At 44.9% G+C, this 57,671-nt stretch carries 53 protein-coding genes and 1 riboswitch (2 of these 54 running past the window's edge); of the genes, 30 read left to right on the forward strand and 23 right to left on the reverse strand.

The genetic code is table 11. From position 1 onward, the window contains the following. The 5 genes from ADH67_RS08855 to ADH67_RS08880 all read left to right on the forward strand — a co-directional run. A protein-coding gene (locus tag ADH67_RS08855; protein WP_066594320.1) for a DUF362 domain-containing protein crosses the window boundary here: on the forward strand, positions 1-912 show its 3' portion. It extends 108 nt beyond the left edge of the window; the window shows 912 of its 1,020 coding nt (coding positions 109-1,020); its start codon lies beyond the left edge, outside the window; its stop codon occupies positions 910-912. Between the two features lie 42 nt (positions 913-954). After that, positions 955-1,719: a carboxymuconolactone decarboxylase family protein gene (locus tag ADH67_RS08860; RefSeq protein ID WP_066594322.1), complete on the forward strand. Its 765-nt coding sequence runs from the start codon at positions 955-957 to the stop codon at positions 1,717-1,719. Positions 1,720-2,177: 458 nt separating this feature from the next. Beyond that, positions 2,178-2,615: a rhodanese-like domain-containing protein gene (locus tag ADH67_RS08870; protein ID WP_066594325.1), complete on the forward strand. Its 438-nt coding sequence runs from the start codon at positions 2,178-2,180 to the stop codon at positions 2,613-2,615. A 39-nt stretch (positions 2,616-2,654) separates the two neighbouring features. After that, a complete protein-coding gene (gene secB, locus ADH67_RS08875) occupies positions 2,655-3,194 on the forward strand; it encodes a protein-export chaperone SecB (protein ID WP_066594326.1) in 540 nt (179 codons plus the stop codon). A gap of 63 nt (positions 3,195-3,257) precedes the next feature. Continuing rightward, positions 3,258-3,812 (forward strand): LOG family protein, encoded by a 555-nt coding sequence (locus ADH67_RS08880; protein WP_066594328.1) that lies wholly within the window; start codon positions 3,258-3,260, stop codon positions 3,810-3,812. A 5-nt stretch (positions 3,813-3,817) separates the two neighbouring features. Here ADH67_RS08880 and pstB read toward each other — a convergent pair whose 3' ends face one another. After that, positions 3,818-4,594 carry a phosphate ABC transporter ATP-binding protein PstB gene (gene pstB, locus ADH67_RS08885; protein WP_066594332.1) on the reverse strand — a complete coding sequence of 259 codons (777 nt, stop codon included), beginning with the start codon at positions 4,592-4,594 and terminating at the stop codon, positions 3,818-3,820. Positions 4,595-4,753: 159 nt separating this feature from the next. Continuing rightward, complete coding sequence (locus tag ADH67_RS08890) at positions 4,754-5,893, reverse strand: ATP-binding protein (RefSeq protein ID WP_066594333.1); 1,140 nt, start codon at positions 5,891-5,893, stop codon at positions 4,754-4,756. A 247-nt stretch (positions 5,894-6,140) separates the two neighbouring features. Here ADH67_RS08890 and ADH67_RS08895 point away from each other — a divergent pair, with 247 nt between their 5' ends. From ADH67_RS08895 to pstA, 7 genes are all read left to right on the forward strand, one after another. Beyond that, positions 6,141-7,658, forward strand: coding sequence for an ABC transporter ATP-binding protein (locus ADH67_RS08895; RefSeq protein WP_066594335.1), 1,518 nt, complete (start codon positions 6,141-6,143; stop codon positions 7,656-7,658). Beyond that, on the forward strand, positions 7,655-8,746 hold the full coding sequence (locus ADH67_RS08900) for an ABC transporter permease (protein WP_066594337.1): 1,092 nt from the start codon (positions 7,655-7,657) through the stop codon (positions 8,744-8,746). The genes ADH67_RS08895 and ADH67_RS08900 overlap by 4 nt, the downstream gene beginning before the upstream one ends. Beyond that, a complete protein-coding gene (locus tag ADH67_RS08905; RefSeq protein WP_066594341.1) occupies positions 8,743-9,660 on the forward strand; it encodes an ABC transporter permease in 918 nt (305 codons plus the stop codon). Before ADH67_RS08900 ends, ADH67_RS08905 begins: the two co-directional genes overlap by 4 nt. Positions 9,661-9,726: 66 nt before the next feature. Next, positions 9,727-10,866: a BMP family ABC transporter substrate-binding protein gene (locus tag ADH67_RS08910; RefSeq protein WP_066594344.1), complete on the forward strand. Its 1,140-nt coding sequence runs from the start codon at positions 9,727-9,729 to the stop codon at positions 10,864-10,866. Between the two features lie 279 nt (positions 10,867-11,145). Continuing rightward, positions 11,146-11,967, forward strand: a complete 822-nt coding sequence (locus tag ADH67_RS08915; protein ID WP_089275745.1) for a PstS family phosphate ABC transporter substrate-binding protein — start codon at positions 11,146-11,148, stop codon at positions 11,965-11,967. 46 nt (positions 11,968-12,013) lie between these two features. After that, the gene (pstC, locus tag ADH67_RS08920; protein WP_066594347.1) at positions 12,014-12,892 is read left to right on the forward strand and encodes a phosphate ABC transporter permease subunit PstC; all 879 of its coding nucleotides are present in this window, start codon (positions 12,014-12,016) and stop codon (positions 12,890-12,892) included. An 8-nt stretch (positions 12,893-12,900) separates the two neighbouring features. After that, entirely contained in the window at positions 12,901-13,851 is a 951-nt protein-coding gene (gene pstA, locus ADH67_RS08925; RefSeq protein WP_084081534.1) for a phosphate ABC transporter permease PstA, read from the forward strand. A gap of 253 nt (positions 13,852-14,104) precedes the next feature. Here pstA and ADH67_RS08930 read toward each other — a convergent pair whose 3' ends face one another. Further along, positions 14,105-14,488 (reverse strand): winged helix-turn-helix transcriptional regulator, encoded by a 384-nt coding sequence (locus tag ADH67_RS08930; protein WP_201415728.1) that lies wholly within the window; start codon positions 14,486-14,488, stop codon positions 14,105-14,107. Positions 14,489-14,703: 215 nt separating this feature from the next. Between ADH67_RS08930 and ADH67_RS08935 the strand changes: the two genes are divergently transcribed. Together ADH67_RS08935 and ADH67_RS08940 are read left to right on the forward strand one after the other, a co-directional pair. Continuing rightward, complete coding sequence (locus tag ADH67_RS08935) at positions 14,704-15,372, forward strand: NAD(P)-dependent oxidoreductase (RefSeq protein ID WP_066594349.1); 669 nt, start codon at positions 14,704-14,706, stop codon at positions 15,370-15,372. 305 nt (positions 15,373-15,677) lie between these two features. Continuing rightward, positions 15,678-16,973: an NCS2 family permease gene (locus ADH67_RS08940; protein ID WP_066594350.1), complete on the forward strand. Its 1,296-nt coding sequence runs from the start codon at positions 15,678-15,680 to the stop codon at positions 16,971-16,973. A 62-nt stretch (positions 16,974-17,035) separates the two neighbouring features. On the opposite strand, the gene ADH67_RS08945 is transcribed toward ADH67_RS08940, so the two are convergent. From ADH67_RS08945 to ftsY, 6 genes are all read right to left on the reverse strand, one after another. Then, the gene (locus tag ADH67_RS08945) at positions 17,036-17,506 is read right to left on the reverse strand and encodes a tRNA (cytidine(34)-2'-O)-methyltransferase (RefSeq protein ID WP_066594355.1); all 471 of its coding nucleotides are present in this window, start codon (positions 17,504-17,506) and stop codon (positions 17,036-17,038) included. Then, entirely contained in the window at positions 17,499-18,416 is a 918-nt protein-coding gene (gene rpoH, locus ADH67_RS08950) for an RNA polymerase sigma factor RpoH (RefSeq protein ID WP_066594356.1), read from the reverse strand. The genes ADH67_RS08945 and rpoH overlap by 8 nt, the downstream gene beginning before the upstream one ends. Before the next feature lie 62 nt (positions 18,417-18,478). Continuing rightward, positions 18,479-19,336, reverse strand: coding sequence for a cell division protein FtsX (locus ADH67_RS08955; RefSeq protein WP_066594357.1), 858 nt, complete (start codon positions 19,334-19,336; stop codon positions 18,479-18,481). Further along, on the reverse strand, positions 19,336-19,992 hold the full coding sequence (locus tag ADH67_RS08960) for an ATP-binding cassette domain-containing protein (RefSeq protein WP_066594359.1): 657 nt from the start codon (positions 19,990-19,992) through the stop codon (positions 19,336-19,338). The genes ADH67_RS08955 and ADH67_RS08960 overlap by 1 nt, the downstream gene beginning before the upstream one ends. After that, the gene (locus tag ADH67_RS08965; RefSeq protein WP_066594361.1) at positions 19,989-21,452 is read right to left on the reverse strand and encodes a Ppx/GppA phosphatase family protein; all 1,464 of its coding nucleotides are present in this window, start codon (positions 21,450-21,452) and stop codon (positions 19,989-19,991) included. Before ADH67_RS08965 ends, ADH67_RS08960 begins: the two co-directional genes overlap by 4 nt. 13 nt (positions 21,453-21,465) lie before the next feature. Beyond that, positions 21,466-22,395 carry a signal recognition particle-docking protein FtsY gene (ftsY, locus tag ADH67_RS08970; protein WP_066594363.1) on the reverse strand — a complete coding sequence of 310 codons (930 nt, stop codon included), beginning with the start codon at positions 22,393-22,395 and terminating at the stop codon, positions 21,466-21,468. Between the two features lie 58 nt (positions 22,396-22,453). On the opposite strand from ftsY, the gene rsmD reads away from it, so the two are divergent. The 6 genes from rsmD (at position 22,454) to ADH67_RS09000 (ending at position 27,971) form a co-directional block, all read left to right on the forward strand. Next, on the forward strand, positions 22,454-23,035 hold the full coding sequence (rsmD, locus tag ADH67_RS08975; RefSeq protein WP_066594365.1) for a 16S rRNA (guanine(966)-N(2))-methyltransferase RsmD: 582 nt from the start codon (positions 22,454-22,456) through the stop codon (positions 23,033-23,035). Beyond that, positions 23,032-23,544, forward strand: a complete 513-nt coding sequence (gene coaD / locus ADH67_RS08980) for a pantetheine-phosphate adenylyltransferase (protein ID WP_066594366.1) — start codon at positions 23,032-23,034, stop codon at positions 23,542-23,544. Before rsmD ends, coaD begins: the two co-directional genes overlap by 4 nt. Before the next feature lie 158 nt (positions 23,545-23,702). Then, the gene (locus ADH67_RS08985) at positions 23,703-24,563 is read left to right on the forward strand and encodes a cyclic nucleotide-binding domain-containing protein (protein ID WP_066594368.1); all 861 of its coding nucleotides are present in this window, start codon (positions 23,703-23,705) and stop codon (positions 24,561-24,563) included. A 295-nt stretch (positions 24,564-24,858) separates the two neighbouring features. Further along, positions 24,859-26,382, forward strand: a complete 1,524-nt coding sequence (locus ADH67_RS08990; RefSeq protein WP_201415729.1) for a flavocytochrome c — start codon at positions 24,859-24,861, stop codon at positions 26,380-26,382. Positions 26,383-26,439: 57 nt separating this feature from the next. Next, positions 26,440-26,799 (forward strand): cytochrome c3 family protein, encoded by a 360-nt coding sequence (locus ADH67_RS08995; protein ID WP_369910865.1) that lies wholly within the window; start codon positions 26,440-26,442, stop codon positions 26,797-26,799. 29 nt (positions 26,800-26,828) lie between these two features. Next, the gene (locus tag ADH67_RS09000) at positions 26,829-27,971 is read left to right on the forward strand and encodes a porin (RefSeq protein ID WP_066594374.1); all 1,143 of its coding nucleotides are present in this window, start codon (positions 26,829-26,831) and stop codon (positions 27,969-27,971) included. Positions 27,972-28,459: 488 nt separating this feature from the next. Here ADH67_RS09000 and ADH67_RS09005 read toward each other — a convergent pair whose 3' ends face one another. Together ADH67_RS09005 and ADH67_RS09010 are read right to left on the reverse strand one after the other, a co-directional pair. Continuing rightward, positions 28,460-28,885, reverse strand: coding sequence for an HIT family protein (locus tag ADH67_RS09005; protein WP_066594376.1), 426 nt, complete (start codon positions 28,883-28,885; stop codon positions 28,460-28,462). Beyond that, complete coding sequence (locus ADH67_RS09010) at positions 28,882-32,808, reverse strand: DUF3683 domain-containing protein (RefSeq protein WP_066594377.1); 3,927 nt, start codon at positions 32,806-32,808, stop codon at positions 28,882-28,884. The genes ADH67_RS09005 and ADH67_RS09010 overlap by 4 nt, the downstream gene beginning before the upstream one ends. A 193-nt stretch (positions 32,809-33,001) precedes the next feature. On the opposite strand from ADH67_RS09010, the gene ilvA reads away from it, so the two are divergent. Both ilvA and ADH67_RS09020 read left to right on the forward strand, forming a co-directional pair. Then, on the forward strand, positions 33,002-34,519 hold the full coding sequence (ilvA, locus tag ADH67_RS09015) for a threonine ammonia-lyase, biosynthetic (RefSeq protein ID WP_066594381.1): 1,518 nt from the start codon (positions 33,002-33,004) through the stop codon (positions 34,517-34,519). Positions 34,520-34,537: 18 nt separating this feature from the next. Continuing rightward, the gene (locus ADH67_RS09020) at positions 34,538-34,801 is read left to right on the forward strand and encodes a hypothetical protein (protein WP_066594383.1); all 264 of its coding nucleotides are present in this window, start codon (positions 34,538-34,540) and stop codon (positions 34,799-34,801) included. 428 nt (positions 34,802-35,229) lie between these two features. Here ADH67_RS09020 and ADH67_RS13800 read toward each other — a convergent pair whose 3' ends face one another. From ADH67_RS13800 to ADH67_RS09055, 6 genes are all read right to left on the reverse strand, one after another. Next, complete coding sequence (locus ADH67_RS13800; RefSeq protein WP_143597738.1) at positions 35,230-35,385, reverse strand: type II toxin-antitoxin system RelB/DinJ family antitoxin; 156 nt, start codon at positions 35,383-35,385, stop codon at positions 35,230-35,232. Between the two features lie 164 nt (positions 35,386-35,549). After that, positions 35,550-36,692, reverse strand: a complete 1,143-nt coding sequence (locus ADH67_RS09035) for a M20 family metallopeptidase (RefSeq protein WP_066595955.1) — start codon at positions 36,690-36,692, stop codon at positions 35,550-35,552. Positions 36,693-36,694: 2 nt separating this feature from the next. Then, a complete protein-coding gene (gene nhaC / locus ADH67_RS09040) occupies positions 36,695-38,137 on the reverse strand; it encodes a Na+/H+ antiporter NhaC (RefSeq protein WP_066594384.1) in 1,443 nt (480 codons plus the stop codon). Between the two features lie 102 nt (positions 38,138-38,239). Then, positions 38,240-38,409, reverse strand: a riboswitch (Lysine riboswitch). 169 nt (positions 38,410-38,578) lie between these two features. After that, positions 38,579-38,959, reverse strand: a complete 381-nt coding sequence (locus tag ADH67_RS09045) for a cytochrome c-type biogenesis protein (protein ID WP_084081536.1) — start codon at positions 38,957-38,959, stop codon at positions 38,579-38,581. Beyond that, entirely contained in the window at positions 38,952-40,820 is a 1,869-nt protein-coding gene (locus tag ADH67_RS09050) for a heme lyase CcmF/NrfE family subunit (RefSeq protein ID WP_066594390.1), read from the reverse strand. The genes ADH67_RS09045 and ADH67_RS09050 overlap by 8 nt, the downstream gene beginning before the upstream one ends. Position 40,821: 1 nt before the next feature. After that, positions 40,822-41,505 carry a tetratricopeptide repeat protein gene (locus ADH67_RS09055; RefSeq protein WP_066594391.1) on the reverse strand — a complete coding sequence of 228 codons (684 nt, stop codon included), beginning with the start codon at positions 41,503-41,505 and terminating at the stop codon, positions 40,822-40,824. A gap of 312 nt (positions 41,506-41,817) precedes the next feature. Between ADH67_RS09055 and argH the strand changes: the two genes are divergently transcribed. From argH to ADH67_RS09075, 4 genes are all read left to right on the forward strand, one after another. Next, positions 41,818-43,332, forward strand: a complete 1,515-nt coding sequence (gene argH / locus ADH67_RS09060) for an argininosuccinate lyase (RefSeq protein WP_066594392.1) — start codon at positions 41,818-41,820, stop codon at positions 43,330-43,332. A 66-nt stretch (positions 43,333-43,398) separates the two neighbouring features. Then, on the forward strand, positions 43,399-44,016 hold the full coding sequence (locus tag ADH67_RS09065; protein ID WP_084081537.1) for a cyclodeaminase/cyclohydrolase family protein: 618 nt from the start codon (positions 43,399-43,401) through the stop codon (positions 44,014-44,016). Positions 44,017-44,038: 22 nt separating this feature from the next. Next, positions 44,039-44,929 (forward strand): glutamate formimidoyltransferase, encoded by an 891-nt coding sequence (gene ftcD / locus ADH67_RS09070; RefSeq protein WP_066594395.1) that lies wholly within the window; start codon positions 44,039-44,041, stop codon positions 44,927-44,929. A 10-nt stretch (positions 44,930-44,939) separates the two neighbouring features. Then, on the forward strand, positions 44,940-46,106 hold the full coding sequence (locus ADH67_RS09075; protein WP_066594397.1) for an iron-containing alcohol dehydrogenase: 1,167 nt from the start codon (positions 44,940-44,942) through the stop codon (positions 46,104-46,106). Between the two features lie 248 nt (positions 46,107-46,354). Here the strand turns inward: ADH67_RS09075 and ADH67_RS09080 are convergent, their stop codons facing one another. Beyond that, the gene (locus ADH67_RS09080) at positions 46,355-46,936 is read right to left on the reverse strand and encodes an NAD(P)H-dependent oxidoreductase (RefSeq protein WP_066594398.1); all 582 of its coding nucleotides are present in this window, start codon (positions 46,934-46,936) and stop codon (positions 46,355-46,357) included. A gap of 565 nt (positions 46,937-47,501) precedes the next feature. Next, positions 47,502-48,464 (reverse strand): LysR family transcriptional regulator, encoded by a 963-nt coding sequence (locus ADH67_RS09085; RefSeq protein WP_066594403.1) that lies wholly within the window; start codon positions 48,462-48,464, stop codon positions 47,502-47,504. Between the two features lie 166 nt (positions 48,465-48,630). On the opposite strand from ADH67_RS09085, the gene ADH67_RS09090 reads away from it, so the two are divergent. After that, on the forward strand, positions 48,631-50,067 hold the full coding sequence (locus ADH67_RS09090) for an aspartate ammonia-lyase (RefSeq protein ID WP_066594405.1): 1,437 nt from the start codon (positions 48,631-48,633) through the stop codon (positions 50,065-50,067). Between the two features lie 123 nt (positions 50,068-50,190). On the opposite strand, the gene ADH67_RS09095 is transcribed toward ADH67_RS09090, so the two are convergent. Both ADH67_RS09095 and ADH67_RS09100 read right to left on the reverse strand, forming a co-directional pair. Then, positions 50,191-50,454 (reverse strand): cytochrome c3 family protein, encoded by a 264-nt coding sequence (locus ADH67_RS09095; protein WP_066594407.1) that lies wholly within the window; start codon positions 50,452-50,454, stop codon positions 50,191-50,193. 9 nt (positions 50,455-50,463) lie between these two features. Further along, positions 50,464-51,639, reverse strand: a complete 1,176-nt coding sequence (locus tag ADH67_RS09100; protein WP_201415730.1) for an alpha-hydroxy-acid oxidizing protein — start codon at positions 51,637-51,639, stop codon at positions 50,464-50,466. Between the two features lie 204 nt (positions 51,640-51,843). Here ADH67_RS09100 and ADH67_RS09105 point away from each other — a divergent pair, with 204 nt between their 5' ends. Both ADH67_RS09105 and ADH67_RS09110 read left to right on the forward strand, forming a co-directional pair. Next, positions 51,844-52,917: a substrate-binding domain-containing protein gene (locus ADH67_RS09105; RefSeq protein WP_066594409.1), complete on the forward strand. Its 1,074-nt coding sequence runs from the start codon at positions 51,844-51,846 to the stop codon at positions 52,915-52,917. Between the two features lie 231 nt (positions 52,918-53,148). Further along, on the forward strand, positions 53,149-54,129 hold the full coding sequence (locus ADH67_RS09110; RefSeq protein WP_066594411.1) for a LysR family transcriptional regulator: 981 nt from the start codon (positions 53,149-53,151) through the stop codon (positions 54,127-54,129). A gap of 25 nt (positions 54,130-54,154) precedes the next feature. Here the strand turns inward: ADH67_RS09110 and ADH67_RS09115 are convergent, their stop codons facing one another. Next, positions 54,155-55,120, reverse strand: coding sequence for a LysR family transcriptional regulator (locus ADH67_RS09115; protein ID WP_066594412.1), 966 nt, complete (start codon positions 55,118-55,120; stop codon positions 54,155-54,157). A gap of 138 nt (positions 55,121-55,258) precedes the next feature. Between ADH67_RS09115 and ADH67_RS09120 the strand changes: the two genes are divergently transcribed. Continuing rightward, the gene (locus ADH67_RS09120) at positions 55,259-56,698 is read left to right on the forward strand and encodes an aspartate ammonia-lyase (protein WP_066594413.1); all 1,440 of its coding nucleotides are present in this window, start codon (positions 55,259-55,261) and stop codon (positions 56,696-56,698) included. Between the two features lie 107 nt (positions 56,699-56,805). Here the strand turns inward: ADH67_RS09120 and ADH67_RS09125 are convergent, their stop codons facing one another. Beyond that, on the reverse strand, positions 56,806-57,671 hold the 3' portion of the coding sequence (locus ADH67_RS09125) for a LysR family transcriptional regulator (protein ID WP_158212634.1). Its footprint extends 106 nt past the window's final position; 866 of the gene's 972 nt are visible here — the last part of the coding sequence; the start codon falls outside the window, past its right edge — the gene reads right to left on this strand; its stop codon occupies positions 56,806-56,808.

Consider the following 57,671-nt stretch of genomic DNA (forward strand, 5'->3'; position numbering starts at 1 on the left):
CCGATTGCAAACATCAGGCTTCCTCATCTGACCGAAGATAAAAACGCGCCGGTCGTATTCTACAGTCCGATAGTTTCTTCTGAAGCCATGCTCAAGCTTCTAGAAGCCAGTCAGTACAAGCTCTCCGGCAAAGTCGGTATCAAAATGACGTTCTCCAACGTCCGAGACAGCGCAGTAAAAATCGATCCGATGTTAATCAAGCCTCTCATTGAAAATGTCAAAGGAACCATGATCGACAGCAACTACTTTGACGGCGCCCGCAGCAATACACAAGCTCATTTGGCAACCGCAAAAGCAAACGGCTTCGACAAGGCCGGTCCGATCGACATATTAGACTCGGAAGGCGAGATTGCTCTTTCGGTTAAAGGAGGTTATCACCTCAAGACATTTATCACCGGAGCTAAGCTCGCTGACTATGACTCTCTAATCTCGGTCGTTCGATTCAAAGGACATAATCTTCCTCGCTATGGCGGCTCAATGAAAAATCTTTCCATCTGCCTGGGCACGCCCAAAGGAGCTGCTCAGATCCACAGCGGAGGCAAAATAGCTGACTATTTCTCATCAGCCGGAGAAAAGGTCACCAGTGAATCCATGGCGGACGCCGTCAAAGCTGCGCTTGATTTCAAACCGGGAAAATGGATTTTCTTCAACATCATTGATTTGCTTGAGCCTCAAAGACGTGATGCTTGTGACGGAGCAAAGAATATCGGCGATATCGGAATACTTCTCAGCACTGATCCGATTGCCTGTGATCAGGCTGCGGTAGACATTGTCTATGGCTTTGCTCCTGACGAACAAACCAGAAGACAGTGGGAACAAGAACATTTTGTTGAGTCTCTTGAGATGGCTGAAAAAATTGGCGTTGGTGCAACTCATTATCGCCTTCAAGTCGTTCGTAACTTTATGCAATGAACGATTACGAACAAAATTTTTTAGATTTTTACTTTCAATTTTATGGCACAGGAAAAAATAGTACAGACAGCAGGGCGCGACCAACTCGGCGACTTCGCCCCTAAATTTGCGGAACTCAACGACGATGTCCTCTTCGGAGAAGTATGGAACCGCACCGACAAACTTGATCTGCGTGATCGCAGCTTGGTCACGATTACCTCGCTTATCAGTCAGGGAATCACAGATAATTCGCTCGTATACCATCTCCAGTCGGCAAAGAAAAACGGAATTTCGCGCTCCGAGATTGCCGAAATCATTACTCATATCGGTTTCTATGCCGGTTGGCCGAAGGCTTGGGCGGCGTTTACCCTCGCCAAAGGCGTATGGGCGGAGGATACGGCTGGTGAAGATGCCAAAGCCGCCTTCCAACGTGAGATGATTTTCCCGATAGGCGAACCGAATACAGCCTATGCACAGTATTTCATCGGCAACAGCTACCTTGCTTTTATATCGACCGAGCAGGTTCCCATAGCAAATGTCACTTTCGAGCCTCGCTGCCGCAACAACTGGCATATCCATAAAGCGACAAAGGACGGCGGCCAGATGCTTATCGGCGTAGGAGGCCGCGGCTGGTATCAAGAGGAAGGCAAACCAGCAGTGGAAATTCTGCCTGGAAAGGTCATCCACATTCCTGCTAACGTGAAGCACTGGCACGGAGCGTCGGCCGACAGTTGGTTCGCTCATCTGGCCTTCGAGCTTCCTGGAGAAAATACTTCCAATGAATGGCTCGAACCGGTGACAGACGAGGAGTACGACAAACTGAAATGACGAAGTAATGACTTCGGACAATCTTTTTAACTAAGAAGCGCTTCATTATCCTTGACGCATTACGGAAAGTAGCGCTCCTTGGTATTTGTTTGGCAATTACCTGAAGTTTTTGTCAAATGCTTTCCAAGGTGCCGAAACAATCAGCCAAACGCCGGCGAGAGTAGCTCAAATAGTCCGCGCCATCCCAATATTTCTTTATCGATGAGAATTACTTTCTGTTCTCCTGTAACGGCTTTTGGATCTTTCTGTTGAAAAGTGTTTTCAACTTTTTTCTTTGTTTGATTATTTTTGTCCCTCCATAAATCAGCCGCGAGAAATATGTCTCCTTTCAAATTTATAGTTGTAATAGGAGGTCAATTTCTTCCATAATATGAAGCTTAAAGTAACTGGCATTATTTGATAGGCTAGAAACCTATCAAATAAAACGATAAATCTTAGACTTACGAAAAGCTTCCAAAATGGAATTTCTTACTGAAAATATTCTCCTCATTCTGTGCTTTGTCGGCTCAGGTATTCTTTTGGCATTTCCATCTTTGTCCAAAGGAAAAAATTCTGGTCTGAGCCCTGCAGAAGTTGTTATCAAAGTCAACGACAAGAATGCTCAATTAGTTGACATCAGAACTCCAAAAGAATTTGCAACCGGCAGCTTGGCCGGCTCTGTCAACATTCCAACCGAAGATCTGATGGCAAAACTCGGTACCTTGGATAAAAACAGACCTGTTATTCTTGTCTGCCAAAACGGACGCCGTACAGCTCAAGCATTAAAAGACATGAAGGGTAAGGGATTCGCAGAAGTCTACACACTCGAAGGCGGTATTGTTGCATGGCAGGCTGCCAAGCTTCCGCTCACCAACCTTGCGATCAATAGAAAAGAAAAGGCAAAAAGGAAACATTAATCTGTTTCTTCAATCTCATTTTTAATAAAGGACTATTAAATGGCTGAAAACCAAAACACAGCTCCAGCACAGGAAGAAAACGGACCTCAGTTCGCCATCCAGCGCATCTACTTGAAAGATGCTTCTCTCGAGATGCCGCACGCTCCTCAGATTTTCCTTCTTCAGGACGCTCCTGAAATCAGCATTCAAGTTGACGTTGAACAGACTAAGCTTGCTGACGCTGAAGATCTTTTTGAAGTTGTCGTCCGCGGAACTGTCACAGCAAAGTCAAAAGCAAACGGTCAGGAACAGACTGTTTTCTTGGTTGAATGCAAACAAGCCGGTATTTTCTTCATTCACAACATCCCTCAGGAACATCTCCCGATGATTCTTGGCATCACTTGCCCGGCTGCAATCTACCCGTACTTGCGTTCCAATGTGTCCGATCTTTTGACACGTGCAGGCATGCCTCCTGTCTACATGGGCGAAATCGACTTCCAAGCCATGTTCGCTCAGCGTGTACAGCAAGAAGCTATGCAGGCTCAGGCTGCTCAAGCTGCCGAAGCCAACACTGTCAACGGCACCGGCACCGCTCAGTAATCTTAGTTGTAAAATTCCCTCACTCACATCTTCTGTTGAGTGAGGATTTTTATTTTTGGCAAAATGCGTAAAACAGTATGTGTATTCTGCGGTTCTCACCTCGGTGACGATCCTGCTTTCAAGGAATTAGCGGAATCTCTCGGCACCGCTATTGGTTCACATGAAATGGATATGGTCTTCGGCGGAGGCGGAACCGGCTTGATGGGAATTGTTTCTCAAACGGCTCTCAGTGCCGGTGCACATGTCACTGGAGTCATTCCTGAAATTCTTTATAACGTCGAGCGTCCCGAAGCCAACCTCTCTAAGCTCTTTATCACGCCAACCATGGCTGAAAGAAAGCGCCTGATGGGAAAGATGGCCGACTATTTTGTGGTCTTACCCGGCGGTATCGGAACCATGGAAGAAACTTTCGAAGTTCTTACAAGCAATTGGTTAGGAATCTTCAAAAAGCCGTTAGGCTTCTTGGATTTTAAAGGCTACTATGATGACCTCTTCCGTTTCCTGGAAAATGCCCAAAATAAAGGCTTTATTTCTAAAAGAGCTAGCGTCCTTTGGCCGCGTTCTACAGATCCTGCTGAGCTCCTCGACATTCTGCAGACTACGCAGCTTCCGCGGTAACCACATCAGCCAAAAGAACCGCTGACATATTGCGCTGTTTTCATGCAATCGGGAGAGTGGAAGATCTTCTTCGTGTCTCCCCACTCAATCAATTCTCCCATATAAAAGAAGGCTGTTTTATCCGAGATTCTTTCGGCCTGCTGCATATTGTGTGTAACGATGACAATACAAACATCGTTCTTCAACTCTTTAATACCTTCTTCTAATTTTTCCGTAGCGATCGGATCCAACGCACTTGCCGGCTCATCCATTAATAAGACCTCCGGAGAAACCGCCAAGGCCCTCGCAATACATAGTCTTTGCTGCTGGCCCCCGGAAAGAGACAAAGCTGATTGATGGAGACGGTCTTTGACTTCATTCCATAAAGCTGCCTTTTTAAGACTCTCCTCGGCAATATTCATCAGCTCTTCTTTATCCTTGATACCGTTAAGTCTTACGCCGTAGACCACGTTTTCGAAGATACTTTTAGCAAAAGGAGTTGGTTTCTGAAAAACCATGCCGACACGCCGGCGGAGCTCAACAACATCACATTCTTTAGAATTGATGTCCTCTCCTTCGAGAGTAATGAAGCCGTCTATCCTTGACGACTCAATTAAATCATTCATACGATTCAGAGAACGCAGGAAAGTACTTTTTCCGCAGCCCGAAGGACCAATTAAAGCGGTAATTTCATTTTCTTTAAAAGAAAGAGAGACGTCTTTAATTACCTGCTTTTCTCCATAGTAAAAATTTACGTTCTCGGCCGATAATTTTGTTTTTTTCTGAGTTTCTTTTGAATTCATAGAGATTTCTCGACAATGTGTTCTGTTCAACAAGTTGCCGAGATTCTATTTTTGCTTTATGACGGTTTAATTTCAGAAAGATTACGGCTCCATGACACTAAAAGGAGACACGTTCCGCAGGCGATACTCTTCTACTTTTTCCTGTCCGTTCCCTTTCTTCTAATGCTGTTCCAATAAATATTTTTGTAAGTTATGTTGGTTAACAACAAAAAAATCTGCATCGGGGTAGGCGTTTAAAAATGAAGGAGGAGCCGCGACATTTTCTCGTGAAAGTTTTACTTCGAAAGCTGTCATTTGTTGATTATTGACCTCAATGAGGTCAACCTCTGCGCGATTTTTTGTACGCCAGAAATAATGGCGAGTCAGAGGATTACGGTAGAGCGAAAATTTAATTCTCTCCATAATGAAAAAATTCTCAAATAACGCCCCTTGCTCTTCAGGAGGACGAGTAGAAAACGGACGAAAATCACCAATGGCGGCATTTCTTAGGCCCACATCACAAAAGTAAATCTTCTTTGATTTTTTTAGTTCATTTGCCAAATTCTTTGAAAATGATGGCAATACCTTAATAAGAAAACACTGCTCAAGCAAAGACAAATAATTTTCTACCGCTGAAGCGCTCAGCCCGCACTCTTTAGCAAGAGAATCAACCGTACACAGACCGCCAATGCGATAGGCCAATATCTCGACCAATCGAGTAAATCCAGCAGGTTTTCTGATGCCGGAAAGAGAGAAGATATCTTTGAAGGCCACGGATTGGAAAAGCATGGAAAGGTTTTGTTCTGCTTCGAAAGGATCTTCTTCCACCACAAAAGGATAATTTCCATACACCAACCTATCAGACAGATTTTGACTGACCTCCCCCCAGCCAAAAAACTTAGTCAACTCTTCCAGTGAAAAAGTCATTAACTGATAAGCTCGAATTCTGCCGGCAGCAGACTCAAACACGCCGGAAGCCAAATCCAAGGAGCTTGAGCCGGTCGCCATTATTCTGCAATCCAATTGCAAGTCAACCAGTCTTTTAAGAAGTAGACCGATACTGTCAATCCTTTGCGCCTCATCTATTACAAAAACCTTGTTATCTCCTATGTATTGCTTCAAATCAGTCGGAGAAATCAGCCTGGAAAGATCTGAGCAAGTTTTAGGATCATCTCCGGAAACCCACAAATGTGGAACCTCACTCAGGAGATGCTTCAAGAGCGTACTTTTTCCTACTTGTCTTGCTCCCAACAAAAGCGTTGCCTTGTTCTTAGGAGAAGCAAGGAGTCGGTCTGTAATTTGTCGTGGAATATACCGCATTTAAACTTTTCCATTTTTTAAGATGGAAAAGTTTAAACTATTCCTATTTATAAAATGGAAAAGTTTAAATATGTAACATAAATTTTCATACTCTCTTAAACCATAAACAATCTATTCTTTGTATTGGTGTGTCTTCAACCTTCTATATGACGAAAAGAATGTACCTAGATTTTGCGTAAAGCCTTTTGGTCCAAAGGTTAGGGTTAGTGCTGTGTTAAAATTCTCTTTCCTCTTAAGAGAACCTGAGATGACCCCACGTCTAAGACTTCAGAACATCACCAAGCGATACGGAAGCACCATTGCTAACCGAGATATTTCGCTTGAAGTAATGCCAGGTGAGATTTTGTCTGTACTTGGCGAAAATGGAGCGGGTAAAAGTACGCTCATGAAAATTATCTTTGGCTCTGTGGTCCCCGATCAAGGCCAATTTTTTTTCAACGGTAAGCGAGTCAACATTTCCAGTCCGGCTGACGCCAGAAAGCTTGGCATCGCCATGGTCTTTCAGCACTTCGTGCTCTTCGATACTCTTACCGTTAAAGAAAATATTCTTTTAGGACTTCCGGAAGGCACCAGCCTGGCAAAGCTAGAAAAGGAAATTAAAGAAAAGAGTAAGCACTACGGTCTCGAGGTCGACCCGAATGCCGTCATCAACGATCTTTCGATGGGAGAAAGACAGCGAGTTGAAATTCTTCGTGCCTTGCTCACAAATCCTCAGCTGCTTATTCTCGATGAGCCGACTTCCGTTTTATCTCCCTTAGCGCTAAAGGCCCTTTTCAAAACTTTGCGCCAGTTATCCTCCGAGGGCGTTTCAATTATCTTCATTACGCACAAGCTCAACGAAATTCGAGCATTGTCGAAAAACTGCTGCGTCATCAGAGGCGGCCAAGTAGTTGCTAACGTAAATCCTCAAGAGATTTCTGAGGATGATTTAGCCAAGCTCATGATTGGCAATGATCTTCCGGAAATCCTGCCTAAACCTGAAGTCAAACAGGCTTTAGGCCTCGATTTAAATCTTCGGAGAGAAAAAGTTTCCTATAAGAGCCATTTCCCGCTGTCCGGTCAAATCCATGTTCCATGCGGAAAAATTGTCGGTATTGCTGGAATCTCCGGCAACGGCCAGTCTGACTTGATGAAGGCGATTTCCGGAGAAGCTCTCCTTCCTAAGGATGCAATTTCGATCTGCGGAGCTCCTGTGGGGGATTTAAGGGTAAAACATAGACGTGCAATGGGGCTGAGATACGTCCCTGAAGAACGTCTCGGCCAAGCCACCGTCCCTGAAATGTCTCTTGAATCGAATACTCTGCTCACCAGCAATTTATTCTTGGCTAAGGGATTCATGAGAAATAAAATGATTCACCGATTTACGGAAACCGTGATTGAAAAATTTAAGGTGAAGTCAGGCGGCAGTCATGCCTCGGCCGCAAGTCTCTCCGGAGGCAACCTGCAGAAATTCATCGTCGGCCGAGAACTTCTGCACAATCCTAAGATTCTGGTTCTTAATCAGCCCACCTGGGGTGTAGATGCAGGGGCTGCAGCCTTAATCCGCAATGCCCTCATCCGTCAAAGAACGGGAGGAAGTGCAGTGTTGGTTGTCAGTGAAGAATTAGATGAACTTTTTGAAATCTGCGATGAAATTGTTGTAATGAGTGAAGGCAAGATTTCTCCTCAAGTAAAAATATCAGACGTCTCCATTGAAGAAATTGGTCGCTGGATGTCAGGCCTCTGGCCGCAGAAATCCGAGGCCCCTAAGGAGGCTTCAGTATGAATTTTCCGATAGCACTGTTTAACCGCCCAAATCCGAATAAATTCTTGGCGGCTCTATCTCCTTTCATGGCTGTGTTTTTAACGCTGATCATCGGAGGATTGATTTTCGCATTCATGGGAAAAGATCCCTTCTATTCCATGTATGTGGTGTGCATTGAGCCTCTCCAGACTTTAAGAGGATGGGGAGAACTGGGCGTCAAGATGACGCCTCTTATTCTTTGCGCCTTAGGTCTACTGGTCTGCTATCGAGCAAACGTTTGGAATATCGGCGCAGAAGGTCAGCTTATCGTGGGGGCATTAGCCGGCGGTGTGGTGGCCCTTCAAGCCGGACCTGACCAAAGTCAGCTTTACATGATTTGGGTCCTGCTCGCGGCAATGGCCGGAGGTGCTTTATACGGGGCAATCGTTGCGTGGCTCAAAGACAAGTGCAATGCAAATGAAATTCTGGTTTCTTTGATGCTTGTTTACATTGCAGAACTCTTCTTATCCTGGGCGGTTCAGTCCCCTCTCAGAGATCCGCAAGGACTTGGTTTTCCGCAAAGCCCGATGTTTGAAACAGCAGCCTCTCTTCCGATCATGATTCCGGGCACTAGACTGCATTGGGGTGTAGCTCTTGTCTGCTTAGCCTTGTTCGGTGTCTGGCTCATCATGTCCAAGATGTTCATCGGTTTCCAGGTCAGAGTCTCGGGCATGGCTCCGAAAGCCGCTGCGTACGCGGGCTTCTCTAACCGTGCCATGATTTACTTTGTTCTGCTTCTTTCCGGAGCCTTAGCTGGGCTAGCAGGCGTTATAGAAATTACCGGACCTATCGGGCAATTAACTCCAAAAATCTCCCCGGGATATGGCTTCGCCGCCATTATCGTTGCGTTCGTAGCACGTCTGAAACCGCTTAATACGGTTCCTGCTGCTTTCATTATGGCCCTCTTCTACCTAGGCGGAGAGCTTGCCCAATCAAGACTTGGAACTCCTGCAGCCTTAACCGGTGTTTTCCAAGGTTTGCTTCTTTTCTGCATCATGGTTTGTGATTCTTTTGTGTTCTTTAAATTTAAATGGCTCGGCTTCAGCCATAAAAAGGAGGTTGCACCATGAGCGTAGCTGCTTCTTTAATCGCAACAACCATGAATGCCAGTACGCCTCTGCTTCTGGCCGCTTTAGGAATTTTAGTTGCTGAACGTTCGGGCGTATTAAACCTTGGAGTCGAAGGCATCATGCTGATGTCGGCTGTTTGCGCTTATATGGCCACGGTAGAAACGGGAAGTTTTGCCGCCGGATTCATTTTTGCCATTGTTATCGGCATCGCCTTTGCTTTATTTTTTGCAATTTTTGCAGTTGGCTTAAGAGCAAATCAACAAGCCTCGGGCTTAGGCGTCGCAATATTCGGCGGAGGCTTATCAGCCTATATCGGCGTTGCTTACCAAGGAGCGGTTCTTCCTGAAAGATCTGCCGACGGCATTTGGCTTTTGGACCAAATTCCCTTCTTCGGTCAAGCGTTCTTTTCTCAGCATTGGATTGTCTATCTTTCCTTGCTTATGATTCCTGCCATTTGGTACTTCCTGTTTAAGACCAGACCGGGACTTGTTATCAGAGCTGTTGGTGAGTCACCTTCCTCAGCGAACGCTCTCGGTTATAACGTACCGCTCATCCGTTGTGCGGCTTTGGCCTTCAGCGGCGCCTGTATAGGCTTATCGGGTGCTTATCTGTCGCTGATTTACACTCCATTGTGGGTGGAAGGCATGGTTGCAGGAAGAGGTTGGATTGCATTAGCTTTGGTTACGTTCGGTACATGGCGTCCGCTTAGGGTCTTTTTAGGCGCCTATCTTTTCGGCGGCATGACCATGATTCAAATGAATTTACAAAGTATTGGGATCTCCATTCCTCCGCAATTCATTTCTATGGCGCCATACGCCGCAACAATTATTGTGTTGGCTCTTCTCTCCAGGAACCCGACTTGGATTCGAATGAACATGCCGGCATCGCTTGGCAAACCGTTCATTCCACACTAACTGAATGATTTTTAGGATTGTTTTTTTACTCTCATTAATTTCACTTTAGGAGACAAAAGAGTGAGAATGTCTTTGAAACTCGTTGCGGCTGCTGCCGCCCTTGCTTCCGTCTTTGCCCTCACAGCTTGTGATGACAAAGGAAGCACCGCTAAAAAGGCTGAGGAGCCGAAAGCAGCTGCTGAAACTAAAACAGCAGCCAATGAGCCATTGAAGGTTGGCTTTGTCTATGTTGCTCCGATTGCTGACGTAGGCTACACAAAGCAGCATGATATCGGCCGTTTGTACGCTATTGACAAGGTTGGCAAAGACAAAATTACTACAACCTTTGTGGAAAATGTTCCTGAAACAGCTGACGCTGAACGCGTTATCCGTCAGATGATCAATGACGGCAACAAGCTTATTTTCGGTACAAGCTTCGGCTACATGAACTATATGCAGAAGCTGGCTAAAGAATATCCGGACGTCAAGTTTGAACACGCCACCGGATACAAGTCCGCTCCTAACATGACCAACTACAACATTCGCTTCTATGAAGGCCGCTATCTCGCCGGTATGCTTGCAGGCGGCGCTACTAAGAGCAATGTTATCGGTTACGTCGCTCCTTTCCCAATTCCTGAAGTTCTTCAAGGCATCAATGCCTTTACTCTCGGTGCTAAGTCCGTCAATCCGAAGATTCAGGTTAAAGTCGTTTGGACTAACGCTTGGTACGATCCACCCAAGGATACAGACTCCGCTAAGACTCTTATCGGTCAAGGAGCTGACGTCCTTACCCAGCACACCAACACCAGCGCCGTTGCTTCCGCAGCTGAAGCCGCAGGCAAGATGGTTATTCCTTACAACAGCGATATGAAGTCTGTTGCTCCAAATGCTCAGATCGCCGCTCTGGTATTGAACTGGGGTCCGTACTACGCGAAGAAGATTAACCAGGCTCTCGAAAACAAATGGGAAAATAAACCTGTTTGGATGCACTTGAAAGAAGGCGCTATCTCTCTTGAGAATATTTCCGACAAAGTGCCTGCTGACGTCGTCAAGAAGATGGAAGAAGTCAAGGCTAAGATCAACAGCGGTGAATTCCATCCGTTTACAGGTCCAATCAAGACCAATGAAGGAAAAGATGCAGTTAAAGCCGGAGAAACTCTCCCTGATGACAAGCTCGTAACTATGAATTACTACGTCGACGGCGTTGTAGGAAAAGTGCCTAATTAATTCGCTCGAGAACGTTTAATTTGCAAACCGGAAATATCAGTCCTTGCTCTCGGATGTTGAGAGAAAAAAGGCGTGATTTTCCGGTTTTTTTATGACATTTCAATGACTTTTTAGTGACATTTTTATTACACGCAATTATTTGATTTTATTAAATATTCTGTCATCAAACTTTCATAATTGCGTCAAGTTTTCGTCATTTTTCCTTTCTAGAATGCGCTCAGATTTTGAAGAGCGCTTCAAACCACTCATATAAAAATGAATCAAAAAATAGGAAAAATGATGAAAACAAAATTATTAAAGACAGCCTTATTAACCTCCCTGTTCTCTGCCTCTATTCTCTCCGGAGCAATTGCGGCTGAGACCGTAACGGTTTCCGGATCCACAACGGTTCTGCCGATTATGCAAAAAATTTCAGAATCTTATATGCGTGAAGATCCGAACGTTGCTATCGAATTGTCCGGAGGCGGTTCCGGCAGCGGCATCAAAGGTTTGTCTGACGGTTTAACTCAGGTGGCTATGAGTTCTAGAAAGATTAAACCGGAAGAAAGCAAGATTGCAGAAAAAAATAAGGTTCAGCCCCATCAAACTACCGTGGCCATTGACGCCATCGTCCCAATTGTTCACCCAAACAATAAGGTTCCCAATATTTCTTTAGATGCCCTGAGAAAAATTTATAAAGGCGAAATCAAGAATTGGAAAGAAATCGGAGGCGCAAATGCCCCAATCGTATTGGTCTCGAGAGATACATCCTCTGGTACCTACGAAACTTGGGAAGAATTGGTCATGAAGAAACAAAGAATCTCTCCAAGAGCTTTGCTTCAGTCCTCCAACGGTACAGTCGTACAAACCGTCTCAAAAAATCCTAATGCCATCGGCTACATCGGTTTCGGATACATTACTCCAAGTATTAAAGCTGTCAACGTAAACGGCATTAAAGCTACATCTGAAGCAGCTGCCGACGGAAAATGGCCTCTTTCCCGCGAACTCTACCTTTACACCAACGGCGCTCCGAAAGGTGCTGTAGAAAAAGTTATTTCTTACACCCTTGCTCCGAAAGGCCAAAAATTGATTAAAGAAACCGGTTTCATTCCTCTGAAATAGGAACACGAGAGAGAGGGGGCTTCGGTTCTCTCTCTGAAAAACGCTTATGAATAAATATCTCAGAGAATTCTTATTTAAAAACGGCCTCATGGTCTGTGCCCTGGTGTCGTTAGCCGGATTGGCCGCCATCGTTTGGTTTCTGTTTCAAGAAGGTTTTCCCGTTCTGCAGCACGTCTCCATAAAAGATTTCTTGACGGGCCAGGATTGGTATCCGACAGAGAATCCGCCTTCATTCCAAATTCTTCCGCTGATAGCCGGCTCTATCGCTGTAACTATCTGCGCCTCGGTCTTTGCAATTCCTCTGGGCCTTATGACAGCGATATACCTTAGTCATATTGCCTCACCTAGGGTCCGAGCCTTCTTCAAGCCCTGTATCGAACTTTTAGCTGCCTTTCCGTCCGTCATTATCGGTTTTATCGGGATGGCCGTACTAGCTCCGGTAATTCAAACAATAACGGGAGCACCAACGGGACTAAACGTTCTGAATGCGTCCATTCTCCTCGCATTGATGGCTCTTCCGACCATTTGTACGATTTCTGAGGATGCGCTGAGATCAGTCCCTAATCATATGAAGGAAGCCTCTCTAGCCGTGGGCGCCACCAACTGGGAAACTTTAACCAAAATCACGATACCCGGAGCCGCTTCCGGAATCTCTACGGCAGTGATGTTAGGAATGAGCCGCGTTATCGGAGAAACGATGGTAGTACTGATGGCTGCGGGAGGAGCTGCCATTATTCCAGAAACCATTTTTGACCCTGCTCGTCCATTGCCCGCAGCAATTGTGGCGGAAATGGCTGAAGCTCCTTTCCGAAGCTCTCACTACCATGCGCTATTTGCTACCGGTATCGTGCTGTTTCTTTTCACGTTCGCTTTCAATCTCGTAGCCTTCAAGATTTCGAAAAAATACAAACTGCAAGCTAGCTGAACCTCATTATGTACCGACTTGAACAAACTCTACCTAATTTTTCAGAAACCGCCGTTAGCGTGGACAGCAACCGCACTGTGAGACGGATAACGGCTTCCGGATCCAATAAACAAAGAAGAACGCTCAAAGAAAAGGCTTCAAAAGTTTTTCTTAGGCTCGTCGCCTGGTTTGTGATTACAGCGTTCTTTGCCGTGGTGTTCTACATTGGCTATCAAGGATTAGAGAAGATTAGCCTCGAATTCTTGATAGGAAATCCTAAGAACATGATGACGGAGGGAGGGATTCTCCCCTGCATCGTCGGCACATGCCTTCTGGCATTAGGAGCTGTAGCCGTGGCCCTTCCTTTAGGTGTATTCAGTGCCATTTGGCTAAATGAATATGCTAAGGATGGTCCGCTCAAACGACTCATTACGCTCTCAGTCGCAAACCTGGCCGGCGTGCCTTCCATCGTATTCGGTCTGTTCGGCTTAGCCTTTTTCGTCATTCTGTGCGATCTGGGTGTCAGTGCAGTTTCCGGTATTTTGACGCTTGCCGTCCTGACTCTGCCAATCATTATCAACACTGTTCGTGAAACGCTTTCTCAGATCCCTAATGCTTGGAAAGAAGCCTCTTATGCTCTGGGAGCAACGAAACACGAAACTATTCTCAGGACCGTGCTTCCAGCAGCGATGCCCGGAATTATGACGGGGGCCGTTCTGGCAGTAGCCAGAGCAGCCGGAGAGACAAGTGCCATTATGTTTACGGCTGCGGTCGTGATGACCACGGATGCTTTTAATTCGCCGTTATCTGCCGTGATGGCCCTTCCCCACCATATTTATATTTTGGCAACGACCGGAGCGGAACCCGAAAAAGTACTTCCAATGCAAAGCGCATCCGCATTAGTTCTTCTTTTTGCGGTATTTCTGATGAACTTAACCGCCATCTACTTCAGGCAAAAAGCCTCTCATTTGCCAAAGTAACCTGAAGAAGATTTAGAGAGTTTCGGAAGAAAAGAATTCTAGAAGAGTATCTTTGTGTCCGGTGCCGTTACTAAGTAACAGCAACTATCAGATCTCACAGAAAGGTTTGCAACTATCCGAGATATTCTACTTTCTGTACTGGGACAAGCGCGCGGCGGTCAGCCTCATGCGATATATGGCCGACCGCTCTTTTGTTAAAAGTTCGGATACTCCGAGGCGCAATTTAAGTTGTACTCGTCTTGAGGTATGTATCCTATCTTTGATTATTTAAGTTCGTTTGGCGCTCTTTTATTATTGCCGGCATGTTGTCTTTCGCCCAACCTATCAAAGATTGGATATGAGGGAAAAGAGTCTTAGCACGATCAGTCAAGGTATATTCAACTCTTGGAGGTACTTCAGGATAACTTTTCCTATTTACAAAACCATCTTCCTCCAACGTCCGAAGTGTTACTGTCATCATCTTCTGAGATATATCGGGAATTTGGCGCCGCAGTTCGCCAAACCGGACCGGCCCATCGGTTAATGATAAGGTGTACAACACTAGCAGTGACCATTTATCGCTTATGCGCGAGAGCACATTGCGAATCGGACATGCCGGATCAAAAGCGTCTCTTAATGTTGTTCTGCTCATAGCCATTTAAGTCCCTTTGTTAGGAATGCAAATAAAAAAACATCTTAAATTTTAGGCGGTCAAAAACTCCTGGGACAGAATAATCGTTACCTATAGGTGACTAACACACAAACCTGTGCCTACTTGACAGGAGCGTCTTTCCGTTATAACTTTAGTATATAAAATATTGTTAGTTACTATTTTATACCAATATTTATTATCAACTAGTTAGGAAATAAGTAATGAAGAAAGTTGCACTTATTGGCGCAAGCGGTTACGTAGGCTCTGCAATTCTCAATGAACTTCTGAGTCGAGAATATCAAGTCGAAGCAATGGTTAAACATCCTGAAAAAATCAAGACTGACAATCCAAACTTAATCGTTAAAAAGATAGATGTCAGTGACAAGAAAAGTCTTGAAGAAGCGCTCAAAGGTTTCGAATATGTAATCAGCGCCTACAATCCCGGTTGGGCAAATACCCGCATCTATGAAGATACTCTCGCCAATTATCCTAAGATTCTGGACGCTGCCAAGAAAGCCGGTGTAAAACGTCTCCTTATTGTCGGCGGCGCAGGCACCCTGTTTGTGAAACCAGGTGTTCGTCTCATAGATGCCGGCATCCTTCCGGATGCTTGGATGCCGGGAGTGAAATCGCTTGGCGAATTCTATCTAAACACGCTGTTAAATGAGTCAGATATAGACTGGGTCTTTTTCTCTCCGGCCGGAAACCTTGGAGATATGGGGGCCAAAGGTCCGGGTAAGCGGACCGGAATTTATCGGCTCGGAAAAGACGATATGATTTTTGACAAAGAAGGCAACAGCTTCATCTCAGTAGAGGACTACGCTAAAGCAATGGTTGACGAGCTCGCCGAACCTGCTCATCACAAAGAACGTTTCACCATTGGCTACTAATTCAATCAAAAACCAGATGAGAGACTAGGAATAAGAACGCAGATTCCTAGTCCTTCTCTTCTCGTTGCCAATGACATGCTCCAATTTCTAGATGTCTTTAAGAAGGCAGCTTTTCTCAAGTTCTGAGGTGGCAAACCAAGCCTACGCAAAAGAATTGTTACTCAGTGTGTGCAAAAGCCGTGTTATATACCCAATTTGAAAACGAGTATGTAACCAAGCGGTTTTGACATGGTTCGAATAAATTTTCGGCTCTAGAATTGAACCTAAGTCATCTCTTCTCTTGCTTTTTCGAACGCACTTTTGTCATGCACCAATTCTTACAGAAATATCTGGGTTTTAATCCGGAAAATACCACCATCCGTACGGAAATCATTGCAGGGCTATCTACCTTTTTAACGATGGCATATATTCTTGCCGTCAATCCCGCGATCTTAAGCGTCACAGGGATGGATAAGGGAGCCTTATTTACAACCACTGCCCTTACTTCCGCAATTGCCACACTCATCATGGCGTTTTACGCCAAAATGCCCTTCGGTCTAGCCCCCGGCATGGGCATGAATGCCTTCTTTGCCTATACGGTCTGTATATCCATGGGACACACTTGGCAATTTGCTTTAACGGCAATTCTGATCGAGGGCATCATCTTTATTCTTCTTACCGTCACAAACGTTCGAGAAAAAATAGTTCATTCAATTCCAACTAGTCTGCAAACCGCTATCGGTGTAGGTATTGGTCTTTTTATTGCCTTTATCGGTCTGCAAAATGCAGGGATTTCGGTTAAAAATGATGCAACATTGGTCTCATTAGGCAACATTTTTGACCCTAGCGTCATGCTTGTGATTATCGGGTTGATTGTCACGGCCGTTCTTTTAGTCAAAAAAGTTACCGGAGCTCTCCTGATCGGGATTGCCGTTACAACTCTATGCGGTCTACCGTTTGGGATCACTCACTTCAACGGATTCTTCTCTCTTCCGCCGTCAATCGGGCCGATTTTCATGCAATTTGAATGGCACAATCTCTTCACCGTGGATATGGTGATGGTAGTTTTGTCGTTTCTCTTCATGGATCTTTTCGATACTTTAGGAACTTTGGTCAGCCTCATGATTAAAGCCGGCTTCGTAAAGAACGGCAATCTTCCCCGCCTCAAAGAGTCATTCTTTGCAGATGCGGTCGGTACCACCGTAGGTGCTTGTTTAGGAACGAGCGCAATTTCCACTTACGTCGAAAGTGCAGCAGGTGTTTCTGCCGGCGGCAAATCAGGTCTAACAGCGTTAGTAATTGCTGTCTTCTTTCTCTTATCTTTGCTCTTTTCTGCAGTATTTCTCGCCATTCCAACTCAAGCTACGGCTCCTGTGCTGATTTTGGTGGGCTTCTTCATGATTAGCTGCATTAAAGAAATTGATCTGAGTGATTTTGCCGAAGCTATCCCCGCTTTTATCTGCATCATCACCATTCCATTAACTTACAGCATCGCCAACGGCATCGTATTTGGCCTTCTCAGCTACGTCCTGATTAACTTATTCAGCGGCAAAGCTCAGAGAATCAAACCCGAGATGTATATGCTCGCTGTTTTCTTCATCATCATGCTGATGCTTCATTAATCAGTTCCAGCACGTAGATTCGCCGCAGGCTCCTGCGGCGTTTTCATTTGCAAAGAAGAAAATTAAACTCCGCCTTTGAAGCCATTCTGTCTCCAGGCCTCATAAACGGTAATAGCTGCTGAATTCGACAAATTCAAAGAACGATTGTTTGGCATCATCGGCAAACGGACACAATGGGCAGGATCAAAAAGATCTCTGACTTCCTGAGGCAGTCCGTGGCCTTCGGAACCGAAAACAAACCAATCATTAGGTTTGAATTCTAAGCCTTGCACCAGTTGAGTTGCCTTTGTCGTCATTGCAAACATTCTGGAGCGATCGGGCTTCTCTGCTTCAAGGAAGGCAACGTAATTGGGATATATCTTGACATCCGCATACTCACGATAATCCAGACCTGCGCGTCTCATATGCTTATCTTCAAATGAGAAACCTAATGGTTCAATAAGAATTAAACGGCATCCGGTGTTCGAGCAAAGACGAATAATATTTCCTGTATTAGGAGGAATCTCCGGATGAACCAATACGATGTTAAACATTGTCTTTTTCTGAATTTAAAATTTCTTTTAGTTTAGAGAAAGCTTTCTTTTCAATCTGCCTGACTCGCTCCTTGCTGATACCTAACTCTTTGGACATATCATCCAAGGTAGCCCCTTTTCCAGTTGTCTCATCATAAAGCCAACGAGCTTGAATAATTTTTCTGCTTCTCTCATCGAGCTGTTCAATAGCTTTCGGCAAATCGCTGTTGAGTGCCTTATCGTAGAGTGAACGCTCGAGCATTTCTTCTGGAGAATCCCCTTCAGCTTCGAGCCAATCCTCCATCGGTTTATCGTCTTCTTCATGAACTGGCGGCTCATCGAGAGAAACATCGTGTCCGAGGAGTCTAAGCTCCATCTCTTTGACGTCAGCAGGCCGTACTTCCAAGTCCTGAGCGATCTTGTTAGTCTGCTCCGTAGTCAAAGCCTCAGAACCTTCCTTCATGCTTCTGAGGTTAAAGAATAATTTTCTTTGAGCTTTAGTAGTTGCAACCTTGACTAGCTTCCAATTTTTTATCACGTAATCCTGAATTTCTGCGCGAATCCAAGTCATTGCAAAGGTCACGAGACGAGCACCGTTATCCGGATCAAACCGTCTAACAGCCTTCATCAACCCTATGTTTCCTTCTTGAATAAGATCAGGGAACGGCAGTCCGTAACCCAGGTATTGACGGGCAATCGAAATAACTAAGCGCAAGTGAGAGGTAATAAGTTCGCTCGCGGCTTCCAAGTCGCCATGATCGCGCAGTTTAACAGCCAGTTCCTTTTCCCGCTCTTCGCTAAGCAAAGGAGCTGCATTGGCAGCTCGTATATATTCTTCTAAGCTTCCAGGTGTTCCGCGAAGTGCCAGCGGAGTTGGATGGTAAGGAGCAAGAGCCGTACTTTTAGGCTTATCAGTATTCTGTTTAGTCATCAAGGCGTATTCTAATACAGCTGTAGTTTTTCCTTAATGTGTCAATCGATTAGAAACAACTGCTAGAAGGTAAGAGGGTTAGTTCTGCCCGCAGTGACGTAGGAGCAGACAGTTGCATAGACCATCAAAACGAAAGTCAAGAACATACAAATAAGAATATTGACACCCAAAGACGGCAGCAAATGCACCTCGAACGCATCTTCTAGAAGCGGGACGCTCACATAAGTGGTAATGAAATAAAGAACGCTTCCGATAGCACTACTGATGAGAGTCGCGGCACAGGCAATTTCAACCAACGGACCGCTTACTTGCCAACGGTTGGCACCGAGCATTAACAGTAAAGCTTGATCGTGTTTCAGGAAACTGTTGAGCCTATGAATACCAACCACAAAGAGCAGTCCGACCAAAGCACAAGCCGGAATGCCGAAAGCAACTGCTCCCAAAGCTAGCGCTTGTCTCAAAGAATATCTCTTTTTAATCCAATCAAGATTGGCGCTGACAACCGAGACATCTTTAGCCTCCGCAATTACATGCACCATTTCTTGGATAGAGGCAAACGGTGTGGAGATTGGAAAGGTAATTACATAAATATCAGGTATTTTGTCTTTTTTACCAATCAACTTGAGGATATCTTCCTCCAAAATATCTTTCGGCGGGATTAAACGAATCTCGGATCCCGGCGCTAATTTATCTAATTGGGAAGTTAAGAATTTCTTTGCATCTTCCGCCTTGGTACCCGGCTCCATAAAAACCGATATTTCATCACCTGTCATGGTTCTATGATTTTCATAGAAGGAAATAAAAATCAAAGACATGTGCGCTAAAAGGCAGAATGCCAACGAGCAAAGTACCACGACAACCCAAAAGGATTTTTTATCTTGCTCCAGAGAGCGAACTGCCCTGACGTTAACGGTAATCACTAACTTCCTCCTAAGTTAATTACTCTCAGGGACTTGATTTCAAGAGGAAGCGGAACGCTGGAGGTCATTACAACGGCATAACCGATCTTTGCAAGCTTTGTGCAAAGATAGAGAAATTGCTCCTGAGACGTCCCGTCCAACCCTTCCAATGGATTGTCCGCCAAAATCATTTTTGGTCGCCCCACGAGAGCGCGAGCGATCACAACACGTTTTCTCAAACCTTCGGAGAGATTTTCGACTTTCTCATCCAAGTATTTGGACAGACCGCAAAGCTCAGCACTTTCTTTGGAATATTCTATTGCCTCGTTCGGCTTAATACCTAACAACTGAGCAGACAATCTCAAATTCTCGAGAACGGTGTAGGAGGTAAATAAATTGGAATGGGAAGGAATAAGTCCCAAAGTTCTTCTCCAGGCCAACTTTTCTGACTCACTCATCACACTGACGCTGTGCCCATCAACGATAACTTCACCGGTGTTAGGTTCCGTCAAAGCAGCTATAAGATTCAGAAGGTAAGTTTTACCGGAACCGTTCGGTCCCTCAAGCAAAATAAAGTCAGGCTCTTCAATCACAAAGGACAAGAGACCGTCTGTGTTCCTCCCTTCTTTCCGGATAGGAATTTCTGAAATCTCGACTAAGATGTTCTTGGGGCTCATCGTGTATAAATTTCAAATTTAATTCCAACCTTAGCCCATATTTCTTTTTCCTGGCCGAGCAAGTACTCAGTCAACGGATGCTCGGTGAGCCAATTCTTTGGAATACTCATCATGAACCCGTCCGCACCGCTGAACAACTGAATGGGCGGAAGGTCTGTGTCAATCTTAGCATGGCAAAAAATCACCGCTAGTCTAAGTGCCAAGATTTTCTCGGCAATTGATCGGTCAGCAAGGAATGATGCGACTTTCTTCAGATTACCTCGATGAGCCAAAACAATGGCCGCCAGTTTCTCTTGTTCGGAACGAGAGAAGCCCGGGATATCGCTGTTTCTAATCAAATACTCGCTATGTTTGTGATAGTCACTTCGAGAAAGACTCAAGCCGATTTCATGTAAATCGGCGGCCCAAGCAAGTTCTTTGAGTTCTTCAGGGGACACAGACGGTTCAATCTTCTTATAAAGTTCTTCAGCGACTTTAGCGACTCTAGAGGCTTGTTCTTCGTCAACATGCATTCTGAGCATTAATGAATGAACGGAAGCAGCTCTGGGATCCTTATCGAGTTTTCTTCCGGCCAAATCATAAAGAATGCCGTAGCGCAATGCCCCGTCTGCCAGTTTCATCGACTTAAGTTTAAATTTATTGAATATTGCTAGCAACACGCATACACCACCAGCCAATACCTCTCTTCTGTCATCCTTCATTCCCACGAACTTGAAAGAGCTAGTATTTCCAAATTCGAGCATGGCATATTTCAGTTTCAGAAGAGCCTCTAAGGTAATCGTACCGTCAGTCCAACCCTGGTCGTGCAGAATTAAAGAAACTGCGGAGGCGGTGCCTGAGGAGCCGAACGCTTCCTGCCAACCGCATCTAAAAAACTTCTCAATACTGCTGTCGAATTCTGCTTCTGCAGAAAGCTGTGCCTTCTGCATCATGGCAGGTGTAATGATGCCATTTTTGAAAAAGGTCACGGAAGTATTAACGCATCCTACATGGAAAGAATCAGCCTCCAATACATCCTTGACGTGCCCGATAACGCATTCGGTAGAGGCTCCTCCGATGTCAACAATCAATCTCTTTTTATCAGACTGCGGCAGGGCAAAGCTGCATCCTTCGTAAACCAGCCTAGCCTCTTCCTTTCCCCTTAAAATTTCGATTTTGCAGCCTAAAACCCTCTCGGCTTTTTCAATAAATTCTCTTGAGTTTTTTGCACTTCTGAGAGTCTGGGTTCCAACTGCCCTGATTTGAGATCGCGGAAAGCCTTCGATTTTTTCAGCAATACGTGCGAGAGCTTTCAGTGCTCTTTCCTGGGCCTCTTCGGTCAGATTCCCTTCGCTATCAATTCCGCCGGCTAATCTAACTGTTTCCTTCCAGCTCCCTTCGCTAATAATGACTTCTTTTTCTACACGAGCTATTTCCAAACGAAAACTATTGGAACCCAAATCAATTGCAGCTAAGCGCATTTTTCTTCCTCTGTCATTCTTCTAATCCGACTAACGCATTTGCAAATTGACGAGCATTAAACGGCTGCAAGTCATCAATTTTTTCTCCCACCCCAATGAAATAAATCGGCAGAGGTTCTTTGCGCATATCCGCCAGAGCCAATAGCACACCCCCTTTAGCTGTTCCATCAAGCTTGGTAATAATTAGGCCCGTTAATCCGGCTACGTCATCAAAACTTTTTGCCTGCATCAAGGCATTTTGACCGTTAGTTCCGTCCAAAACCAAGATAACTTCGTGAGGAGCTCCCTCCATGGCTTTACCTTGTACTCTTTTAATGCGGGAGAGTTCATTCATCAAATTGGTCTGCGTCGGCAGGCGTCCTGCAGTATCGACCATCACGACATCTGTTCCTCTTCTTTTCCCGGACGTAATAGCATCAAAAGCTACCGAAGCAGGATCTCCCTTTTCCTGAGCAATAACTTCTATCTGGTTTCTATCGCCCCATATTTCTAGCTGTTCTCTAGCCGCGGCTCTGAAAGTATCTCCAGCGGCAAGCAGAACCGTTTTCCTTTCATTGGCAAAAAATTTAGCTAATTTGCCGATGCTGGTGGTTTTTCCGGCTCCGTTAACCCCGCACATCATCCAGACCGTCGGGTGATGCGTTTCCAAATCCGGTGCTTTTTCGCAAATTTTTAATCTTTCTTCAATAACATCTCGGAGAGCTGTCTTTACTTCGTCTTGAGTCTTCAGACCCTTAAGTTTGATTTGATCTTTAAGCTGACTAATAATCTTGGCGCTCGTCTCTACGCCAACATCAGAAGAGATTAGCTGAAATTCCAGCTCTTCCATGAATTCATCATCAACTACACCCCCGGAAAAAATTCCGATTAAATTGATTCGACTTTTAGAAAGACCGTTTTTTAACCGGGCAAACCAACCCGTTTTTTCTTTTTTTGTGTCCATGACTAACAATTATCAATTAAAGTTTAGGTACCACTAACTTGAGTAAGTTTACACATACATGAAACAAGGCGGAAAAATCAGGATTATTGGGGGCCTCTGGAAGAGAACTCCTCTTCCCGTTTTGGACTCAGAGGGTCTTCGGCCGACCGGCGATAGACAACGTGAAACCATTTTTAACTGGCTAAATCACCTTTTTGGCGGCGAGTTCTCAGACAAGCGTTCTCTAGATATGTTTGCAGGTACCGGAGCGTTGTCTTTTGAAATGGCGAGCCGGGGCGCAGAAAACGCCGTGCTCCTTGAGAAAAACCGCGCCGCTGCAAAGCTTATTGAGCAAAGCAAAGAAAAGCTGAATGCCGACAATATCCATGTTTTTTGCGATGACTCGTTAAAAGACTCCAAAGCAGAGGAGTTCGGCCCTTATGACATTATCTTTATCGACCCACCTTTTGCTCTCAATCTTCAGGAAAAAGCCATTCAGAAAGCCGTTCCGCTGCTAAATTTCTCTGGCCTGATCTATGTGGAGAGTCCGACGGAAATATCGGATGACTTTTTAGACTCTTTCGGCTTAACGGCAGTAAAAAGATCCAAGGGAGGAGCAAGCCACTTGCTCTTAGCCCAAAAAACAGAGAATAAAAAATGATTGCGACTTATCCCGGCACTTTCGATCCTGTTACCAAAGGTCATGAAGACCTTATCCGCAGAGCTTCCAAACTTTTTCCTCAGCTAATTGTGGCCGTTGCAGAAAGCCGGAAGAAAAACACTCTTTTTTCTCTAGCTGAACGCGTGGAACTGGTTAAAGCTGTTACTCAAGACCTGCCTAACGTCAAAGTTATTGGTTTTGATTATCTGCTGGTCGACCTTCTCAAGCAAAATCAGTCTTTATGCATCGTCCGAGGGGCCAGAGCGGTCAGCGATTTTGAATACGAATTTCAGATGGCAGGGATGAACCAGCTGCTCCTGCCGGAAGCTGAGACGATCTTTTTGACACCGTCCCCTGGCTATCAATTTGTCAGCGGTACTTTCGTTAGAGAAATTGCTCTTCTCGGAGGGGACGTCAGCAAATTCGTCAGCTCTGTGGTGTTAGAGGCTTTTCAGAAAAAGCTCTCAAAAACTAGTCTAAATGCGCCGCTTGCTCAGGGCCCTCGCTAAAACAAACTCTCCTTTCCATAAGGGTATTTACCTAAAACATCCTCCCAATTGCCAAGGTAGTTAACTCTTTCCTCCTCTTCTAAAATGAAGGGGTGATACTTGGTCTGGGGGTACCCAAAACCAAGTAATACGCATTGGATTTTTTGTGGGAGGCCGTGATGAGTAATGTTTCGTGGGAGTGGCTCTCTGCAGTACAGCAGGGCCGACAATACGATCTTGATGCAAAAACGCCTGACTGTGCAGTTCCAATTGTTCCTTGGATTCATCCGCCGGTTCATCCCAAACTCCAGAATCTTATTGTCAGAATCGGTCGGAAAATCCAGTTATCCCGCCAAGACAAGCTCATTTCCTTAGACCGAAGTATCAGTCATCTTGCTCTCGTGACCAGCGGAGTTACAGCACGGAATTTCGGCAACCCAATCGTAGGAACTGAGAATGCTGCGGCTATCTCTCCTCCGGGCCATATTGCATTCGGTAATTTGAACTTTTTTACAGAACGGCCGGCTTTCGGGCATTATTTCGCTTTAACAAAAGCGGAAGTTGTCGTCTGTAATAAAGAACTTCTTCTTCCAGCCCTGAAAGCAGATCCCGAACTTTTTGTTCTGCTTGTTCGACATTTTGAATGCTGTGCACTATCAGACCGCATTGGTTTTGCGTTCATGGCGTTTGCGCCGGTCGAAGAGCGGCTGAAGGCTTTTGTTATCAGTTGGGCCGTGCATTATGCAAAACTTTCGGGAAGAGACGGAAAACCGTGGCTAACAATGCCCGTACCCTTAACCCGAAGCAATCGCTGTCTTTTAGCAAACGCATCCTCTGTTTCAACAGATACTTATCTAAAACGGTGGAAAGACAACAGTGTTTGGATTCGAAATGGAGATTTCGTCTCTTGTCCAACCTCTTTCCTAGAAGAGACCTATAAATGGATGAGAAAGTCCGAAGAGCAGAGTGCATACTCTTACGCCCCTACACTTCTGGAACTCTTCCAGCATCTCCATGAAATCCGCTCTCCTCTCTACTGAAGAGCCTTTCAAGCCGCCTTATTGAACTCAAAAGCCGTATCTTTCTGCCAAAGACTAGGCTTTTGAACGCATGAGATCGTTTTTTTGGTGCAGTAATGTCTTGAATAGTTAGAGGTCAAGCCATTTCAGACCTTTTTACCTTTATTTCTCACGTAATCGTGTGACCTTTTATCACTATCTAGGGGAAACCCTAGTATTTATCAACCAAAATACTTAGGTAGTTGGCAAAACGTCTGATTTCTAGAATTGTTACTAAAGATTCATCTCACAACCACTTAACACAAGGAAAACTATTATGAATATCTCAAGACGTTCCTTCCTCCGCTCTTCCGCAGCGGCTTCCGTTGCCACTCTCGGCATGCTCGGCACAGCTCATGCTGAAACCCTTCCGAAAGATGTTAAATGGGATGAGACTTGCTCTCTTCTCGTTATCGGAACAGGTTTTGCCGGCCTCGGGGCTGCACTCGAAAGTCATTATCTCGGAATGAAGGACATCCTTGTTGTTGACAAAATGCCATCTGCAGGCGGTAACTCCATCATTAACGGCGGCGCTATAGCTGCAGCCGGAACCGACATGCAGGAAAAAGCAAATATCAAAGACAACGCTGACCTCCTCTATTCCGACATTCTGAAAGCCGGCGGCGGTATCGCCCATGCCAACCTAGCCAGAAGAATTGCCGACGAATCCGTGTCCAACTACAAGTGGCTTCGCGACGAAATCGGTGTTAAGTTCAAAGCTGTTACATATCACGGCGGTCACTCCGTTCCCCGCAGCCATGCAGTTATGGAAAACAACGGCTCCGGCTTCATCAATCCAATGCTTGCTAAATGCAAAGAGTTCGGCATCAAAGTTCAGCTACGCACTATCGTTGACGATCTTGTCGTTAACGACAAAGGCTGTGTTGTTGGTGTAAAGGCCCGCATCAACCATCGCTTCAACCGTCCAGAAAGCGGCAAGGTTGTATACATCCGTGCTACTAAGGGCGTTCTCATTGCTTCCGGCGGTTTCAGCCAGAACGTTAAGATGCGCACCAGCCACGATCCGCGCTTAACCGACGCCTTCACTTCCACTAACCATCCGGGTGCTACAGGCGAAATGATTCAAGAAGCTCAGCAAATTGGTGCCAACACTATTCATATGGACTGGATTCAGCTTGGTCCATGGACCTCCCCTGACGAATCCGGTTTCGGTTTAGCTCCTCTGGCTGTTGAATCCATGGTTGGCTACGGTCCGATGATCAACCCCAAGACAAGCAAGCGCTTCATCAAAGAAACCGGCAACCGAAAAGTTCGTGCTGACGCTATCGTTGCTATCGGTGCTCCTGCCATCATTTATACAAATGAACAAAACTTCATGAACAAAGTCGTTGGTAAAAACATGAAGCAGGAACAGTTCGAGGCGGCTCTGAAGAACGGAGTTATCCGCAAATTCGATAATTTGAAGTCTTTAGCTGAGTTCTACAAGCTTGACTATGCAACTCTCGAAAAAGAAAACGAAACTTTCAACGGCTACATGAAAGCCAAGAAAGATCCGGAATTCGATTGCATGTTCTTCAATGACGGTGTTCAAAACGTTAAAGGACCTTTCTACGCCATCAGACTTTGGCCGCGCGTTCACCACACCATGGGCGGTCTGGAAATCAATGAAAAGGCCCAAGTCCTCAATGTTAAGGGCGAACCAATCTCCGGCCTCTACGCCGCAGGTGAAGCTACAGGCGGCGTTCACGGAATGGTACGTCTCGGCACAGTTGCTGTGGCTGACTGCATCATCTTCGGCCGCATCGCTGCCAGAACTGCAAACGCATGGGGCGGCTGCTAATTAGCCATGTAATCAGTGAAGTGCCTCATGGCACTTCACACCTCGTCGGAGATTCTTGTGAAAACCAAAAAACTATCTTCAATTTTATGGGCTTCTTTAGTTTGTTCCGTCGCTTTTGCTCTCTGCCAGCCTTCTTATGCTGCAGACGCCAAGATGGGAGCAGACCGTCATATCGCCAAGGGATTAAATTGTCAGACTTGTCACGGCAGTGACATGAAAAATCCGCAATTTCCGGAAGAAGCCACCTGCGTGCAGTGTCATAACAAAGAAGCTTTAGCCGAAAAAACTAAAGATTTGCCGGGAGCCAATCCACATAAAGCTCCCCATAACGGAGACTGCATTAACTGCCATCTCCAACATGAACCAGCTGAAGACTACTGCGCTCAATGTCATAAATTTAACTTCAAAGTTAAATAACGAAAACAACCAATCAGAAGTGGAACATCATGAAAAAATATAGCTCACTACTCACCGCAGTCCTTGCATCCGCTTGCTCCCTCGCTTTTGCCTCTGACATCACTGTCTATGGCGTAGTCGACTCTTATGTTCAGGTATACAACGGCGGTAACGGTACCGTTGTGGACATTGGAAGCGGCGGTAAAGGCGGATCTCGTTGGGGCATCAAGGGAACCGAAGATCTCGGTAACGGCATCAAGGTATTTTTCCGCTTAGAGAACGGATTCTTGCTTGATGACGGCACAAATACTCCCGCCGGAAACGGTAACGGCTGGGCCTTTCAAAGAGAATCAGTTTTAGGCTTAACCAGCAATAGTTGGGGTACTTTCTCTTTCGGCCGCCAGTACACACTGAATTTCGGAGGTATTGCTCAGTTTGATGCTTTCGCCTGCAGCTTAGGAAGCACTATCAACAACTTCATGTCTCCGGCTCCTTATCTTCCGAGCACCCATATCCCGGGCATTAATGGGGCATCTGGTGTTGATAACCTGACCAGACGCGACAATTCGTTTATATATGAATCTCCTAGTCTCGGCGGTCTAAAACTTTCCGCCATGGTGTCTCTAGGAGAACAGACCAAACTTAACGAAGAAACTTCCAATAAGCTCGGCAACTCCTATGCAGCACAAGCTGTATATCGCAAGGGTGCTTTTGGAATCGGATTTACCTACACCTATCAAAATATGGCAGGTAAAGCTCCCAATGATTTCCAAACCATTAACGCACATGAGTCTCTCTACAATGTCGGCGCCAGCTACGATTTTGGGTTCACAAAACTCTACGGCAACTTCGTCTTCCGCGACGGATCCAAGGCCTTGGATCGCAACGCCAATCCAAATATCGCAGTCTACAGCGTATCTACCAAAACACCTTTAGCAGGCGGTTACTTACTTAATGGCCTCGCCTTCCTGAGAAACAACACAACAGATCATGCCAACGCCTGGAACGTATCAGCCAGATACGACTATCCGTTGAGTAAACGTACAACTATTTACGGTGGTGCAGCCTATATGCACAATGGTGCAAATGTTAATTACACCATCAATGGTGGCGGCGGATCTTCTTCAGCTCCCGCAACTAAAGTTGGGAAGAGTCCCTGGACTACTTTTATCGGCTTGAACCACAACTTTTAATTAGCAACTACAGCTGAATTGGGAGGAAATGACGGAGAAGGATGGGAAAGTTGCACTCCATCTTTCGAATCCAGCTGCTAGCTTTTCCAATTGAAGAAAAATTCTTCGCCTGCACATCTGATGCGGGCTTTTTTCTTTTCCAAAACCGACTCTATTTCTCACCAGTTTTTCAACCTTACTAACAACCAAATACTTTCTTCGGAAGAAACGAATTTGCGGTTAGCGAGCTCAGCTATCGTGTACATACCACCGATATCACAATCCGAGCTCTTCTGTCCCAAGCCAGTTACTTGACTCTTAAGCGGACAAAACTTGGAACTGCTTTTTTAGGAATCCTTAATAGGCAATTTGAAACAGCTATGCATAAAGAAACTTTTTTCAATTAGTCACCTCAAAGAATCTTAGCTGGCGAATTCATCATTTGATCGCTCTAGGCCAATTCGGCGAAATGCTGGCATAAATTCCTATACACTGGTACTTTTCAACTCTTAGAATTCGCCCGATGTGCCTTTAATTAGGTCAGCACAAACATCTGCCAGTTCTTTCCTAGCAACTAACACATCAGTGGCTGTCTGACGACGCTTCGGACTCCAAATAGAATCCGGAAATGTTGCGTCATCTTCAAAGCGAGCTATCAAGTGCCAATGCAGATGAGGCACCATATTTCCGAGCTGAGCCCAATTAACCTTGATAGGCCTCATGTTCTCTAAAACGATTTCTTCTATCTTGCTTAAAGCCGAAATAATGCGCATTTGCGCTTCAGAGCTAAGCTCTGACATTTCTTTAACGTGATCATTGGCAATCACACGGAAATATCCCGGATAATCCACATCATTGACTTGAATGATCCGGAATAAATCATTTTTTAGAAGTACTTTTTCTCCTGATGAAAAACAAAGAGGACAATTTGTCATAGAAGCACCTTTTCAATAAGTCCGTCCTTCACTTCAGACAGGACCTTATGCATCCAATTCTTACCGTGTTTGGCTTTCATCATTTCGACAATCAAGAATTCGCTGGTGGTCTTGACCGCATCTGAGTAACGGCTCATGCCTTGATAACATCCGGGGCAAGTTGTCAGAATCTTAACTTCACCGCGGAAGTCGCCTTTCTTCAGTTTGGCCGAAGCGCCTTTGAGACTTTCTTCTTTACTCTTGCGAACTTGGCTGGCAATATCAGGACGTCCGATAGCAAAAGTTCCGCTTTCGCCGCAACACCTTTCAGAAAGTTCGATAGAAGAACCGTCAGCAGGCTTAAGAATCTGGTTAACAGTCTTAATAGGAACGCCTTCTTTCAACGGAGTATGGCATGGGTCGTGGTAAATGTAGCGCGTGTTTTTAGCACCGGCCAGTTCAATACCTTTTTCCTTCAAGAAGTCGTGAATGTCCATCACTCGGCAGCCCGGGAAGATACTTTCAAAGTTGTATTCTTTGAGTTGATGCAGACACGTACCGCAGCTGACCAACACGGTATTGATATCCTTGTAGTTCAAAGTATTGGCAATACGGTGGAAAAGCACTCGGTTGCGGGTGACAATTTCTTCGCTCTTCTGCTTCATGCCGTTGCCGGCCTGCGGATAGCCGCAGCATAAGTATCCCGGAGGAAGCACCGTTTGGATATCCAAATCATGGAGCATACCGATGACAGCTACGGAAACTTGCGAATACAGACGTTCACTTCCGCATCCGGGGAAATAAAACACCGTTTCTTTTTCGTTCCTTTCCTTATTTCTAATAATCGGAACATATGTTGTTTCTTCAATGTCCAACAGCTTACGGGAAGTTGTCGGAATCTCAACCTTCGGAAGCTTGCGGTTTACCAAATGAATAACTTCTTCCTTCAAAGTCGGCTTTCCGGTTGAGAATCCGGGGCGTCTAGCCGAAGGAGCCGCCGCCATCTTCAAGGTATCAGCCGCCATTCTTTGGGCCTTAAAACCATACTCAATTAAGCCCTTTCTAGCTGCACGAATAAGCATCGGCTTTTCAATCTCAAGGAACTTAAGACCGAAGTATTTCGCTGGGGATTTCTTCTCTTTATTCAGACGATGAAGCATGTCTCTCATCATCATCGTGACGTGCCCGAAATCAATCTTGACGGGACACGGCTTCTGACATTTTTGACAAATTGTGCAGTGGTCCGCTAAATCTGCGAACTCCACAAAGTGCTTCTGAGACAAGCCGCGGCGAGTCTGCTCTTCGTAGAGGAAAGCCTCAAGAAGCAGGGATACCGCAATAATCTTATTTCTCGGCGAGTACAGCAGATTGGCATCCGGTACGTGAGTAGTACAGACCGGTTTGCATTTACCGCAGCGCAAGCAAGTCTTGATTTCATCAGAAATTTGCTTGGCTTCGCTGTTTTGCATAATGATCGACTCATGGCCAAGCAAATTAAAGCTGGGCGTGTAAGCCAAAGAAAGGTTGGCCTCCGGTCTGAGCTTGCCTTTGTTGAAATGACCTTGCGGATCAACTCTGTCTAAGTACTCATAGAACTGATCGAACTGTCCAGGTTCAACAAACTCAACTTTCGTCATGCCAATACCGTGCTCGCCGGAAATCGCTCCGCCGAGCTTCTTGGCCACACCCATCACATAGACAACAGCTTCGTTAGCGATTCTGAGCATGTCGATGTCGTCGGAGTTCACCGGAATATTGGTATGAACATTACCGTCGCCTGCATGCATATGCAGCGCAATGAATACGCGGCCTCGCAGAACCTTGTCGTGAATTTTCTTAATCTGCTCTCTGACTGCCTCGAAGCTGTCGCCGGCAAAAATGTTGTACAACGGCGCAACAACTTCTTTTTTCCAAGAGATGCGGAGTAAGTGGTTTTGGACAAGACCCAAAAGCGCAGGGTACTTATCCTGAGATTTAACTGATTCATCGATGACTCGGCCGAGACTTTCAAGTGCGGCGACCGCTTCAGCTGAGTTTTCATCCAAATGATTAAGAACATACTGCCACTGGGATTTAACTTTATCCAAAAGAGCAATTGCCGCAGGGATTCTTTCTTTCAGCAGTTCTTCCTTGCTCAGTCCCTGGGAAGACACTGCCAGCTTGCCTAAGGAGATTGGTCCGCGAAGATAAGCTTCAACGGCATCAATCATGTCTGTTTTATTCTGGATGGAACAACGAATATTAAAACGCTCACAAGCATCGGTGTACTCGCCAATTTTGTCCAACGGAATGACAACGTCTTCATTTAATTTAAAGGCGTTTGTGTGCTTGGAAATTGCTGAGGTCTTAGAGCGTTCTTGCCAGAATTGGTGGCGCGCTTCAGGAGTCTTAGCAATAAAGGTTTCACCGTTTCCCTCAAGAGAAATTTGTTTGATTTTCTCTACTTGACGGTCGATGGCCTCTTCATTGTCCCCAATGACATCACCGACGATAACCATCTTCGGATACTCAGCGCGCACGCTCTTCGGAGCATAGTTAATCGCGTGAAGATAGCGGTCGTCCAAATGTTCCAATCCGGCGAGCATCACACCCTCGGGATGAGAATCAAGCAGCTGAGAAATTGCATAAATAGCCGGACCGGCATTGCTGGCAGCCCCGTAGAACTCTAAACACAGAGTTTGGGTGAACGGGGGCATCTTGTACAAAACAAATTTCGCAGACGTAATAATGCCGTCGGTGCCTTCTTTCTGAAGTCCTGGAACACCACCGAGGAACTTGTTGGTAACGTCTTTTCCTAATCCTGGCTTTCTGATTGTGCTGCCGTCAATCTTAATATGCTCAGTACAGAGCACCTTCGCATTTTCAGGATCTTTCGTACCTTCTTTGTATACGACCTCGAATTCAACTTCTTTTTGTTTATGAATCTTGCCGAGGTTATGGTTAAGACGCGTGACTTCAATCCATTCGCCGTTTGGTCCAACCATACGGTACCAATAGACACTGTCAACCGTTGTACCCCAAAGAACTGCCTTTTTACCACCGGCGTTTTCAGCAATGTTGCCTCCGATGGAACAAGCGTAGTTAGAGTTTGGGTCAACGGCAAAAATCCACCCGTCTTTGGCTGCCTTATCGGCCACTTGTTTATTTACAGCCCCTGCCTGAGCATAAATCGTTGCAGTCGTATCGTTTCTGCCACGCAAATGAACCATTTCCGGGGCGGCGATGGCATTGAGTTTTTCCGTATTGATAACAACGCTTTTCTCATGAAGCGGAACCGCACCTCCGGTATAGCCTGTACCTGCCCCTCGAGGAACAATCGTCAATCCCAAAGAGATACAAGCTTGAACGAGACCTGGAATTTCGGACTCGCTGTCAGGAAACAAAACCACAAAAGGATAGTGGACGCGCCAGTCCGTGGCATCTGTCACATGCATTGCGCGGGAGAAACCGTCAAAACGGATATTTTCCGACTTGGTATGTTTTTTCAGTTTTTTTATAACCAAACGGCGAAAATCCCAAGAGCGTTCGAAAGAACTCTTAAATTTTTCAACGGTCACCAATGCTTTCTGAATCAGCTGAGAAATCAGCTCTTCGCGCCTAGAAGAACTTCTACCGTCGATTCTCTTTTGGATGGCATTAATACGGTGATAGAGCGCATCAACCAACAAGTCTCTTCTCTTTTTGTTGAAGAGCATATCCTCCTGCAGATACGGGTTGCGCTGAATGACCCAGATATCTCCCAGCACTTCGAACAACATACGTGCAGAACGGCCCGTTCTGCCCTTTTGAGCTCTCAGGGTTTCTAAAATGTTCCACGCCTCTTTACCAAGTAAGCGAATGACAATTTCGCGGTCTGAATAAGAAGTGTAGTTATAAGGAATTTCCCTTTGTCTACGAGTCTCTTCTCGCTCGGTTTCTTTGGCGGTAATTCTTTCCTTTTCCACAGGCCTATCTCCAGGTCATTGTTTAGAAGAATCTTTTTCTTCGAACTTTTATCAAAGTCAGTGAAAAACATTGTACCTTCTGACCTTGAAAATAGACTGATCTCAATAGAATTTTTCTCGACAAAACAAATTTTCACCGTTTCTAGTGGTATGTTTAAAAGCTCCTGTAATCAACTATTAACCGGTTAAATCAATGCTTGAACAAGAATATCTTCGCCGCGTTTTAACGGCAAATGTTTATGAGGTAGCTAAAGAAAGCCCTCTTCAAAAGGCCACTCTCCTTTCCACCAGAACTGGTAATACCGTACTTCTAAAGAGAGAGGATCTTCAAAGCGTGTTCAGTTTCAAACTGCGCGGTGCTTTCAACAAGATGTCCAAACTTTCTGAAGAAGAAAGAGCACGAGGAGTTATTGCCGCTAGCGCCGGCAACCATGCACAAGGCGTTGCCTTAGCAGCCAGCAAACTTGGCTGCAGAGCCGTTATTGTGATGCCGATTACCGCACCTGATTTAAAAGTTAATACAGTACGCCGCCTCGGCGGTGAAGCCGTCCTCTTTGGAGACTCATTCTCTGAAGCTGCAGCCTATGCCGAGGAACTAAAAAATAGAGAAGGTCTAACTCCAGTTCATCCTTTTGATGACCCTGATGTGATTGCAGGACAGGGCACCATTGGTATGGAGATTATTCGCCAAGCCAACGGCAGAAAAATTGATGCAGTGTTTGCCCCGGTCGGCGGGGGAGGACTGCTTGCCGGTATTGCCGTTTACATTAAGGCCCTATACCCTGAAATTAAAGTTTTTGGTGTTCAAACCGTTGATTCCGACGGCATGCGCCAATCTCTTGAAAAAGGTGAGCGAATTGAGCTCCAGGATGTCGGCCTCTTCTCCGACGGTACTGCTGTAAAACTCGTCGGTAAAGAAACTTTCAAGCTTTGTGAAAAATTCGTTGACGGCATCATCACCGTCACAACAGATGAAGTCTGCGCCGCTATCAAAGATGTTTTCCAAGACACGCGCAGCATTCTTGAACCGGCTGGAGCCCTTTCTGTGGCCGGCATTAAGAAATACGTCAAAACGAATCAAGTCAAAAACGAAACTTTAGTCGGCATCTTATCCGGTGCCAATATGAACTTCGACAGACTGCGTTTCGTTGCAGACCGTGCAGAAGTCGGTGAACACCGCGAAGTACTTTTCTCCGTCACGATTCCGGAAGAAAGAGGATCTTTCAGAAGACTCATCTCTCTTCTCGGCAACCGCAACGTCACCGAATTCAATTACCGTATTTCCGATGCCAAGGACGCCCAGATTTTCGTCGGCATTCAAACTCAGCATAGAAGCGAAGCCGAGGAAATCGCCAAACTCTTCAAAGACAATGGATTCCCGTGCTTAGACATCACCGACAACGAAATGGCCAAAACTCATTTGAGATACATGGTCGGCGGCCACTCTGCATTGGCAACTAATGAGAAACTCTTCCGATTCGAATTCCCGGAAAGACCAGGCGCACTCGGTAAGTTCCTCTCCAGCGTCAATCCTGAGTGGAATATTTCCTTGTTCCATTACAGAAACCAAGGTGCTGACTACGGCAAAGTCTTAGTCGGTTTGCAGGTTCCTGACAGCGACAGAGAAAAACTCAATGATGTCCTCAAGAATCTTGGTTATTCCTATGTTGAAGAAACTGACAATCCGGCTTATAAACTGTTCTTAGGATAATTAAGGACTGTTTTCATCATGGACCCGATCTCTGACAAAAGCGTAGAACAAGTAATGTCGAGGCTTCCTCCGCAAGCCAGAACCGCCCTGCACGTCATGTCTGAAATGCAAAACAGAGAACCGGAAGACGTTCTAAGAGATGAAATCAAAAAATATATCGAAGGACGGATCCCTGCTATTGACCTCGAAGGGATCGTCCACGGTATTAAAGACAAAGCCTACACTGCAGGCTATCTAGTCGGCAGTCTTAGAAAATTTGCCAGAAACTGGAACTCAAGATAGTTCTGAAAAATTGGGCCGAGAATTTGTCATAGTTCTCGGCTTTTTGTATCTAGACAAAACAATTCTGAACCTCTATCTCGCCAATAAAAAACCGCCAATAGAACGCTTTGTGTACCGGTCCGAACCAAGGTAAGTACAAGCTTCTCTATATCTGAGCAGTACACCATCAGCCCGTCATTCTATGACACTCTCGGACATTTCTATACTGACGGAAATCCAGAAGCAGATGATCTCGTTACTTTCGATCCAACGGTTTCTCGTTGATGGGGAGAGCAATGACAACTTTCAATTCCTCTGGATCAAGTCCTCTTTTAACAGCCTTCTTGTAGTCTTTTTTGAATGGAGAACGATAGTTAACTTAACGCTAAGCATTTAACGAATCCATGACGTCATCGGCAGTGAAGAAAGGCCAACAAGATCTTTCTCTTCTATCGCTTCCTCGATAGCTTAGCTTTCATCGTTTCTTGAGAAGGTTTTTCGATTTGAAAAACAAAAGGAAATCCGTTTTTTCTTATCATTGCTTTAGCAAACATATTTATGGCCGTTGAAGGAGAGAGGTCAATCTCTTCACAGACCTGAAAAATTCAGCCTTAACTTCCGTATCCATGCGAGCGCTGACAGTACAGTAGGCCACACTTAATCCATACTTTTAATAAAAGTCTCTTGCATTGTATTACAAAGGCGCAACACGGCCGCCTCAGTTCTAAAAGAACTGAGGCGATTTCAGGATCAAACTGGAAAAAGTATATTAACCAAGCAGTTTCTTAACTGTCTTGATATAAATATCCAGGCAGTTTCTAACTTGATATGGGTATCCATATTCATTGTCGCCGTGCATATTTCCGCCGGACGGACCGAAGGTCACGACAGGAATTCCCAACGACACAGCCAAAATATTGGAGTCACAGACAGAAGGGTCGTAGGCGCATGGAAGCTTTTCTCCCGTTACTTCAGTAAAACTGTCTTGGAGAGCAAGCACAAGCTCATGATCTTCAGGAATAGCGAAAGACTTCATATATGGACTGCTTCTTGGTTTGAGACGCACCTCTACTTTGTCTTTCAGTCCAAGCTTATCAGCTGCTTCCGTAAGCTGTTTCAGACAGCTTTCTTCGTTCTCTCCGGGGACCACATAGCGGTCAAGGAAGAGCAGAACTGTATCCGGCACCGTCAAAGTCGCGGTAGTGCCCCCTTCAATGTAACGGACACACCAAGTCCCTTTTTCCAGTTTCGGATGGGTTGCCGTGGGAAGGGCTTCGATCGCTTCTGCCATCTTGCCTGCCAGAATAATGGCGTTTTCTCCGCTTTCCGGATATCTGCAAGTGTGACCGGCTCGGCCGTGAACGATAACTTCAAAGCTTAGTCTGCCGCGGAATCCTACCGCCACATTGTCATAGCGGCATTCGGCCATAATGGCGTAATCGGCATGAATATTATCTTCATCAACCAATTGGTAAGTACCTTTGCTGAGGATTTCTTCGTCAGAAACAAAGCATCCAACCAACTTTCCGGAGAACTCATCTTTGTGGTGAGCGAAATACTCCAGCGTACAAAGAATATCGGCAAGTCCGCCTTTCATATCCATTGCACCTCGGCCGTAGACCTTATCACCTATTTCAGTTGGTTTAAAGGGGTTGGTATTCCAGTTCTTTAAGTTGACCTCCACCGTGTCGATGTGACCTATCAGCAGCATGGTTTTTCCCGGTTTTCCGCTATCGAGTTCGCACCAAACGGATGGACGCTGGCGTTCTTTATCATCGGGGAAATAACTGTAATGCGGTTCTATTCCCATTCCTCTCAGAACTTCAGCAACATAATTAGCGGCATTGATTTCATGACCGTCGACGGAGTCGATGCTGATGAGGTCGTACCATCTCTTAATAACTGTATCCATCATTAATCCTTTGCTAAAGCTGCATTACCGGTTAAAACTTCTTCCTCAAGTTTGGCTTCGTCTTCTTCCATCTTGGCCAAACCAATGCCTGTTAAAGCGTAGACGACAGAGAGAATGATAGAGAGCCAAAGCATCGGAGCAAATGCCATGAATGCAATATTGGCGACGCCGAGTGTGGAAGCCGTGTAAGAACCTGTTGTAGACCAAGGAACCAACGGAGCAAGGCCTGTACCTGTATCCAACATCATGCGCATCAAATTCTTGCGGTGGAGTTTGTATTTCGGGAACATATCCTTAGTCATAGAACCGACTACAGGATAGCTGACGTAGTAGGCGCCCGTAATCATAAAGAACAGAGTGTGGAGGCACATCACACCGAAGCACATGACACGGCTGTTCTTTGCAAACTTCGTAACGTAATCCAATAAAACTTGAGCAACACCGGCAGTTCTCAAAGGAGCGCCGAAGATAGCGGCGGCCATCAGCAGACCGATTGTACTGAGCATGCTGGTAAAGCCGCCTCGGTTAAGCATCTTATCTACAAATGCCGAATCCGTATGGACAGAGAAACCGCTATACATGAAGTTCATGATGCTCTTGAGAGTGACGCCTTGAAGAAGCATAGCAATGAAAGCTGCAACGGCAATACCGGCTACGAAAGTAGGGATAGTCGGTTTCTTCCAAACGATAAGAGCGATAACTACCAATACAGGAAGCAAGGTAATTGGGCTCAGAACGAAACTCTTTTCAATAGTGTGAAGAATTTCAGAATAAGTGGCGCCTTCCATTGAGCCGGAGGTAAAGCTCAGGCCGTAAACAAAGAAGAAAATCAAGCTGATGATATAAGCCGGACCGGTTGAAATCAAAGAATGTTTGATACCTTCAAGCAATGGAGTATCTGTTACGGTGGCTGTAATAACAGGAGAGTCACTAAGCGGGGAAATCTTATCGCCGAAGAATGCACCGACGCAGACAGCACCAGCAGCTGCTTCAACAGGAACGCCCAGGCCTTCGGCCACACCCATACAGGCCACACCGACGGTAGCCAAAGTTCCCCAAGATGTACCTGCCAAAGTACTCATTAAAGTACAAAGAATACAGGCAACCGGCAAGAAAAGTTCAGGAGTAATAACCTTCATGCCGTAGTAAATCATAACCGGGATGGTACCGGAAGCCATCCAAGCACCGATTAAGACGCCGACTGATAACAGAATTAACATTGCTACCAGCATTGAGGCGATCATATCTTTGATGCCTTTTTGGATCTCGTTGTAGCTAATGCCGAAGGCACAAGCCATCAAGCACATAATGGCACCGTCAACCGCCAAAACAATTCTGGCGTTGACTTTAAGTGTCATCAGGCCAAAGAAAATTATTGCAATTCCAAGAAATAGCATTGACATAGCCTGCCAAGGGGCTAGTTGCTTGCTTTCAGAGTTAGCCATTTGTTCCTCCAGGGACACTAAATATTTATTTCACAGGGTTGAGCCTTCCGGTCTCAACATAGTTAATGTGTCTCTGCGAGTTAGGATGAGGTATATCTGTTGAGTTCCGGTAGCGCTCCACTAAAAAGTGACAGTCCGCAAGATGTTCTCTTACGGCCCAGCGTCATTACCTCCGGAGCAGATAATGAAACTTCGGCGGGTTTTCCTTTCTGCATCTCTCAATTCTCCGAGAAGAGATGCATACTGATAAAAACCGCTCCTCTACCTTTACTAATAATCCTATTCCTAAAATGTAAAGAAAAATTACTTTCTAGGAACTATCGATCTACTTATTTTCCCGAACCTTTCTTTGGTTATAGGTCCTGAAGCTGTTGGGTGATTTGAAAATTGAATACAAATTCAAAAGACGCCCTTAACGAACTTACCTTTCTTTTGAATAGGTTAACTTTTGCGCCTTCTCCAAAACAGATAAGCTCCGCAGCCGATAAATAAGACCAGAAAACCTGCAGGAAGAACCCACAAAGCTATCGTGGAACCATTCATCTCAGGAGCATAACGAATCTGCTGGCCGTACTTGTTCGCAAAAATTTTGAGAATTTCTTCTTTTGTTTTACCTTCCTTTAGGAGCTGGAAAATCTCAGCCTTCATTCTTGAGGCTTGCGGCAATTCCGATTCATATAAATTCTGATTTATAGAATCAGGACAACGCAGTTCTTTAGAAATTTGGATCGCTTCCTGCGTGATGGAAGGACCGCTTTGGGCCCAAGCTTCTGACAAGACTGCGCAGAAGAAAGCGCATCCAAGGAACCACTTTTTAAACATTTTTTCTCCTGCGAACAAAAAAGAAAATAGCAGACAACAGCATGAGGCATCCGCCAAGCCAAATCCAGCTGACCAGAGGCTTAATACTTAGTCTCACCAGATAATCCGTCGAGCTTAATTTATTTCCCATCGACACATACAAATCGCGGAAGAACCCGTGAGAAATACCAGCCGCTGTCATTTGCATGCCGTTACTCTTGAATGTTTGTCTCTGCGGGTAGAGCTCGGTCAGAACCTCTTCCTCATCATTAAGGACCATCACATGGCCTTCATCGGCATAGAAAGACGGGTAATCAACTTTAGCCGTACGATCGTAGACGAAGATTAAATCGCCTAACGGACGTCCGTATCCGGGGCCCATCCTCACAACAGCTTCGTGTTGGTATTGGGTATCCCCGACTACACCCAAGATGCTGACTGCAATACCTAAATGCGCAACCAAGGCGAACCAATTGATTTGATTTTTGTATTGAATAATCCTGCAGATACCCGAAAGCACGATGGCCGAAGCACTAAATACACCCAAAGCTGTATAAACGGGAGAATTGTTTGCCGTCATAAACCCGCAATAACAGGCAATGGCGATACTCCAGCACACAACACCGGCCCATATCGGCCAACGTGAATATCTCAGCTGCGCAGCACTAATCAGAATCGCTGCTAACACAACCATCGGAACGAAAATACTATTGAAGTAGGGTGCTCCAATGCTTAGAGAACCATTCCAAACAGCTTGATAAATCAACGGATAAAGAGTCCCAAAGAGAATACACAGGGAGCTGAAAACCAACAGCAGAACACCAAAAATGACACTGATTTCAGCGATGGTAAATGAACTGTCTTTTGGCTCACTGACTTTATTGAATTTGGTTGCGAAGTAGAAAATCGCCGGGAGCACGATCAATGCCAAGATGCACAGCAGGAAATTTCCGCGATTAGGATCGGACGCAAAAGCGTGGACTGACTGAATTACTCCGGAACGCACGATAAACGTACCGATAAGACAAAACGCAAATCCAAAAATAGAACAGGCAATTACGGTTCTTAATAATTTCTGGTTATATCTCAAAAGAAGCAACGCATGAAGTTGTCCGGTCATCAGCAGCCATGGGATGAAAGAAGAGTTCTCAACCGGATCCCAGAACCACCAGCCGCCCCAACCTAATTCGTTGTAGGCCCACCAAGATCCGAGCATATTGCCTGCTGTCAGGAAAAGCCAAGTAATCACGGATACTGTTGTCAGAGAAGACACTTCCTGACTTAAAAGCTTTCCTTTAACCAATCCTGCGATACCAAGGCAGAACACTAAAGCAAGACCTGCGTAGCCAAGGAACAAAAGAGGCGGATGGAAGATCATGCCGATATCTTGAAGAATAGGATTCAGATCTTTACCGTCTAAAGGATAAAAAGGCAGATTTCTGGCAAAAGGATTTGAGGTAAAAATCAAGAAAAGGCCCAGCAAACCAATGATACCGAGCATGGCTGCAAACACATTGGATTTAAAGTTTGCCTCGTCTCTCGAAAAGATACCGTAGCAAAGGCTCCAAGCACAGATTGTCCAAATCCACAGAAGCATTGAACCTTCATGACTGCCCCAAATCGCAGAGACTTTATAGAAATCGGGCAACGATCTATTGGAGTGATTTGCGACATAGACTATTGAAAAATCATTGGTCAAAAAAGCATAACCGAGAAGCAGCAAAGCCGCCGTAAAACCGAAAAAAGTCACCAGCATCGCCGGTTTCCAAAGCCGCGCCCAGAACTGGTTCTGCTTCGCTGCTCCCAAAGCAATGGGAATAAAACTAATCACCGCACAGAAAGAGGCGAGAACTAAAGCAAAACTTCCTAACTCACCTATCACGTTACTCACCTTTTCTTGTCGATGTTGATTGAACTTGCTGCGCTTTCAGCCGCTGCTCTGCGTTCGCAATGGCAGTGCGAATCAGTTTTTCCTGCATAGGAGCATTACCGGCTTCAAGGACACTCCTCCAGTAACCGATAGCTTTTTCATAATCTTTATTTCTGAAGGCATCTTCGGCCAAGAACATTTTGACTGACGGCTCTCTGGGATTGAGTCTCAAAGCGCTCTGTACTTCTTCTTCCACTTCCGGAGTCAGTTTTTTTCCATCGCGGTAATAGAGAGCCTTGGCTTTCAATGCATAAAGAGAAGGATCTTGCTTTCTGATTTCCATCAAGGAATTAATATTCTTAATTGCCTCTCCGAACTGACCTGCCTCCATATACAAGGAGATAAGTTTTCTTCTCTCTACCATATCGTTTGGAGATTCTTGAAGAAGTTGCCGGGCCTCTGTAATTTTTGCGGCAAGCCGCGGATCTTGATCAACGTCTACTTGAGCAGTTTGCCAATCGGAGAATCTACCGATTTTTAGATACGCTGCTCCGGAAAATCCAACCAAAGCAATAAGAAATAATAGGAAAGGAAACGACAAAATGGCTTTCTTCTTTTGAGTGCAAGCATAAAAAATAAAAATTGCCGACACTAAGGCGACAATAAACCCGATACCTAATACGAGCGGATTGAGCATAGCTATTCAACGAACGATGCAAAGCTGCATCTTCTTAATCTGTTTCACACGAGAAAGCTTAAAGCCTTCTCTCTCCAATGTTATTCTGAATTCACCATTCTATAGAACGAATCTTATTGAAATCTTTCAAAAATACCTCTTCCGGAGTAGTTACAACTCCTTCAAGTTTTTTCTTGTGTTTCTTTCCTGTTGAGCTTGTATTAATTTTTTTAATACATCTCTATAAAGAATCTAAATCCCAATTGCCGAGAAATAGCTAGTCAGCCACAATGGCTTCAACATTTACATCAACCTCAACATAAGGAAAGAAAAATGATTCAAGGAAACAACCGCGGAAAAATCAAACAGCCTCCAGCCGCTGAAGTAGTCAAGTACATGATTAATCCAACCATTAATGAAGAAGAACAAGTTCGTTCCTTCCAGAACTACGTTGAATGCAACAAGGCTCACGTCTTGATGCTGGAAAAGCAAGGAATCATCAAACCGGAAGTTGCCGCCAAAATTCTTGAAGTTGCCGAAGAAATGACAGCAATGGGACCCACACCTTCTTTTGAGCTTCGCCCGGAACTTGAAGAAATGTATTTCAATCTCGAAAACTACTTAATCGGCAAAGTCGGAATTGAAATCGGCGGTCAGCAGCACACAGCTCGTTCTCGTAATGACCTTTATGCAACCGTATGCCGTATGGATGTGCGTGTCTTGTATTTGGAAATCTGCAAGCTGTTCAACAAGATGAGAAGAACCATCCTTACAGTTGCCCGCAATAACTCTGACGCGGTTATGGCTGGCTACACTCATTTACAGCCTTCTGAGCCGATTACATTTGCTCAGTACTGCTCAGCGATTCTCAATGCAATGGATAGAGACTATGCCAGAATTGAAACTGCTTGGAAGCAATTGAATATTTGTCCGCTTGGGGGCGGCTCCATGGGTTCGACAACTTGGCATATCGACAGAGAATTTACCGCTCGTCTGCTTGGTTTTGACGCACCAATCGACAACTCTATCGACAGCGTAGGATCCCGTGACTACATCTTGGAAATCTTGAGTGCCTTCGGCATCGCAGCAAACACTTTCACACGTATGTGCCAGGACTTGTATGTCTGGGCCACACCTGACTACGGATACGTTGAAGTGGCCGATGAGGTCGCGGTCTGCTCCTCCATCATGCCTCAGAAGAAGAATCCTTGGACTTTAGAACACATCAAAGGTAAAGCTTCCAATGTTGAAGGATGCTGCATCGCCACTTGGATGGTAATGAAGAACACTCCCTACACTCACAACAATGAGGCCAACGGGGAAGGCCCAACTATGATGTGGACAGCATTTGCCGAAATGAAGGCTTGTATTGAGTTACTGGCCGTTACGATGCGCGGCATCAAGCTCAACAAAGAACTGATGGTCAAGACTGCTTCCAACAACTTCTGTACGATGGCTGAATTGGCAAATACACTCGTCCGTGCTGATCACATCTCTTTCAGAACAGCCCACGATATCGTTGCTCACGTTGTCAACCATATGTTGGAAAACAACAAGAAAGCAAGTGAAATTGACCGTTCAGTCATTGTCCCGATTGCAAAAGAACTCTTCAATATTGACTCTCAAGTCACTGATGAAGAAATTCAGCTTGGATTGGATCCGGTTAAAAATGCTAACTCCAAGTCCAGCCAAGGTGGTTCGGCACCTGAAGAAGTGGCCCGTCAATTAGACAGACTCGAAAGACTGATTGAAGCGAGCGAAGTGAGAGTTGTCGAGAGAACTCATCAGCTTGCTGACGCTAAGGTAGAAACTGAAAGACTGATACAGTCACTTCTAGCCCGAGTGTAAACTAGACTGTAACAAAGCCGTCTCTATGGCGGCTTTTGTCTTTTAACTTTCTTTTGAGGATACAGCATGGCAGAAATATCTAGTTTCTTATCAGACGTTGCCTCATCAGCACCGGCTCCGGGGGGAGGATCCTGTTCCGCTATTGCACTGGCACAGGCAGCTGCGTTAATCAGTAAGGTCATGTCCTTAAGCATGAAGGATGCTTCCGAAAAGCAAAAAGAAAACCATGCTGAATCTCTAAAGGCTCTGGAGAGAATGCGGGGACTTCTAATAGAGCTAGCCGACAAAGATTCCCAAATTTTCTTAGACTTAATTGCTGCGTTTCGGCTTCCAAAAAATAGTCCTGAAGAAATCGAGAAGAGACGAATTGAAATTCGCACCCGGTATTCGGAAGCCGCTGAGTCGCCTCTCAACATGATTAAAGCTGCCTCTCCTCTCAGAGCAAATATTATTTTCCTGATGCACAATGGAAATCAAAACGCTCTCTCTGACACGCTCTGTGCAGCAAAACTTTTTGAAGCAGGCATCCAAGGAGCACTTTTTAATCTAAAAATTAACATTCCGCATCTCTCGAATGGAGCAGTCCGAACCAACCTAGAAAAAGCTTGTTTGGAATATCAGAGCGATTTAAATAGGTTCTCCGTAGAGGTAAAGGAATTTGCGAGACAACAAAATTATCTTTAAACCTTCTTCCCAAGGAGTACAAATGAACAAAATCATTGAATGCATTCCGAACTTTAGTGAAGGAAAAAGGCAAGACGTTATTGACGCTATCAGCAACGCTGCCAACTCCGTTCCGGGAGCCAAATTAATTAATGTTAACGTCGATCCAAGCTACAACCGTTGTGTCCACACGATCGTAGGAGAACCGGAAGCTGTCCTTGAAGCCACCTTCAGAGCCTGTCAAGTTGCGGTTGAAAAAATCGACATGAATTGCCACCACGGCGAACATCCAAGAATCGGTGCTATTGACGCCTCTCCGATTGTTCCTGTTGAAAACGTTACTATTGAAGAATGCGTTGAATACGCAAACCGTTTGGGTGAACGCATTTTCTGCGAATTGGAAGTGCCCGTATATCTCTACGAGAAAGCCGCAAAAAAAGAAGAAAGAATAAAGCTGCAGAACATTCGCCATCCTGAGTACGAAGGACTTCAGCAACTCATCACTCAGCCGGAATGGCTCCCGGATTATGGAGAAGCAAAACTGCATCCTACTGCCGGCGCAATGCCCCTTGGAGTCAGAGGACCGCTTGTTGCTTTCAACGTCAGCCTTAACACTACAGACGTCAAAATCGCCAAAAAGATTGCTCAGTGCATCAGAGAAGCAAAAGGTGCTTTTGCAGAAGCTCGTGCTATTGGTGTTTTTGTTGAAGAAAAACAGTGTGTTCAGGTCAGCTGCATGATCAATCACAAGATTGTTCCACTTTATCGAATCATCGAACTGGTCAGAATGGAAGCCCAAAGATATGGTTTGTCCATTATTGGAACAGAGGTTTGTGGAATGATTTCCAAAGAAGCCCTAATGGATTCTTGCGCTTACTATATGCAGTTAGAAGGCTTCGATCCTAAAGCCCAAATCTTAGAAGACCAACTATAGAGAGATTTCTATGTACCAAATCTATTTTCCGACTGATTTATATTTCGGCGCCGGCGCCCTAAAAGAACTTCACAAAATCAAGATGCCTGGAAAAAAGGCTCTTGTTGTCACCACTTCCGGTAAAAGCATAAAACGTTTCGGATATTTGGCGGAACTGGAAAAACAACTTAAAGAACAAAACGTCGAATTTTCTCTCTTTGACAAAATTCTGCCAAACCCGACTAAAGACAGCATTATGGAAGCGGCTTCCCAAGCAAAAGCCGAAGATTGTGATTTCGTTATAGGGTTCGGCGGCGGCTCTCCTATGGACTCAGCCAAAGTTATTGCTCTGATGGCAACAAACCCCGGTGATCTCTGGGATTACTGCGTTCGCGGAACAGGCAAAGGACAACCTATTCAGAATCCGCCTCTTCCCATCGTCTGCATTTCCACGACTGCGGGTACAGGATCGGAAGCGGACTGCAGCGGCATGGTCAACAATACTGATACCAACGAGAAATTCGGGATAGGAGATGTCTCCATGTTCCCGACCATTTCAGTAGTAGATCCTGAATTAATGGTCTCGGTTCCGCCGGTTCAAACCGCTTATCAAGGATTAGACGCTTTCTTCCATTGTGCAGAGGGATATATCTCCAAAAAGGCAAATTTATTCAATGAGATGTTTGCAATTACAGCCATTGAAAACGTTGGAAAATATCTTGTTAAAGCCTACAGAGACGGCAGTAATTTGGAAGCAAGAGAACATATGGCCTTTGCTAACACTCTAGGCGGCCTGGTCATGACGACAGGCAAGCTCACGAGCCAGCATTCTCTGGAACACGTAATGAGTGCTTTCCACCCCGACCTTCCGCATGGTGCAGGTTTGATTTTGATTTGCCGCGCTTACTTCGGCCATTTTGTACGTAAGGGGGATGAATCTCAGAAGTTTATCAATATGGCAAGAGCGTTGGGCAATCCAACTGCCGACAAGCCGGAGGACTTCCTTGTTGTGCTCGATAAACTTCTTGACGACTGCGGCGTAGGTCAACTGAAGATGAGCGACTTCGGAATCACAAAAGAAGAGCTTCCTGTTTTTGCTCACGAAGCGAAGAAAGTCTTTGAACAACTTTTTTACAACGATCCTTCTTTGCTCTCCGAGGAAGATTGCTTAAAGATCTACGAAGAATCTTACCAGTAGAAGAAACTCATTTTTGAGAGAGATGTAGGTTTATCCTACATCTCCCGACTGACAGGATAGAGAAGCCAATATTCATCTGAAAAGGTGGATATTATTCTAGCTGGTTTAAAATTGGGCTCTATTTGGATGACTAGTTTTTTAACCCTTTGCATTCAAACGACGCCACAAAGCATCACCTCTGCTGACGAAGAGCATACCAAAGATATTAAGAAACGCCGCTGAATGGATGCGGCGTTTTTGAATTTTACCTAAGCGAACACCTTCTTTAGATGCTCCTTGAAACGCTGTCTATCCTCTTCAAAGGTAGGATTTTTATCAACGTCATTGGCCATAAAACTGGGGAGTGGTTTCATTCCCAAAAATTGGAAAGCTTTGTGAACTGGGAGAAGAACACCGTCGATCCCGACACCTCCGAAAAAATCATCTTTCCTCTCAAAAGCGGCTTTAGGAGCGTTCCAGGTTGAACTAAGCATATATTTCTTATCGGTGAGAGTTCCTCCGGTGCCATAGCCTATTGAAGGATCGGCATGATGCCGCCCGTCATTTTTCACAATACCCGGTTGAATGAAAACTTCGTCTTGATATTTTTTAAATTGCCAAGGAGGGCTCATCCACCAGGCTGGAGTCTGAACAATAATCGAATCCGCCCACTGGATTTTCTCGACTTCTTCAGAAATTTCCCATAAACCTCCGACCAACGTAATCTGAACTTCGTGCCCCAATTTTTGAAGCACTTTCATAGCCAGGTCGGAGTAGTAGTGATTAAGGTTTCCTCCTCTGCCAAAAATTTGGCACCCGCAATCAAGAATAAGTACTTTTTTCTTTGACATAACGCTGTCCTCATAAAGGATAAATGCTGTAATACTTTCTCAAGTAGTATCTTATTAAACGGAAATAAAAGAAGTTAGCTACCTGTTAGACGCATGAAAGGAACTGTATAGAAAAACTTATCCTTTTCAAAAAACAATAAAAAAAAATAATCATTAAGGATAAAAAAAATCACTTCCTCGATCCTTGAATGCTTTAAAAAAGTTCAGAACTTGCTTACCTGTGGATACTTCAAGGTAACGAAGTGGGGTAGAAAGGCTTGTGATTCTTACGATGATCAAGTTTTTCCAACTTCATAAAAACGGAATCCCTCAAAAGATACGGCATTAATTTTTATTCATGTTCTCCAGTAGATGGTGAAGATAGTAATGGCAGGGACGCGTTAAGCACTCCTGCCATCGGTCTGATTATCTGAAATTAACTATTTTTGTAATAATTCTGCTGCGTTCTGACCTGCAATTCTTCCAAACGTAATGGTTTCAGGAATCGAGTTGCCGGTAGTAATAGATCTTTAACCTTCTCCGCATTTCTCGTCGAAGGCTTGTTTAGTCACTATTGAAGGATTTTTTATCTTACATACACATGGCCAAGCAACTCGGGGAATTCTTTTTCAAATGAATAAAAAAGCTTCTCGGTAAGCGCATTTTTTATTTCTCCTGCTAGAAGCTCTGCAATCGGAGAATATATCTCATCGTAATAATTAATAAAAAATGTCCGGGTGGCCTTGTTCGTCATAAACGGAATCAGTTTGAGATTATTCTTAAATAAGCGAGTGCTCCATAACGCAAGCGCAGGTTGAATAGACCAACCATTCCCTTGACTGATAATATCCATCATTCCTGACTTGGACCCAAAAGATATCTTTCTTGTCTCTTTCAGCCCAAGTGTTCTATAGATGCGTTCTACTTGAAAAAAGTCCATCGTATCCGGTGGAAATCCGAGGAAAGGCAAATTTTCTAAATTAGGTTTGACTGCCTCAATGGAACCTCCTTTGAACTCCGGCCTGTTGGGAACGACTAAAAGGAATTCTTCTGAAAACAAAGGAGCCGACAAAATATTCTTTTCCTTTGTCAGAGGATCGGTGCAAAGGGCAATATCAATTGCCTTCTTTTTCAACAAATCCGCGACATAAGGAGAAGTTCCGGACGTAATGAACAAAGACTCTGTTGCCTTCCTTAGATCCTCGAACACATACGGTATTAGATTTGCCGCGATTCCATCGGAACATCCCATCCTCAGGTCTAAGTCTCCGCAACTTCCGGCAAGTGAAATATTTTCAGCCAACCGAGTAATTTCTTTGATTAGACAGGGACCGCGGTTATATAAGGCACGTCCGGCCTTAGTTAGTCTCATAGGCCGTGTTTCACGTGTAAAAAGTTCGACACCAAGGTTCATTTCCATTTTCTTAATAACACTGGAAATGGCAGGTTGAGTTAGGCCTAAAGTTTCTGCAGCTCTGGTCATACTACCGTCGGCAGCAACTTCAAGAAAAATTTTAATCGAGGATATTTCTAAGGGTGAGTCGAGCATATGCAGTCCTATCAAGAAAGAACTTAACGGCAGACCATAAGTTTTTTTAATAGTTCTCGTTTAACTTAGTTTATTTTAGTCGCTTTCCCATCTGCCTCGTATCACAATGTGATCATGGATTCAAACTCAAATATCCTCACCAAATATCAACCCAAAGGAAAAAACAATGGCAACAAGAATTGAACGAGATTGTCTCGGCGAAATGGAAATTCCTGATGATTTGTATTATGGCATTCAAACTACCCGTGTTATGGGAGTTTCGGGCGTTCTCGGAGAAAAAGTTATCAAATATCCGTATCTTCACAGAGCTCTCACTCAAATGAAGAAAGCTGCCGCCTTAGCCAATGCGGAAATCGGGGCTCTCTCTCCTGAAATTGCCCAGGCTATTGCATGGGCTTGTGACCAAGTTCTCACCGGCAAGTATGACGATCAATTTCCTCTTGATATGTTCCAAGGTGGCGGTTATACCTGCGTCAACATGAACATTAACGAGGTCGTCGGAAATTTGGCAAATGAGCATCTGACAGGTCATAAAGGCCAAGATAAAGTGCACCCAAATACTCATGTCAACATGGGCCAGTCAACAAACGATGTCGTCACTTCAGCAGAACATCTCTGTATTTATCCGGCTTTGGATTTACTTGCTCCTGAACTCGACAAACTTGCTGACGCATTCCAGGGTAAAGCTGATGAATTTGCTGATGTCGTTAAAGTTGGAAGAACTTGTCTTCAAGATGCGGTTCCTCTTACACTCGGCCAAGAATTTGGCGGTTATGCTGAATTCTGCAGACGACAAGCCGCCAATATCCGCGGTCTTAGAGACGAGTGTTTTGAATTGATTGTTGGTGCCACTGCGGTAGGCACAGGTATGGGAGCAGCTCCTGGCTACCAAGAAGCTTTCTACAAACATCTTTCCGCACAGCTTGGCGAAAATGTCAGAAGTACAAAGAACCTCTTCGATGGAATGCAAAACGATGACTTCTGCGTAAAAGTCTCTGCTGCGGTTAAACAAGCGGCATGCGGTATTTCTAAAATTGCCAAAGACTTACGTATTATGAGCTCCGGTCCTCGTGCCGGCTTTGGCGAAATCACACTGCCGTCTCTTTCTCCGGGTTCTTCCATTATGCCGGGCAAGATCAATCCGATTCTTCCGGAACTAGTCTCTCAGGTTGCACAGCAAACCTGTGGCAATGATGTAGTCATCAGTATGGCTTTTGAGCAGGGCGAATTGGAAATCAGCGTCTGGGCACCTACTCTTTACAAGAACTTATTCGAATCCTTCGACCTTCTTACTAAAGTCATTCCGCTGTTTATCGAAAAATGCATCAACGGTATTGAAGCAAATCGTGAACGCTGCCGTAAAGAAGCTAGAGAGACTATTGCTCTTTCTACCGTAGTCGCTGCAACTCTCGGCTATCCGGAAGGCGTTAAAGTTTCTCACTATGCTCAAGAGCACAACCTTGCCGTCGCGGACGCTGTGTTGGAAATGGGCATTATGACCAAAGAAGAAGCCGATCTGCTCTTGGATCCGGCACTCTTGGTAGATCCTGCCCGGATGTCTGAAGCAATCGCTAAGTGGAAGAAGCAAAAAGGAAAACTGTAAAAAAATTCCCTCCCTGAAGTTTTTGACTTATTTACATAAGTCCTCCATCCTTCGAGAGCCCGATGAACTCTCGAAGGCTTTTTTATTTTCTGCTGCCTTGTCCCAAAGGCAGCAGATTTTCAGCTACCGTTCTTGATGCCCTTTATGGCAAACGGAACATGGAACATCAGCGGTCTTCAGCGCAGAATGCTGAGGATTTGAAGTGCTTAACTTTTCTTTTCCTCCGTGGCATCCAATGCATTTGTTGTAATCGGCAAATGGCATTTGAGTATGACATCCTTCACAGCTCAGGCCTTTGAGCTGGTGATTCTGTGCAACAGGAGCCGCAAAGGCACAGACCGCAAAAACCAATGAAGAAATATAACATCCTAGTTTTAAAAAAGACATAGTGCACTCCTAATCGGGAATGACTACCATATTGCGGTTAATATCTTTGACGGTTTGTGCACCGGTCAATACCATGGCAACGGCCAGTTCATTCTTGATCTTATTAGCAAACAGAGCTACGCCGTCAGCCAATCCGCCATGAGCCGCTCTAACAAAATGACGTCCTGCCAAAGTGCATTGAGCACCTAAACCAAGATATTTTTCAACATCGGTACCACGAGCAAGTGTTCCATCAACCATAATGAAGCAACGGCCATTCACTACATCTGCGATCTTCGGAAGAACAGCTGCTGTTCCCGGGGTATCAGCGAGTGTTCTGCCGCCGTGATTGGAAACTACGATACCGGCAGCCCCAGCTTTAACGCACAACTCTGCTTCATCCGGGGTCATAATGCCTTTGAACAATAACGGAAGCTTAGAAGCTTTAACGAGTTCTTTGAGTTGTTCAAATGTCTTTGGTTCAACGGTCTGTCCTTTTGTTGCACGAGACGCGCGGCCAGCACTGTCCAAATCAATAGTCAAAGCAATGATGCCGGCCTGTTCAGCCAATCTCATTCTCTCGATGATATCTTTCTGCAGTCTTGGCTTTAATCCGACAATGGCTTTGTAACCGTGTTCTTTCAAAGTTTGGAGACGTTTTTCGTAGACATCCAGCGGGTCACCGATTCCATCAGCAACAGCACCCAATGTACCGGCTTGGTTGCATCCGCCGCAAATAGCATTCACAAATTCCGCTTCAGTTAACTTTCCACCCATGTTATAAGTCGTGCCTCCTGTCGGAGCTGCGATAACCGGCATAGAAATTTTGGTACCGAAAAAGTCAATAGAGGTATCTGGAACATGAACGCCGTGCACAACACGTGAATTCAATTGGACTGCGGCCAAAGAATCGTAGTTGGCTTGGAATCCGCGAGAAGCCCCCATACCTCCGAAACCAGGTACTTGACCTACGCAAGGTCCTCTGCCGTTGCATTCCGGACAGACATAGCAACGCGGGATCATCATTTCACGTGCACGATTACGAACTTCTTCATAAGTCATCTTTCTGGTCAACGGACGAATCTGTGAAGTCTTTTCTTGAGCTGCCGCGACAGTACCTACTCCTGCCAGAGCGGATGTTGCAAGAGAAGCTACAGAACCTTTGAGGATTGTACGACGTGTAATGAAAACGTTTTTTTCTTCCATAATATTCTCCTTGGTTATGAACATCTTAATAATAAATTAAAACATATTATGAAGTAAAGTACATATTTTCCATTATCATAAAGGAATATTGTGTTCATACAAAATGATTTAATCAAAAAATTTCCATTACAAAATCTTGTTATTAAACATCGGAGGCCAAAGTTATGAAGTAAAATACATTTCTCTCCTCTGAGGTTTTTACAAATGACTCCGATCAAAGTAAGACTTAATTTCTCCTTGTTTAAGAAAGAGCAAAACTCCAAACTAGTGTTAAGCAACCCTCTCTTAGACTTACTCGACGCTGTTAAGCGAACGGGTTCGTTAACCGCAGCTTCTAAAGAATTAGGTTACTCATATCGTCATCTCTGGAATGAAGTCAAAGAATGGGAGAAAGAACTCGGAGCCGATCTCTTGGTTAGCGGGAGAGGAAAGAACGGAGAATTAACGCCTTTTGCAGAAAGACTCCTGTGGGCGAATAAAGAAGTTCAAGCCAAATATCACAAACAGCTTTTAGATTTGAAAGCGGGCATAGCACAAACGTTCTCCAGAGCTATCAAGGAGACCTGGGATCCAATCCAGATTTCCGGCTGCCCGGATATGGCAATAGACATTCTCCGCCAAATCGCCGTTGACAAAGGAGAAGACCTTGAAGTTAATTTCAGTTCCAGTCTTGAGGGGCTGAAAAGCTTGAATAATCATGAGTGCGATATTGCCGGTTTTAACTTTCCTCTTTCCTCCGGAAGGGACAGCCAAGCATGCAAAATCTTTTCGCCTTATCTGAACCCTGAGAGCATGGCCGTAATTACGTTTGCAACTCGCCTCCAAGGGCTCGCCGTACCAAAAGGCAACCCAAAAAAGATCTATTCCATCATGGATATTGCCTTCAAAAAAGCTAAATTTATCAACCGCAAGGAAGGAACTGGTACGCGCCTTCTCTTTGACAAGCTTTTACAGGCCTCAGGCCTTTCCTCCTCTGATATCTTCGGATACGATAATTACTCGGCGTCCACCTCCATGTCGGCAGTTGCCATCGCTTCGAACCGAGCTGATGCTGGAATCTGCACCGCTAATATCGCTGAAGAGTCCCACTTAGATTTCATACCGCTGGCGAAAGAAATCTATTACCTTGCCTGCACAAAAGAATTTTTAGCCTCTCAAAAAGGAACTGATTTCTTATCTTTTTTAAAAGACATTGATTGGGAGCCATACTCGAAGCAGCTGCAGGGCTATGACTTTTCCCACGTCGGAGAAATTCTCAGTCCGGAAGAAATTTTTTAATAAGATGTCAACAAAAAACAGAAAATTTTTATTTCGCTCGAGCATAATTCCGAGCTGCAGGATCACTAGATCGCGATGTTGAAATCCACTCTCATGGGCATCTGCTACTAGGCATTACCCGCACTTAAACCAACAATTACCCTAAATAATGATAAAACTTAGATAAAGTCTTTCAGTATTTACTATCCCGTAGAAACGGGATTATGTAATGGCCCAATTAGGAGTGAACAAATGACTGTAGATTCGGGGCTGGATATTGGCTGTCTAAGAATATTTCTTGAGACCGCAAAAGACTGCAACATGAGTCGAGCAGCACAGACGCTCGGTGTCTCTCAACCTGCGGTCTCTGCTTCCATCAAAAAAATTGAAACCATACTTGGTACTAGTGTTTTTGATAGGAATACCCGCCCTATTCAACTTACCACAGCAGGACGAATGCTGTGGAATCGTGGTTCGTATCTTTTAGAACAATTTGATTGCCTGACCCCATCAATTAAAAGCTCCCTTGTCTGTCATAAGGTTGATTTGAGAATGGGATGCTCAGACTGCATGAGCTTTGCTCTTAGCCCTAGCCTAATGAATGCTGCCTTGGAATTCACCAAGAATCTAAGCGTTAAAACCGGAAGCACACCTACTATTTCACAGATGCTTTCCTGCAATCAGATTGATATTGCATTAGCCTCCGACTCCATGATTGGAGTAGAAAACGTTCAAGCGCTTCCACTTTTGACTGAAGAATTCCTCTTTGTGGTTCCCAAAGACATACTAGCGTGCCCAAGTCCTTGCTACAAAGAAATTTACGAAAAACTGTCCCATCTTCCTTACCTACGGTTTGGCAAAGAAACTTTCGATTTTGTTCAGTCCGAAAGAATCTATCGAGGACTTCATTTCAAAGATGTGCAGCGCATCGAAGTTGACACAAACAAAGCCATGATGTCCCTCATTTCCAACAGAAGAGGATGGTGCATTTTGCCCCCGTTGAGCATATGGATGGGAAAAGAATTCTCTAGCAATGTCAGTTTTTTCAAATTCAATGTAGAAGCTACACGTCGTTACTTTGTTCTTTATCAGTCACATGGATATGCCTCAATCGCAGAAAGAATCAGAAAGGTATCTATAGAACTCTTTAAAAAAGAAATATTCCCGCAAATTGCTAAAGAGTGGCCGGAATTGTTAAAGCACATCCATCTTAATGATGATTGCGCCAGTTGAGCCCGCAACGCTCAAGCACACTTAATCAATGAGACAGGAGATGGATAAACGATGATAGACCCGGAACAATTTTGTCCATCTTTGGCATGAGATTATGCTGAATTGCCTTCTTTGCCGCTGTATGAACCACCGTTCTCATCCGATTGCTGGCTCCACACTTTCCAATAATCCAGGACTGTCTTCGCATCTGACGGCCGGGAATAGTGAAAAAATCCACGCCTTGAATAAAATGGCCTGAGGTCCATAAATTTGTGGGTGTGACAATCGACCATCCGTCAAGTTCTACTACGAGTCCCACTAAGAGATAGCTAGTGGACACAGCAGTTTGGACTCTTGCATGCATTCCGATTGAGCGGAGAATCCTATCAACCTGAATTCGATCTGAACTTTGCTTGTTATATTCGATCAATGGATGAGAAAAGGCAAACTGCTGGAATTCATTAAGAGAGGTAAAAGTTTTCGTCCCTTTTTTCACAATTATTAGAAAGTCCTCTTCCAACAAATCCAGTCTCTCGAAACTATTGTTTTCGAAAAGTCCCTCAGGGGAAAGAAGGATATCGATCTTATCTGCCTGAAGGGCTCTGCTCATTGGATAAGTTAAGCCTGACTGAACTTCCAGCTCATGAGTTTTTTCTTTTAAATCGCTAATCAGCCATGGTCCGTAAGATCCGGCTGCAGATTCACTTAGGCCGAGACGTAAAGAACTTAAGTTTTTGCTTTCATCTTGGATTTCATCGTACAAAGATTCCGAAAGCCGCATCAGCTCCTGGCCTTGAGAATAGAGGCGGCGCCCTGGCCCTGTAAGAGTCATCGGACGAGAATCACGTTCAAATAATTTAACTTTTAAATGTTCTTCTAAGGCTTTGATGCTCTGGCTGACAGCCGAGGGTGTCTGATTCAACCTATGCGCTGCTTCTTTCAAGTACCGAACTTCTGAAACTATTAAAAAGACTCTTAATAAGTCAGTTTCAATCCATTTTTTTTCAGTCATAAGCGAGGCTAAGTTAAGGAAAACTGAATCTTCTTTATTGTATTTCTCATTTTAATCGACCTATAAAAAGAGTTCTGACAGAATCATATTCAAGAAAGATTTTTATGCTTACTCCCTCAAATCCTAAGGAGAAAATAAATGACAAACTTCAGAACTGAAAAAGATTGTCTCGGTGAAATGCAGATCCCAGACAGCGACTACTACGGCATCCAGACTCATCGCATGGAAAAAGTTTCCGGCTGTGCAGGCCTTCCTGTCATTTTCTATCCTGATATGCATTATGCGTTAGCTCAAATCAAGAAAGCAGCAGCCAAAGCAAACGGCCGCATTGGTGCCATGCCTCAGGAAGTTGCAGACGCAATCGTCCAGGCCTGTGACGAGGTTTTGACCGGAAAGTACAATGATCAATTCCCGCTTGATATGTGGCAAGGCGGTGGCTATACCTGCGTTAACATGAACGTTAATGAAGTTGTTAGCAACCGTGCAAATGAAATCCTTACAGGCGAAAAAGGCACTTCCAAGGTGCATCCGAATACGCATGTGAACATGGGACAGTCCACCAACGACACCATTCCTTCTGCCACACACCTCGGAATGATCGGCCGTGTAGACAAAATGATCTGCGAACTAACCAAGCTTGCAAAATCCTTCAGAAACAAGCAGGAAGAATTCAAAGATATCGTTAAAGTCGGCCGTACATGCTGGCAAGACGCTCTTCCTTTAACCCTCGGTCAAGAATTCGGCGGATTCGCATCCGTTACAGAACGCTTGGTTAGAAAACTCCAACATCTCCGTCCCGGCTGCTTCGAAATCGTTATGGGCGGAAGTGCTGTTGGTACAGGATTCAGTGCTGCACCAGGCTACAAAGAAACTATCTATGAAGAGCTAACCAAACAATACGGTGAAAAAGTTTCTCCGATGGAAGATCTCTTCGACGGATTCCAGAATCCTGACTTCATCGTAGAAATGTCCGGTACCGTCAAAGAAGTTGCCATGACCTTATCTAAGATCTGCAAAGACTTACGTCTTATGAGCTCTGGTCCAAGATCCGGATTCATGGAAATCCAACTGCCGGCTCTCTCCCCTGGATCTTCCATTATGCCGGGTAAGATAAACCCAACGGTCCCGGAAATGGTTATTCAGATTTCTCACCAGGTTGTCGGCAACGATGTTGCTATAGCGATGGCTTACGATGAAGGCGAACTCGACCTTAACGTTTGGGATGCAACCTTCTACAAGTGCTTATTCGAAAGCTTCCAATTAGTCAACTCTGAAATTGAAATCTTGCGTGTTCATTGTGTAGACGGCATCAAAGCTAACGCTGCAAGATGCGCCCAGGAAGCCAATTCTTCTATCGCCCTCTCCACAGTTGTAGCTACAGCGTTGGGCTATCCGATGGGCGTGAAAGTTGCTCATTATTGTGAAGCTAATAATAAGACAGTTAAGGAAGCCGTTATTGAAATGGGTCTGATGACTGAAGAAGAAGCGCAGAAGCTGGTTGATCCAATGCTGATGACAAATCCTCATGCAATGGCACCTGTCGTTGACGCCTTCAAGAAAGAAAAGCACGTTATTTAATTTTTAGAAAAACTCCTTTCTTCCTGTTTTTTTATTCCAGCTTTTTGAAATCCATAAAGAAGCTCCAGCCTCGGTCCTGAAGCCCGAGGCTCTTTTTTTTCTTTGTCTCACTCTGCAAATAAATACTCGCTTGAAATCCAAGGGATTATCGGACAAAGTTCGGCTTTAATCTTCTCTTGCATAAGATGGATAAGAAGGTTCTTCACGGTCCCCAACAATTCTTTGTCAAAGCTATTTCTCGAGACTAAAAAGACTTTCCGCCGTGATATCGGAGAGGGTGCTTTTACTATGGTCACCTCTCCCAAACCAACCAGTGACGAAACAGCATAGGGCTGAACGAGTCCCCAACCCAATCCGGCCTTTACGAATTTCAAGATCATATTGGTATCCTCGACTTTATAGCGCGTGGAGAACCGAAGAGAGAGACGATCAAAAAACGTTGAGATTATTCTGTTGTTTGCCGTATTTTTCCCATACTGAACGAACGAGAGTTCCAGTTTGCTTAACACTTGCCAAGTTAGAGGAGAAGGAATTTCAAAGCCTCTAGGGAAAATAAGTACCCATGGCTCTTCAAATAAAAAATCCCAGGCAAGAGAATCGTCAGAAAGTACTGGAGAGGAAAGAACCCCGAGTTCTATCTCACGGTTAAGGAGGGCAAAGAAAAGACGATCCGAGGGACCGGTTTTGATTTCCAACTCATTGATGTCCTGAGACAACCCCTTGGCCACATCCGCACCTATGAAAGAACCTACAGATTCCAACATTCCAAGTTTCAAAAAAGGTTTTGTCTGACCTTTGTTTTTTAGCTGATGTAAAAGGGCCCCCAATTCTTGTGTACCTTTTTCTAAACCCGCAAGCAATAGCCTTCCTTCATGTGTCAGTCGTAACGGACGGGCGTCTCTTTCAAAAAGTCTGAAGCCCAGTTTCTTTTCAAAGCTTTTAATCGACTGAGAAATTGATGACTGAGAGACAT

The organism is Turicimonas muris (genome assembly GCF_002221595.1).
In the GTDB taxonomy this organism is placed as follows: domain Bacteria; phylum Pseudomonadota; class Gammaproteobacteria; order Burkholderiales; family Burkholderiaceae_F; genus Turicimonas; species Turicimonas muris.

Bases quoted from the DNA above. Each gene is read 5' to 3' on its own strand.
- ADH67_RS08860 (WP_066594322.1), top strand. From the start codon at position 955: ATGGCACAGGAAAAAATAGTACAGACAGCAGGGCGCGACCAACTCGGC.
- ADH67_RS08870 (WP_066594325.1), top strand. From the start codon at position 2,178: ATGGAATTTCTTACTGAAAATATTCTCCTCATTCTGTGCTTTGTCGGC.
- secB (WP_066594326.1), top strand. From the start codon at position 2,655: ATGGCTGAAAACCAAAACACAGCTCCAGCACAGGAAGAAAACGGACCT.
- ADH67_RS08880 (WP_066594328.1), top strand. From the start codon at position 3,258: ATGCGTAAAACAGTATGTGTATTCTGCGGTTCTCACCTCGGTGACGAT.
- pstB (WP_066594332.1), bottom strand. From the start codon at position 4,594: ATGAATTCAAAAGAAACTCAGAAAAAAACAAAATTATCGGCCGAGAAC.
- ADH67_RS08890 (WP_066594333.1), bottom strand. From the start codon at position 5,893: ATGCGGTATATTCCACGACAAATTACAGACCGACTCCTTGCTTCTCCT.
- ADH67_RS08895 (WP_066594335.1), top strand. From the start codon at position 6,141: ATGACCCCACGTCTAAGACTTCAGAACATCACCAAGCGATACGGAAGC.
- ADH67_RS08900 (WP_066594337.1), top strand. From the start codon at position 7,655: ATGAATTTTCCGATAGCACTGTTTAACCGCCCAAATCCGAATAAATTC.
- ADH67_RS08905 (WP_066594341.1), top strand. From the start codon at position 8,743: ATGAGCGTAGCTGCTTCTTTAATCGCAACAACCATGAATGCCAGTACG.
- ADH67_RS08910 (WP_066594344.1), top strand. From the start codon at position 9,727: ATGTCTTTGAAACTCGTTGCGGCTGCTGCCGCCCTTGCTTCCGTCTTT.
- ADH67_RS08915 (WP_089275745.1), top strand. From the start codon at position 11,146: ATGAAAACAAAATTATTAAAGACAGCCTTATTAACCTCCCTGTTCTCT.
- pstC (WP_066594347.1), top strand. From the start codon at position 12,014: ATGAATAAATATCTCAGAGAATTCTTATTTAAAAACGGCCTCATGGTC.
- pstA (WP_084081534.1), top strand. From the start codon at position 12,901: ATGTACCGACTTGAACAAACTCTACCTAATTTTTCAGAAACCGCCGTT.
- ADH67_RS08930 (WP_201415728.1), bottom strand. From the start codon at position 14,488: ATGGCTATGAGCAGAACAACATTAAGAGACGCTTTTGATCCGGCATGT.
- ADH67_RS08935 (WP_066594349.1), top strand. From the start codon at position 14,704: ATGAAGAAAGTTGCACTTATTGGCGCAAGCGGTTACGTAGGCTCTGCA.
- ADH67_RS08940 (WP_066594350.1), top strand. From the start codon at position 15,678: ATGCACCAATTCTTACAGAAATATCTGGGTTTTAATCCGGAAAATACC.
- ADH67_RS08945 (WP_066594355.1), bottom strand. From the start codon at position 17,506: ATGTTTAACATCGTATTGGTTCATCCGGAGATTCCTCCTAATACAGGA.
- rpoH (WP_066594356.1), bottom strand. From the start codon at position 18,416: ATGACTAAACAGAATACTGATAAGCCTAAAAGTACGGCTCTTGCTCCT.
- ADH67_RS08960 (WP_066594359.1), bottom strand. From the start codon at position 19,992: ATGAGCCCCAAGAACATCTTAGTCGAGATTTCAGAAATTCCTATCCGG.
- ADH67_RS08965 (WP_066594361.1), bottom strand. From the start codon at position 21,452: ATGCGCTTAGCTGCAATTGATTTGGGTTCCAATAGTTTTCGTTTGGAA.
- ftsY (WP_066594363.1), bottom strand. From the start codon at position 22,395: ATGGACACAAAAAAAGAAAAAACGGGTTGGTTTGCCCGGTTAAAAAAC.
- rsmD (WP_066594365.1), top strand. From the start codon at position 22,454: ATGAAACAAGGCGGAAAAATCAGGATTATTGGGGGCCTCTGGAAGAGA.
- coaD (WP_066594366.1), top strand. From the start codon at position 23,032: ATGATTGCGACTTATCCCGGCACTTTCGATCCTGTTACCAAAGGTCAT.
- ADH67_RS08985 (WP_066594368.1), top strand. From the start codon at position 23,703: ATGAGTAATGTTTCGTGGGAGTGGCTCTCTGCAGTACAGCAGGGCCGA.
- ADH67_RS08990 (WP_201415729.1), top strand. From the start codon at position 24,859: ATGAATATCTCAAGACGTTCCTTCCTCCGCTCTTCCGCAGCGGCTTCC.
- ADH67_RS09000 (WP_066594374.1), top strand. From the start codon at position 26,829: ATGAAAAAATATAGCTCACTACTCACCGCAGTCCTTGCATCCGCTTGC.
- ADH67_RS09005 (WP_066594376.1), bottom strand. From the start codon at position 28,885: ATGACAAATTGTCCTCTTTGTTTTTCATCAGGAGAAAAAGTACTTCTA.
- ilvA (WP_066594381.1), top strand. From the start codon at position 33,002: ATGCTTGAACAAGAATATCTTCGCCGCGTTTTAACGGCAAATGTTTAT.
- ADH67_RS09020 (WP_066594383.1), top strand. From the start codon at position 34,538: ATGGACCCGATCTCTGACAAAAGCGTAGAACAAGTAATGTCGAGGCTT.
- ADH67_RS09035 (WP_066595955.1), bottom strand. From the start codon at position 36,692: ATGGATACAGTTATTAAGAGATGGTACGACCTCATCAGCATCGACTCC.
- nhaC (WP_066594384.1), bottom strand. From the start codon at position 38,137: ATGGCTAACTCTGAAAGCAAGCAACTAGCCCCTTGGCAGGCTATGTCA.
- ADH67_RS09045 (WP_084081536.1), bottom strand. From the start codon at position 38,959: ATGTTTAAAAAGTGGTTCCTTGGATGCGCTTTCTTCTGCGCAGTCTTG.
- ADH67_RS09055 (WP_066594391.1), bottom strand. From the start codon at position 41,505: ATGCTCAATCCGCTCGTATTAGGTATCGGGTTTATTGTCGCCTTAGTG.
- argH (WP_066594392.1), top strand. From the start codon at position 41,818: ATGATTCAAGGAAACAACCGCGGAAAAATCAAACAGCCTCCAGCCGCT.
- ADH67_RS09065 (WP_084081537.1), top strand. From the start codon at position 43,399: ATGGCAGAAATATCTAGTTTCTTATCAGACGTTGCCTCATCAGCACCG.
- ftcD (WP_066594395.1), top strand. From the start codon at position 44,039: ATGAACAAAATCATTGAATGCATTCCGAACTTTAGTGAAGGAAAAAGG.
- ADH67_RS09075 (WP_066594397.1), top strand. From the start codon at position 44,940: ATGTACCAAATCTATTTTCCGACTGATTTATATTTCGGCGCCGGCGCC.
- ADH67_RS09080 (WP_066594398.1), bottom strand. From the start codon at position 46,936: ATGTCAAAGAAAAAAGTACTTATTCTTGATTGCGGGTGCCAAATTTTT.
- ADH67_RS09085 (WP_066594403.1), bottom strand. From the start codon at position 48,464: ATGCTCGACTCACCCTTAGAAATATCCTCGATTAAAATTTTTCTTGAA.
- ADH67_RS09090 (WP_066594405.1), top strand. From the start codon at position 48,631: ATGGCAACAAGAATTGAACGAGATTGTCTCGGCGAAATGGAAATTCCT.
- ADH67_RS09095 (WP_066594407.1), bottom strand. From the start codon at position 50,454: ATGTCTTTTTTAAAACTAGGATGTTATATTTCTTCATTGGTTTTTGCG.
- ADH67_RS09100 (WP_201415730.1), bottom strand. From the start codon at position 51,639: ATGGAAGAAAAAAACGTTTTCATTACACGTCGTACAATCCTCAAAGGT.
- ADH67_RS09105 (WP_066594409.1), top strand. From the start codon at position 51,844: ATGACTCCGATCAAAGTAAGACTTAATTTCTCCTTGTTTAAGAAAGAG.
- ADH67_RS09110 (WP_066594411.1), top strand. From the start codon at position 53,149: ATGACTGTAGATTCGGGGCTGGATATTGGCTGTCTAAGAATATTTCTT.
- ADH67_RS09115 (WP_066594412.1), bottom strand. From the start codon at position 55,120: ATGACTGAAAAAAAATGGATTGAAACTGACTTATTAAGAGTCTTTTTA.
- ADH67_RS09120 (WP_066594413.1), top strand. From the start codon at position 55,259: ATGACAAACTTCAGAACTGAAAAAGATTGTCTCGGTGAAATGCAGATC.